Source organism: Stenotrophomonas sp. Marseille-Q5258, from assembly GCF_946900935.1.
In the GTDB taxonomy this organism is placed as follows: Bacteria; Pseudomonadota; Gammaproteobacteria; order Xanthomonadales; family Xanthomonadaceae; genus Stenotrophomonas; species Stenotrophomonas nematodicola.
In genome coordinates, this window is sequence record NZ_CAMPPN010000026.1 from 1 (window position 1) to 57,671 (window position 57,671).

Here is a 57,671-nt window from a genome sequence, read left to right on the forward strand (position 1 = left end):
CAGATGGCAGCGCAGATCCCGCAGGCTGGGGTCCTGGCCGCCACGACCGATGTGGAAGAACGCGTACGGCGAGCCCCAGGGTACGACGACCACGCCATCGGGACCGTTGTGACGGAAGAAATAGATCCTGCGGGTGACGCGGTTGAAGCGAACCGGGTAGTGGGTGTACTGGAAAACATCGCACCGCAAGTGAACTGTCCAGATGAGCGCCTGCGCACCGAACACAGCCAAAGCAACGATGCCCACGGGAATCGCCTCTTGCATCAATCCGCCAGACATCCCGTGGGCTTTGACCACAAGGGCGGATAGTCCAAAGATGTTTATGGACGAGACCACCATGGCGCACAAAGTCGCCGCCATTCCCTTGATTTTGAACGTCCTGTCGACAAACTCCATGAACGTTGAGTTGAATCGAACCAGGCCTAGGGAGTCATCTGGTGTGAGAGTGCCCGTCTCGATCTGAGGCAACTCGCACTGCAGCTCCTCCGGACTCAATGCACGGCGATACTTGAAAGCGGGATACCAGCCAGTCAACACGTCATGCCAGCCTAAGCCGATTCATCGACTCGATCTGAGCATCCAAGGATCCAAACACGCCTGATGCGTTCTTCCCGAAATGAATAGTCTTGTCCAACCAGCGTTCAACTTCATCCGGCTTTAGCCATGCGACAACGACTGTGACAACGGCAGCCAGTATCAGCAGGATGATGGCAAGTGGACCAGTGAACCCAATCCACATCAGATAAGCAGCGGCCCCCGTCATTACGCCCCCTAACATCATCCCTGTGCCGTAAAGGTTGCTGAGCCCGTAGTCTTTGTAGCCTTCATAAATGGTCAGCCCACCCAACACAACGCCCCCCACCCCACTCAACCAACGCCCACTCGCCTTCACCACTGCCGCCTTCGTGTCGGCCCTGAACATCCACCGGCCCATCGGCTCGGCCAGCTTCTGCGAGAACCACGGCAGCTTGGTGCCGACCTCGCCCATGACCATCGCTGCATCACCCAGCAGCGCCGCCACACCCGCGCTGAAGTTGGCCGCGAGCAGCCCGCGCGTGCCGGCCGAGGCGGTGGCCAACTGTTTGTGGAGCTGCCCCAGGCTGGCCGACGCCAGCACCAGGCCGGCCATGCCGTAACCGAGCGAGGTGCTGCCCAGGTTGGACAGGCTGGCGCGCATCGCGTCGTGCAGGTCCAGCACGGTCAGGGTGCGCATCAGCTCGGCCTGGCGCCCCGGGCCGGTGATGACGGCCTTGGCGTTGAGCGCCTTGAACAGCGTCAGCTGATCGGCGTCCACCAGCGCGACCATGCCAAACCGGAACCTGCCATCGCGGATATCGACGTCGGTGGTCTCAATCACTTCGGCCGCTGCCGCCGCGGCCTGCTGCGCACTGTTCAGACCGGCGCGCGCCGCCAGTTGCATCGCCAGCGCCTTGCGGGCCCGTTTGGGCGTGGTGTGCCCGACCAGATCGACCAGCTCGGTCCCGGGCGAAGCCGCCTGTGCCAGCGCCGTGAGCAGCCCCACCTGCCAGCGGGCGGGTAGCTTGCCGACATCATGGGCGATCATGCTGCCGATCTCGGTGCCGATGATGCGCGATATCGGGCCGGAGATCTGCTCCACCAGCCGGGCCATGCCTTGGAACATGCCGCCGAGCTTGGCGGCCGTTTCGGCGTCCAGCAGGCTCTTGAGGGCGTTGGACACTCCATTGGCGGCCACCAGCCAGTCGCGCGCGCCCGGTGCGGTGGAGGTACTGGCCAAGGTGTCCTTCCACACCGCGATCAAGGCGTCCTGATTCCACATCTGGGCGCGCAGCACGATCGCGTCGGGGTCGAGCGGATCGCCGTGGGTGAGGCAGTCCAGCACGTACCGGAAGACCTTGCCGCGCGCAGTCGCATCCCGCAGCAGCGTGGTCACCACTTCCTGGTAGAGGACGCCACTGGTGGTGTTGGCGCTGTCGAAATGGCCCGTCATATGGAGTCTGAAGGGCGTGGCCGACAGCCAGGCGATGTAGGCGTCATCGAGTGCCGCGATGTTCTGTTCGTAGAACCTCTGCTGCTCCAAGGCGTAGGTCTGCGTGAGCCACCGCGCGTGTCCGTCGTCGTCGCGAAGGTGCCTGCCGTACTTCTTCCACGATGCCTGGCCAAGCGCGACAACCTCCGCCTCGTCCTGGACCGCGAACACGTCGTCGGTCCAGGCAGGCAGGGGTCGGGCCAGCTGATCCGACGCGGTGCTGCCGCCCAGTACGGTTACCACGCCCCTGCCCAGCCGCGCGTTGCGACCGCGCCGGTGCGCTTCATCTTCGAGCGCGCCCTGGCGGATCGCCGCCTGCAGCGCGGAGATCGCGGCGGCCGACTGGCGCTTTTCCTGCCGCTCGGGCTCGTTCTCCCATTCCAGTATCCGGGCGATGGCGAGCTGATTGAGGTCGGCGATGATGCCGACCGGGTCGTCCAGCGCCACCAGCGCGGGGGCCACGGCCAGCGGATGCCCGGGGGTCACCTGGCGCGCCGCCAGACGAGCCTGCGCGCTCAGCAGATCGATCTGCGCGCGCCCGTAGTGAATGGGCTGGCACAGGCTGTGCTCAAATGCCTGGACGCCGGGCAGCACGGTGACGGTCGGCAGGTTGGTCAGGTCCGGCGTGTGCGGGACCGGCCGGTCGGCCACCGCGGCGTGGAACTCGGCCACCTGGTCCAGTGTCTGGTACAGGGCAGCCACGTGCGGCTGGGCCGCGGTCGACGCCGCCCACTGGCCGACATCGATACGTCGCATGGTGCGGGCCCGATAGGTCGCATCCCGGTGCCGCCGCCACACCCGTGGCGTCCACGGTGCGGTGCTGAACGCCAGCCACAGCGCAGCGCCGAAGGCGGCATCCGGGACAACGATGCACTTGGCGAACAACGTGCTGCCATGCCGCGAGCAGCGCGCCGGGGCGTCATCGCTCTGCGGCGGCGGGTGAGCGTCGCGGATGTCGAACGCGGACAGGTCACCGTGCTCGTTGACCTGCCACGCCAGCCATTCGTCGCGTGCTTCGTTGTAGGCATAGACGTAGCCGCTGCGCAGCAGACGCAGCGTGTAGTGCGCGTCACCGTCCGGCAACGCGATCTCCTGCACACCGGCCCCGAACGGCGCCACCAGGGCTGGTGCGGGCCGGCGGACCTCCTGATCGGCGCGTGCCACCGCGTAGCGCGCCAGCAGGATGGGAAAGCCGAAAGTGATGCAGTTCGGGCAGTAGGCGGGGTCGTTCACCGGGTCGGTCATGCGGCCGTCCCGACGGTGGCGCGACGTTCGTGCTGGCACGCCATGACATAGGACATGCCCCGCCCCCGGACGTGGGCCAGACGCCTGCTCACCTCCGGGCGCTGCTGGAAGCCGCTGCCGTGGCGCAGACGCTGGCAGGCATACCGCCGCAGGTCGGCCGGGTCGCCCAGGCCCGCCGCGCGCGCCTCCTGGATGCCATCCAGGAGCGCACGCAGCGCGCCCTCCCCCGCGCCTTCGCCAGCGTCGGCCAGATCACGCAGGCAGCGGTTGAGCACGCCCACCTCGGCCAGATCCTGCCACTGGCCCGGTTGCAGCAGCACGCGTGGCGTGGGCGGCACCGCCGGTCGCGCATGTGCGCGCCAGGTGACGCTCACCGGCTCGTGCCAGAGCCACGTTGCCACCGGCCCCATGACGCAGGCCATCTGTGCCGGCGTCAGCAACCAGCGCAGGTGGCGGAACACGCCGGGATCGTGCAGGCGCAGCCATCCCGGCCCGACGCCGGGTTGCACGAGCCGCATCACGCGCTGCAGGTGACTACGCACGGCGGGAGCGTCGTCGCAGGTCAGCAGCGCGCAGAACAGCGGGCGGCCGTACTCGCGCAGATGCGCGTCAGCCTGATCGAGCAGTTGCAGCCGACGGTCCCGCGCGAGCGCCTCCAGCGTGACCAGCAGCGGCGGATGGCGCACACGACCTGCCAGCCGTTCCGGCTGAAGTACGTGGGTGGGAAGGTCGGCGAACTCGGACGGTGCGACGTGGCGTGGATCGATCAGCGCGTGGGTCTGCGCGAGGAACACGCGGTGCCACAGCGCGATGGGAGCTGCGGCGGGAGAATCCAGGTCCATGAAAGAGCGATGTCGATGGCGTCCTCCAAGGCTAGGAACGGCACGTCCGGGAGAATAGAGCCAGAACCGACATCCGCTCGAGGACGTCACACTTCAATCATTGCGATATTGAGACAAGTGCGCGACTCAAATCGACGCCGCCTATTGCAAGCGTAACCGGACCACCGCTGTGGGCCGACCGGCACGTACAGAACATGATTGCGGGCGGTGCGATGGCGTTGCCGCCATCGCACCGCGCCCTTCACGGTCAGCCCGAAATCGCCAACCGCTCCTGGTGGTAGCGGCGCACGGCCGCAAACCAGAGCACAGCCGCCAGGCCAAATCCGGCCGCCAGGTACACGCCCCACATCTGCGCACTGATGCTTTCCTGGCGGATGATCTTGAGCAGCATCTGGTTCTGCGCCAGGAACGGCACGGCGAACTGCCACAGCTCGCTCTTCAGCGGGTACACCATCAACGCATAGCTGGGCAGCATCGGCAGCAGCATCAGCCAGGTCATGTGGCTCTGCGCTTCCTTCATGCTCTTGGCCGCTGCCGAGAGGAAGGTCAGCAGCGAGGTGCCGATGAACAGCATCGGCGTCATGATCAGCAGCATCTGCACCATCGGCAGAAAGCCCATGTTGAGCTGGCGCCCGGGCCCGGTGGTGGACAGTTGCGCGCTGAGCTTGAACGCGAGCAGCGTGAGCAGCAGCGAGGCCATGCCCACCGCGCAGGCGGCGGTGATCTTGCCGCTGACGATGGCGCTGCGCGATGCCGGCGTGGCCAGCAACGGCTCCAGCGACTGCCGCTCGCGCTCACCGGCGGTGGTGTCCATCACCAGGTAGGCACCGCCCAGGAATGACGTGATGATCAGCAGCAGCGGCAGCAGCACCGACAGCAGGAGACCACGCTTGGCTTCGGCTGTGGCCATGTCCTGGGTGGCGATGTCCAGCGGTCGTGCGACCTGGGCATCGATACCACGGGCAAGCAGACGCAACGCGCCCACCTGCTGGCTGTACCCGCCCAATGCGGCTTCCAGCCGCGAGCTGGGAATGTCGGCACTGCGACGCGTGCTGTCCTTGACGATCTCCACCAGCGCCGGGCGGCCTTCCTGCCAGTCCTTGGCGAATCCGGGCGAGATGCGCAGGGCGACGTCGATCTTCTGGTCGCGGATGGCGGTGGTGAGGTCGTCCGGTGCGGCCACCGTGTTGAGTCCCTGGGACGCCAGGAATCGCACCAGATTCGGGGCATGTTCGGCACCGATCGTGGCGATCTCCAGCGGTTTGTCGATCTGCGATTTGACCCGGCTTTCGGCCAGTTTGCCCATGCCCAGGAACAGCAGCGGGTACAGCAGCGGTCCCAGCAGCAGGGTCAGCGCAAGCGTGCGACGGTCGCGCGAGAGGTCGCGCAGTTCCTTGCGCATCACGATCCACAACGTAGCAAACGAACTCATGCGTGCAACCCCTCTTCCGAACCGATCGCCTTGACGAAGGCATCTTCCAGGTTGGTTTCCCCGGTCTGTGCGCGCAGCTCATCGGCGCTGCCGGCCGCCATGACCGTCCCCTTGGCGATGATCACAATGTGATCGCAGAGCGCGGCCACCTCCTGCATGATGTGGCTGGAGAAGATCACGCAGCGGCCCTCTTCGCGCAGGCCGCGCAGGAATCCGCGCAGTGCCCGGGTGGTCATCACATCCAGCCCGTTGGTGGGTTCGTCGAGGATGACGTTGCGGGGGTCGTGTACCAGCGCGCGTGCGATGGCGGTCTTGGTGCGCTGGCCCTGCGAGAAACCGTCGGTCTGACGGTCCAGGATGTCTTCCATGTCCAGCGCCTGCGACAGCACCCTGGTGCGGTCGCGGATCTGCGCGGCACTCATGCCGTGCAGCTGGCCGAAGTAGGCGATGTTCTCGCGGGCGGTCAGACGCTTGTAGACACCGCGCGCATCGGGCAGCACACCCAGCTGGCGGCGCACGGCCACCGGGTCCTTGGCCGCATCGATGCCATCGACCATCACCCGGCCCTGGTCCGGCGTCATCAGCGTGTACAGCATGCGCATGGTGGTGGTCTTGCCGGCGCCGTTGGGGCCGAGCAGGCCGGTAATGCGGCCATCCGCGGCGTGGAAACCGACGTTCTCGACGGCCTTGATCAGCCCGGTCTTGGTCTTGAAGGCTTTGTGCAGATTGTCGGCGACGATCATGGTTCCCATCCGTTGAACGAGGTGAAGGCCGGCACCGGGCTCAGGGTGTCCAGGCAGCTGGCGTCGAGTGCCTTGGCATCGGCGCTGTCCACGAACTGGCCGAGCAGGCGTGGCATGCAGCCGGCGTTGATGGTGCCGTGGCCCTGGCCCTTGGCGAGCAGGTGACGGCCGTTGGGCAGTTGCTTGAGCACCTGCTCGGCGTAGCGCGGCGGCGTGACCGGATCGAACTGGCCCGACAGCAGCAGCACCGGCAGCGACGAGGCGAACGGCGCTGTGAAGTCCTTCGGGCGGGTGCCCACGTTCCACACCGGGCAGGCCGCGAAGAACATCCGCGACACCTCCGGGCCCAGCAGGCGATCGGCAGCCGCCGGTTCCTGGTAGCGGTCGGCGTCTTCGGCACAGATCACCGACCACTGCATGCCGCGGTTCATCTGCACGCCGAGGCTGCGCCCGGCCAGCCGGCTGAGCGACATCAGCGGCGCGTAGCGGCCATGCCCCGCCTCGTCCAGCACCACCGGCAGCAGCGATGACAGCTCGGGCATGTACGAGAAGGCGAAAGCCAGGCCGGTGACGGTGTCGGCGGTCAGCACGTCGGTCTTGACCTCGGCAGTGCCCGGATCGCGGTACTCCACCTCGACCGGCGCCTTGGCGAGGGTGGTCATCACGTTGCGCAGCTGGGTCCGGGTATCCACCGGGAAACGCCTGGCGCAGGCAGCGTCCTTGCGGCACTGGGCCGACTGCAGCGCGATGGCATCTTCGAAGGTATTGGCGAAGTCCCCGCCGACCACCAGGTCGTTGGGCGCCACGCCGTCGATCACCACGGTGCGGGTGTGCTGCGGGTAGCGCGCGGCGTAATGCTGCGCGACGCGGGTGCCGTAGGAACCACCGACCAGGTTGACCTTGTCCACGCCCAGCGCGGCGCGCACGGCGTCGAGATCGCCGATGGCCTCAGTGGTGGTGTAGAAGCGCGTGTCGGCACGGTCCTTCAGTGATGCGGCACAGCGCTGCGCGTAGTCGGCGATCAGGGCCGGCGTGGGCGCTGCCGTTTCGTCCAGCGGCAGCTCCTTGCCGTCCGCGCCCAGGCACGTCAGCGGGTTGGACTTGCCCGTGCCGCGCTGGTCGATCAGGAAGATGTCACGCTGCTTGCGTACCTCGCGCAGGGCCTGGTTGATCGGTGCGGCCACTTCGGTGGCGGCCTGGCCGGGGCCACCGGCGAGGAAGAACACCGGATCGGTCTTGCCGGCGCCCTGGTTGGCCACTTCCAGCCAGGCGATGTGCACGCCGATCCTGCGGCCGTCCGGTGCCGCCGGATTCTCCGGCACCTGCAACGTCGCGCACTGGGCTTCGACATTGGCACTGGCCTGCGCGCTGGTCAGCGTGCAGGGCTTGAACGCCAGCGTGCCGTAAGTACGGCTGGCGCCGGTGCCGCCCGACGCGCTTTCCGGTGCGGGCGCATTGCAGCCGGCGCACAAGGCCACGGCCAGCGCCCCGGCCAGCCTCAACTGTTTCCTGGACATCTTCCTTGCTTCCCCTTGTTGAAAGTCATGCCACCACGACGAACCCGCGCGGCGGATGTGACCCAACTTACACGGACGCCGCGCCGGCGGCGACGGCCACAGGGCATGCCTCCCCGTCGGCCCGGGCGCCAACGGCCCGGTCGCGGCCCTCGGCCTTGGCCTGGTAGAGCGCGGCGTCGGCGGCAGCCAGCAGCCCGGCCAGATCGCCCTGGCCGGGGTCGGCCGCCACCCCGATGCTGGCGGTGACCGGCACTGCCGTGCTGCCCACCGAGGCGGGCGCCGCCTGCAGCCGGTCGCGCAGGCGATTGGCCCACGCCAGCGCCTGCTGGGGGGTGGCATCGGGCAGCAGCAGCACGAACTCCTCGCCGCCGTAACGTCCCAGCAGATGCGGTCGGTCTGCCACGGCGGTGGCCAGGACACCGGCGACGTTGCGCAGGACCCGGTCGCCGGCCAGATGGCCCCAGCGGTCATTGACCTGTTTGAAGTGGTCCACATCCAGCAGCAGCAACGCCAGCGGCCGCTGCTGCTGCCGGCATGCCGCCTGCAGCGCGCTGCCATCGGCCAGCACCGCGCTGCGGTTGAGCAGACCGGTCAGCCCGTCGGTGCGCGCCAGCCGGCGCAGATCGACCAGCATCCGCTCGACCAGCAGCAGGACCAGCGCGAAACAGCGGGCCAACTCCAGCATCACGCCCGCGATGTAGGTCAGGAACATCGGCGAGCCGGTGCGCAGGATGTCCTCGCCCGCGTCGGGCGCCACCGGCAGGAACAGCCGGACCAGATACACCGCTCCTTCGGTGGCGAACACGGCCGCAGCCAGGCGGCAACTGGTGCGCTGGGCGTCGGGCGCGCGGCGCAGCAGCAGCCAGGCCATCCAGCCGTTGAGGAGCACGGCGAACAGGCTGAACACGTCCAGCCGGATGGCCAGGCTGGGGAACGGGATGAGGAAAACGGCGATGCCGGCCATGAACAGGGCGGCCAGGGCCAGCGGCTGCCAGAGCGGCAACCGGTAGTCGAGATGGCGGGCCACGCCGCACAGCATCAGCACGCCGGAAGCGGCGATGGTCGCGTTGCCGAGCAGGATCGCCGGCACCTGTGGCAGTTGGGCGCGCAGCCCCAACAAGGTAACGCTCACGGCCAGCAGCCACAGGCTCAGCGTCCACAGACGCAGCACCGGCTGGCCGCGCAGCACCACCAGCATCAGCGAAAACCCGATCGCGATGCCCACGCACAGCAGGTACCCGATGATGGCGACGGTAGGGAAATCCAGGGACATGCAGCCTCGCGCGCCAGAGCGGCGCGCGCATCTTAGCGTGAACCCGCTCGGACCCGGTGTTACTTGCTGCTGACGTACTTCTCGCGGCGTACCTGCGGGGTCGGCAGGCCGGCTTCCTTCAATGCCTCGAAAGTGGCATCGACCATGTCCGGGTTGCCGCACAGGTAGGCGATGTCGGTGGCCGGGTTGGGCGCGAACTCGGCCAGGTGCTGCTGGACATAGCCGTGGCGGACGTCCGGGTGCGGATGCTCCGGCAGCTCGCGCGACAGGCACGGCACGTAGCGGAAGCCGGGGTGCGCGGCGGCAAACGCGTAGAAGTCGTCGCTGTAGAGCAGCTCGGTCGGGGTCCGCGCGCCCTGCAGCAGCACCACCTCCACGCCGCGCTCGCGCATGGCGGTGGCCAGCAGGGGCAGCATCGAGCGGTACGGGGTGACCCCGGTGCCGGTGGCGATCAGGAGGTAGCGGGCGTTGTGGTCACCCGGCATCAGGCAGAACCGCCCGAACGGACCGCTGGCGGTGACATGGCCGCCGATGTCCAGGCCCTCGAAGAGGGCCGTGGCGGCCCCGCCGGGGACGAAACTGACGGCGATGTCGACCGCATCGCCGGCGCCCAGGGCATGGTCGTGGATGGTCGCCAGCGAATAGCTGCGCTTGGTGGCGGTGCCATCGGCGTACTCGAAGTGGACCTGGATGAACTGGCCGGGCTGGAAATCCAGCGGCTGGCCGTCATCACGCAGGAACTGGTAGTGGCCGACGGTGGGCGCCAGCATCCGCCGGTCGACCAATTTGAGAGGAAATTGAACAGGCACGTGTTCGGGACAGTGTGTAGCCGGGGCAAGCCCTCGGGGCCTTCTATAATAGCCGCTCCCCGCCCCTATCCAGCGCCGCCCCTGGGCGCGAAGGCAAGAGCTTGGCTTCCCAGAACACTCCCGCGTCCCCGACCGCCCCCGCCCTGCGGGTGCGCGACCTCCGCAAAACGTACGACAACGGCACCCAGGCGCTGAAAGGCGTTTCGCTGGACGTCGCCCCGGGCGACTTCTTCGCGCTGCTGGGCCCCAACGGCGCCGGCAAATCGACCCTGATCGGCATCATCAGCTCGCTGGTGAACCTCAGCGAAGGCCAGGTCGAGGTGTTCGGCAGCGATCTGGTGCGCGCGCGCAGCGCCACCATGCGGCTGATCGGCCTGGTTCCCCAGGAGATCAACTTCAACCTGTTCGAGAAGCCCTTCGACATCCTGGTGAACTACGCCGGTTTCTACGGCGTGGCCCGTGCCGAGGCCGAGAAGATGGCCGAGGAAGAGCTCAAGCGCGCCCACCTGTGGGAGAAGGCGCAGGTAATGAGCCGTACGCTGTCCGGCGGCATGAAGCGCCGGCTGATGATCGCCCGCGCGATGATGACGCGCCCGCGCCTGCTGATCCTGGATGAGCCGACCGCCGGCGTGGACATCGAGATCCGCCGCGACATGTGGCGTGTGCTCAAGGAGATCAATGCCGCCGGCACCACCATCATCCTCACCACGCACTACCTGGAAGAAGCCGAGCACCTGTGCCGCAACCTGGCCATCATCAACCACGGCCGGATCGTCACCCAGGGCCCGATGCGCGAGCTGCTCGCCAAGCTGGACGTGGAGGGCTTCCTGTTCGATATCGACGGCACGCTGCCCGCGCAGCTTCCGGTGATCGAGGGCGCCACCCTGATCGCCACCGACGGCCACACGCTGGACGTGGACATGCCGCGCGCAATGGACCTGAACCGGGTGTTTGAAGCGTTGAACGCCGCCGGTATCCGGGTGCGCTCGATGCGGACCAAGAGCAACCGCCTGGAGGAGCTGTTCGTGCGCCTCACCGGCAACCAGGAGAACGCAGCATGAGCAGCACCCCCACGCCCGTCCTGACCGACGGCCAGCGCAACCGCATCGCGCTGATGACCATCGTGCGCCGCGAAGTGGCGCGCATCCTGCGCATCTGGGGCCAGACCCTGGTGCCGCCGGCGATCACCATGACCCTGTACTTCCTGATCTTCGGCGGCCTGATCGGCTCGCGCGTGGGCGAGATGGGCGGCTACAGCTACATGCAGTTCATCGTGCCGGGCCTGGTGATGATGAGCGTGATCCAGAACAGCTACGGCAACATCAGCTCGTCATTCTTCGGTGCCAAGTTCGGCCGCCACGTGGAAGAACTGCTGGTCAGCCCGATGCCGAACTGGGTGATCCTGTGGGGCTACGTGTCCGGTGCGGTCCTGCGCGGCCTGATGGTCGGCATCATCGTGCTGATCATCGCCATGTTCTTCACCCCGGTGCGCATCCCGCATCCGCTGGTGACGCTGACCACCGTGCTGCTGGGTGCGACGATCTTCTCGCTGGCCGGCTTCATCAATGCCGTGTACGCCAAGAAGTTCGACGACGTGGCGATCGTGCCGACCTTCATCCTGACCCCGCTGACCTACCTGGGCGGCGTGTTCTACTCGGTGAAGCTGCTGCCGACGTGGGCCGAGGCGGCCACCCATGCCAACCCGATCTTCTACATGGTCAACGCCTTCCGCTATGGCCTGCTGGGCACCAGCGACGTACCGCTGTGGGTGGCCTACGCGCTGATGATCGGCTTCGTGGTGGTCCTGACCGCCCTGGCGCTGTGGCTGCTGCGTCGTGGCGTCGGCATGCGCAGTTGAGTAGCGCCGGCCGCTGGCCGGCTCCCCAAAAGAACAAGGAACAGTGACGATGCGCATTCTGGTGTTGGGCGCCGGTGGTACCGGCGGTTACTTCGGGGGCCGGCTGGCCCAGGCCGGGGTGGACGTGACCTTTTTGGTGCGCCCGGCGCGCGCGGCGCAGTTGGACCGCGACGGCCTGGTGATCCGCAGCCCGCTCGGCGATGCGGCGTTCCCGGTGCGGCACGTCACTGCCGAGGCGCTGCCCGCGCTGGCTGCGGCGCAGCCGTTCGATCTGGTGCTGCTCAGCTGCAAGGCCTACGACCTGGACAGTTCGATCGAGGCGATTGCACCGGCGATGTCCTCGCGTACCACGGTGCTGCCGATCCTCAACGGACTGCGCCACTACGCCGCGCTGGATGCCCGCTTCGGGCGCGATGCGGTGCTGGGCGGACTGTGCTTCATCAGCGCGACCAAGGCCGCCGATGGGGCGGTCGTGCACCTGGCACCCCCGGCCAAGCTCACGTTCGGCGAGCGCGACGGCACCGGCAGCAGCGCGCGCGTGCTCGCCCTCGCGGCCGCCTGCGTGCAGGCCAACGTGGATCACGTGGCCAGTGATGCCATCGGTCAGGAGCAGTGGATCAAGTACACGTTCCTGACCACGTTGGCGGCGTCCACCTGCCTGATGCGCGCCGATGTCGGCACGATCGTGGCCACCGATGATGGCGCCGCGATCGTGCGCGGCATGTACGACGAGTGCCTGGCCGTGGCCGACGCGGCCGGAGAGCCGATCCCGGACAAGGCCCGCGACGCAGCGCTGGGGGCCATCACCCAGGCCGGGTCGACGCTGAAGGCCTCGATGCTGCGTGATCTGGAGGCCGGCCAGCAGGTGGAGGCCGGGCAGATCGTGGGCGACATGCTCGCCCGCGCGCGCGCCGCCGGGCAGTCGGCACCGCTGCTGGCGGTGGCGTACGCGCACCTGCAGGCCTACCAGCGCCTGCGCGACGCCTGAGCATGTACACCGCCGGGCCGGCGCGCGTGCTGGTGCTGGGCATGGGCTACAGCGGGCGGCACCTGGCCGCCCTGCTGCAGGCCAAGGGCATCGCCTGCAGCGGCACCGTGCGCGACCCCGGCACGGCCCCCGATGACGGGCTGACGCGGTATCGGCTGGCCGACGGTGTCCCGGTCGATGAGGCGCTGCACGCGGCAATCCGGCGCGCGGACGCGATCGTATGCAGTGTGCCGCCGGCGGATGCGGGCGACCCGGCGCTGCGCGTGCTCGCCGATGCACTGCACGACAGTCCCGCGCTGCGCTGGGTGGGCTACCTGTCCTCGACGGCGGTCTACGCCGACCGCGACGGGGACTGGGTTGACGAACACACCTGTGCCGATGCGGACAACGACACCGCCGTCCGGCGATTGCGCGCCGAGCAGCAGTGGCGCGCGTTCGCACAGGCACGCGGCATCACCTCGGCGGTGTTCCGCCTGCCCGCCCTGTACGGCCGTGGGCGCAACGCACTGGTGCAGCTGGCACAGGGCAAGGCGCGGCACGTGGTACGGCCCGGGCTGGTATTCAACCGGCTGCATGTGGAGGATCTGGCCGGTGCGGTGCTGGCGGCGATGCAGCGGCCGCATGGCCACGCGCTGTATCTGCCCGCCGACGATGCACCGGCCCCGCCGCAGGACGTGCTCGCGCATGCCGCGCTGCTGAGTGGCCTGGCGCTGCCCGCCGCGCAGGCCTGGGATGACCCGGCCATCCCCGCCTCGCTGCGACGCTTCTATGCCAGCAATAAACGCATCGACAGCCGCGGCACACGCGCGGCCCTTCAGTGGCGCCCCCGCTTCGCGACCTACCGCGAGGGTCTGGCCGACGCCTGGGCAAGCGGCGACGGCCACCGGTAGCTCACGGCCATTGCGCCTCAGGCCACGTCAGGCAACCGGAAGAACGCGCGCGTGGCCGCCGTCGCATGGGCGGCCGTGGTCTCTACCGCTTCGCCCCGATCACGCGCCAGCTCTTCGACAATGTGCGACAGGAACATCGGCTCGTTGCGACGGTCCTTGGGCATCGGCTTGAGCGAGCGCGGCAGCAGGTACGGCGCGTCGGTTTCGATCATCAGGCGGTTGGCCGGGATGTGCTTCACCAGCTCGCGCAGGTGGCCGCCACGACGTTCATCGCACAACCAGCCGGTGATGCCGATGTACCAGTCCTGGTCCAGGTAGTCGAACAGTTCCTGGCGCTCGCCGGTAAAGCAGTGCACCACCGCCGCGCCCAGTCGGCCGTCGAAGTTCTTCATCTGCGCCATGAAATCGATGTGCGCATCGCGCTGGTGCAGAAACAGCGGCTTGCGCGCCCCATCGGCAGCGACCACGTCGGCAGCCAACTGCAACTGGCGCTCGAAGGCACGGTGCTGGGCCGGGCGCGGGGCGAAGTCACGGAAGTAATCCAGGCCGCACTCGCCCACCGCCACCACCTCGGCATGCGCATGCAGCGCGCGCATCTCCGCATCGCATTCGTCGGTGTACTCCACCGCGTGGTGCGGGTGTACGCCCGCGGTGGCATACAGGACGCCGGGATGCTGGCGTGCCAGTTCCAGCGCCATCGGCGAGTGCTCGCGGCTGGCACCGGTGATCACCATCTGCACCACCCCGGCCTCGCGGGCGCGCGCCAGCACGGCGTCGCGGTCGCGGTCGAAGGAGTCGTGGGTGAGGTTGGCGCCGATATCGATCAGGTGCATGGGGCTGCTGCGGGACGGGAAACCCCGTCATTGTAGCGGCTTGCCCGGCGCGCTCACGTCTGCACCAGGTCGTGGCGCTCCCCGTGGGCGGGAAGGCTAGACGATAGGCACGGCAGGCACAGCAGCGCATGGCGGCACAGAGTGGCTCGGCGGTGCGCGCTCAGTCGGCCGGCGCGGGTGCCAGCAGAATCTCCGCCAATTCGCGCGACAGCCCCGCCAGCCGCACCTGGCCGCCATGCGGCTGCACCGTGATGAAGGGCGCGGCACCGCGAACGAAGCGGTCGTTGCCAGGCGTCGACGTCGGGCCAGCCGTACCCGGCAGCTGCAGATACCACACCTGCGCGCAGATGGCTTCCAGCACGGGCTCCGGTTCGGGATAGAGGCCACCGCGCCCGCTGACCTTCGCCGTGCGCAGCAGGGTCAGCAGATGGGCCAGAAGATCGCGGCGCCGCTCACCGGGCACGTCCAGGGCGTCGGCAAATGCCTCGGGCGCGGTGCTCATCGCCATCAGCGCGGCACTGGCGCGCGATGCCGGCACTACCGTGGCGTCCACGGACCGGCCCGCATCCACCTGCGCCTGCCAGAGGGCGTCACTGGCTGCGCTCAGGTAGGGCTGCATGTCCTGCGCGAAGCGCTGCTGCCAGACGTCGAACTGGCGCTGCGCGGCGGCCCGGTCCCATTCCGGCAGCGGACAGCGCGCGGGCCGGTCATGGCGCTCCCAGTGCGTTGGCAGGCCAAGCGAGGCGCAGGCCATGCACACCATCCCACCAGTTGCGTCCTGCACGAAACGCAGGTGGCGAGCGCTGTCGTTTCCGCAGCGGTCGGCGTCATCGAGCAGCAACTGGAATCCATCGGCCTGCCGGCACAAGGCCAGGAGATTCCTGCGGCGGTCCAGGGTGCTGCCTGTCAGCGCGTTGGTCATGATGTAGGCGACGTCGTCGCCCAGCTGCACGCTGGGATACACCGCCTCGCGCAGCGTGCCGTCGGCCACCGCGCGCCGGATCGCGGCGTCATCGCTCAACCCCGCCGGCAGATAGCGCGCCTGGATCTGGGCACGCACCAGCATGGCCCAGTGATTGCCATCATACGGCGCGTCCAGCGGAGCGCCGGCATCCACCGGTTCCGAGGCCATCGTCGTGAACGATGCGGCTGCACACCAGACCAGCACCCACAGCACGCGCGCAGCACCAGACATCCAGATCTACCGTGGTTCCAGGGCGGCACAGGGAACCACGCCGGCCGCGCGCTGGCAATGCGCAGCGTTGCGGACGCCGTATCCTACGCCGATGAGCACCCCGATTTTCCCGATTACCGCACTGCTGCCGCAGGTCCTGAACGAACTGGAGGCGCGCACGCGCCTGGTGCTGGAAGCGCCGCCCGGCGCGGGCAAGACCACCCAGGTGCCGCTGGCGCTGCTGGACGCGCCGTGGCTGCAGGGCCGGAAGATCATCATGCTCGAGCCGCGCCGGGTGGCCGCGCGCAGTGCCGCGCAGTTCATGGCGCGCCAGCGCGGCGAAGAGGTCGGTGGAACGGTGGGCTACCGCATCCGGTTCGAGAACAAGGTGTCCGCACGCACCCGGGTGGAGGTGGTCACCGAAGGCATCCTGACCCGCATGCTGCAGGACGATCCGATGCTGGAGGGGGTGGGCGCGGTGCTGTTCGACGAGTTTCATGAGCGCCACCTCGCCGCCGACCTCGGTCTGGCCCTGGCGCTGGATGTGCAGGCGCAGCTGCGTGAGGACCTGCGCATCGTCGTGATGTCGGCCACGCTGGATGGCGAGCGGCTGGCACAGTTCCTCGACGCGCCGCGCCTGAGCAGCGAGGGACGCAGCTACCCGGTGGCGATCAGCCATTTCCCCGCCCGCCGCGACGAGGCCCTGGAGGCGCAGGCCCGGCGCGCGGTGGAACAGGCGCTGGCCACCCACCCGGGCGACGTGCTGGTGTTCCTGCCCGGCCAACGCGAAATCGCACGCACCCAGGCCGCGCTCGAACAGGTGCTGCCCGCCGATATCCAGGTGCTGCCCCTGCACGGCGAGCTGCCGGTGGAACAGCAGAGCCGCGTGCTGCAGCCCGATCCGCACGGTCAACGCCGCGTGGTGCTGGCGACCAATGTGGCCGAATCGTCGGTGACCCTCCCCGGCGTGCGCGTGGTGATCGACGCCGGTCTGGCGCGCGAACCGCGCTACGACCCCAACAGCGGCTTCGCGCGGCTGGACGTGGTCAGCATCGCGCAGGCGTCGGCCGATCAGCGCGCCGGCCGCGCCGGACGTGTGGCGGAGGGGTGGGCCTGGCGGCTGTGGCCGCAGTCGCAGCGATTGGACGCGCAGCGGCGACCGGAGATCGCCCAGGTCGAGCTGGCTTCACTGGCGCTGGAGCTGGCGGCATGGGGCAGCGACGACCTTCGCTTCGTCGATACACCGCCGGTCGGCGCGCTGGCCGCCGCGCGCGAGCTGCTGCAGCGGCTGGGCGCGATCAGCGACAGCGGCGCACTCACCGCGCCCGGCCGGCGCATGCTGGCGCTGGGCACGCATCCGCGCCTGGCAGCCATGCTGTTGGCCGCTGGCAACGGCGAGGAGCAGGCACTGGCCTGCGACCTGGCCGCGCTGGTGGAAGCGCGCGACCCGCTGCGCCAGGGCGGCGATGCACTGGCCGCACGCTGGCGTGCGCTGGCTGCCTTCCGCCAGGGGCGCGCACCGCACGACGCCAACCGCGGCGCGCTGGCCGCCATCGACGCGGCCAGCAAGCAATGGCGGCGGCGGCTGCGCTGCGACACATCGCCCCCCACCTCGGTCGAGGCACACCGCCTCGGCGATCTGCTGGCGCATGCATTCCCCGACCGCATCGCGGCGCGTCACCCCACCGATCCGCTGCGCTACCTGCTCGCCAACGGCCGCAGTGCCCGCCTGTTCGATCCCAGCGACCTGCGCGGCGAACCGTGGCTGGTAGCGGTCGAACTGCGCTACGAAGCGCGCGACGCGCTGCTGCTGCGTGCTGCGCCGGTCGATGAGAACCGCCTGCGCCGGGACTTCCCCGAGCGGTTCAGGCAGGAAGACGTGGTGCGCTGGGACGCCGAGAAGCGGGCACTGGTGGCCCGCCGCGAAACCCGCTTCGACCGCATCGTGCTCGACAGCCGTTCAGCCGGCCGCGTGGATCCGGCGCTGGCCGCGCAGGCCCTGACCGAGGCGGTGGCCGAACTCGGCCTGGCGGCGTTGCCGTGGACCGACGGCCTGCGCCAGTGGCAGGCACGCGTGCTGGGCCTGCGCAGCTGGATGCCGGCGCTGGAGCTGCCCGACGTGTCCGACGCCGCCCTGATGGCTACGTTGCCGCGCTGGCTGACGCCCGCCTTCGCGGGCCGGACCCGGCTGGACGCGCTGGACGAAGCCGCCCTCGGCGAAGCCCTGAAGTCGGCACTGCCGTGGGCCCAGCGCCAGCTGGTTGATCGCCACGCGCCGGTGCGCATGTCCGTGCCATCGGGCATGGAGCGCGCGATCCACTACGCCGTCGACGCCGACGGCAGCACCCCACAGGCACCGGTGCTGGCGGTGAAACTGCAGGAGCTGTTCGGCCTGGCCGACACGCCGCGGATTGCCGACAACCGCGTCGCACTGACCCTGCACCTGCTGTCGCCCGGTGGCCGGCCGCTGCAGGTGACCCAGGACCTGCGCAACTTCTGGGCCACTACCTACGCAGAGGTGAAGAAGGAGATGAAAGGGCGCTACCCCAGGCATCCGTGGCCGGACGACCCGTGGACGGCCACCGCGACGCATCGGGCCAAACCGCGCGGCACGTGACGCCGGGCGTAACGCGCCGTGCGCATTCATGGCTGCCGGCTGACCGGCGCTCCGGGTGCGGCGACATCGCCGCACGCAAGCCGCTACAGTCGTGATCCGGTTGTGCGGAGCGGATAACACGCCCTACACGGCCCACGCGCGACACTGGACAGGAACCGAGGCAAAGGACCCCCCATGAGCAGATTGACCGTGATTACCGACCGCGCCCTCGAGCGCGCCCTGGACCTGGCAAGCAGTGCCGGCGACGGCCTCAAACATGCCGGTACCAACCTGCGCCACTTCGGTCCGCAGGCCACCGACTGGATCAAGACCGGCGCCGCACTGGGCGCGGTCAAGACCGGTAGCAGGGTGGCCGCGAAGGTGGTGCGCCGCAATCCGGCCGTGACCATCGCCGCCGCCGCCGTCGGTGTCGGCCTGCTGGGCTACGCGCTGTACCGCAAGCAGCAGAAGAAGAAGCTCGCCAACGGCGGCGTGGTCGACGGCCAGGCGCAGCGCATCAGCGCACGCAACCGCCGCAACGACACCGTGGTCGACGAGCACAGCGATATCGGCAGCGATGCCTGATCGCGCTGCGGCATCTGCGTGACATGGAAACCGCCGGCATTGCCGGCGGTTTTTTTCTGGATCCTCGCCCAGCGGATGTCAATCGATCCGCCGCCACTGCCCGGGTTGCAGGCCGTCCAGCGCGTGTGCGCCCATCGCCACCCGTACCAGCCGCAGCGTGGGCAGACCCACCGCAGCAGTCATCCGCCGCACCTGGCGGTTCCGCCCTTCGCGCAGGGTGATCGCCAGCCACGCATCGGGCACCGTTTTGCGGAACCGTACCGGCGGTGTGCGGGGCCACAGCGACGGCGGTGGTTCCAGGCGTTCCACGCCGGCCGGCAAGGTGGGCCCGTCGTTGAGCTGCACGCCCGCGCGCAGCGCCTGCAGCTGCGCATCGGTGGCGGTGCCTTCGACCTGCACCCAGTAGGTTTTGTCCGCCTTGTGGCGCGGATCGGTGAGGGCATGCGCCAGACCGCCATCGTCGGTGAGCAGCAGGAGGCCTTCGCTGTCGTAGTCCAGGCGACCGGCGGCATACACGTCCGGCGGCAGCCCGAATCCGGCCAGCGTCGCGCGCGGCGGCTGGCTGCGGTCGGTGAACTGGCACAGGACGTTGAACGGTTTGTTGAAGGCGATCAGCATGGCGGAGACGACAACGGGGGACGGAACATTGTCCCATCCCCCGGGGCCGTGCGACGCGCGGCCGGCCCGGCCCGTTACCTGGCGGGTTTGACGAAACGCAGGGTCATGCGGTCGCTCTCCCCGATGGCCTGATACTTCGCATCGTCGGCGGCCTCATGGTTGTTGGACGGGGGCAGCGTCCACACCCCGTTGGGATGGTCCTTGGTGTCGCGCGGGTTGGCATTGATCTCGCTGCTGCCGGCCAGCGTGAAGCCGGCGGCCTCGGCCATCGCGATCACCTGCTTCTGCCCGACGTAGCCGCTCTTGTCATCGGCCGGCACATCGGCCGTGGCGCGGTGTTCAACCACGCCCAGCACTCCACCGGGCTTGAGCACGCTGTAGAAGCCCTTGAACATGCCTTCGGCCTGGTTCGCACTGCGCCAGTTGTGCACATTGCGGAAGGTGAGCACCACATCGGCCGAATCGGGCGCGCCGAACTGCGGCGCGGTCGGATCGTAGGCCACCACGCGGGTCTTGCCGTACAGCGCGGCGTTGGCGGCAAACTTCTTTTCCAGGCCATCACGGCTGCGCTGCTGGTAATCGCGGCCGCGGCCTTCGGCGACCGCCATCGGATCGACCACCGCCGCCACGTAAGTGCCGTTGTCGCGCAGCAGCGGGGCCAGGATCTCCGAGTACCAGCCGCCCCCCGGGGTGATCTCGATGACGGTCTTGCCCGGTGCCACGCCGAAGAACGACAGCGTCTGCGCCGGATGGCGCCACGGATCGCGCTTGACGTTGGCCGGGTCGCGCCAGCTTCCCTGCACGGCGGTCTGCACGGCGGGGGTGATCGCGATCTGCGCATTGGGGCCGGCTGGCTTGGTTGCCAGCGCCGGTGCGGACAGCAGCAGCGCGGACAGGGTGAACAGGCAGGCAGTGGTCAGCGAACGGGTTTTCATCGGCGGTTTCCTGGCGGCGGGTTGCGGCGAGACTAGCAGCCACGGCGCCCCAGGTGTTCACAAAACGTTAGTGCGATGCAGCACGACGGAACACTGTTTTGTGCCTGCTGCCGCAACGCGGTCATCGGCATCGACTTATCCTGTCGCTCTGGCTTTCAGAAGGATGACATCGCCCATGACTGCACCGCGGGAACTCGGCCGCTCCGGCCTCTCCGTCCACCCCATCGCCTTCGGCGGCAACGTGTTCGGCTGGAGCGCCGACGAGAAGACCTCATTCGATCTGCTGGACGCTTTCGTCGATGCCGGCTTCAATCTGGTTGATACCGCCGACGCTTACTCGGCGTGGGTGCCGGGCAATGCCGGTGGCGAATCGGAATCCATCCTCGGCCGTTGGTTCAAGCGCAGCGGCAAACGCGATCAGGTGGTGCTGGCCACCAAGGTGGCCAAGTGGGCCGAGCGGCCGGGCCTGTCCGCGGACAACATCGCCGCGGCGGTGGAGGATTCGCTCCGTCGGCTGCAGACCGATGTGATCGATCTCTACCAGGCACACGAAGACGACCAATCCACGCCGCTGGAGACCACCCTGGCCGCGTTCGGCCGGCTGATCGACCAGGGCAAGGTGCGCGCCATCGGCGCCTCCAACTACAGCGCGTCGCGGCTGCGCGATGCGCTGGCCGTGTCGGCCGACTACGCGTTGCCGCGCTATGAAACGCTGCAGCCGGAGTACAACCTGTATGACCGGGGCGGCTATGAAGCCGAGCTGGAACCGCTGGTCCGCGAGCAGCAGATCGGCGTGATCAGCTATTACTCGCTGGCCAGTGGCTTTCTCAGCGGCAAGTACCGGCGTGCCGACGATGCGGCAAAGAGCAGCGCACGCGGCCGCAGCGTGGTCGACAGGTACCTCAATCCGCGTGGCCTGCGCATTCTCACCGCGCTGGACGACATCGCCGGCACGCACGGTGCCAGCCCATCGCAGGTGGCGCTTGCATGGCTGATCGCACGGCCGGGCATCACCGCGCCGATCGTCAGTGCCACCAGCGTCGAACAACTCAAGGACGTGCTGGCAGCCGCACAGGTGACGCTATCCGCGCAGGATATCGCGCAGCTCGACGCGGCCAGCGCCGAGGACTGAAGCGCGCCGTGGTGCCGTGACCAGACAGCCGCCGCGAGGCGGCTGTTTCTTTTTCCGACACGCGCCCGCAGTACCCGTGAATCTCCGGGTTAATAAAACAGGTTCAATAACCGCTTGCGCGCAGATTCAAACCCCGGTAATGTTCGCGCCCATCGCCGCAGCGTGCGGCATCCCATCCCTTCAACCGAGCCCGTCATGCACCGTTGTTTCCCCGCCATCGCCGACCGACTGCCAAGCGCGACCCACGCGCTGCGTCCGTGCGATGTCGCGGGCAAGGCACTGACGCTGGCCATCGACTGATCTTCCTGCACGGAGATCGGTCCCCGATCTCCGAGGCATGCCAACGCCCTCGGATGCTGCATCCGGGGGCGTTTTCGTTTGCGTTGGCATCGCTTCAACACAGGATCACCATGCCGTATTCCCCCATCGTCCACACCCGGGCAAGGACTGCCTGACCACACGGACGTGTTGCCGAGAGGCGCGAGAGCGCTGTGCCCTGGTGTGGGGCACGGGCGACGGGTGATTATGTGCATGACATATTGATATCGGCTTGTCCGATATTGATGCATCGGTTTGTTCGATTATCTCAACGGTGCAGGCTTTCGCCTGCCTGGTGCGCGCGACCGTGTCGTGGCGTATGCCGGGATGATCGACACCGGTGCGACATCGGCCTGCTGGTGCGGGCAGCGGCGAAGGCCGCGCAGGTCGGTTCGATTCCGGCATGTCATTGGATGGCTCATCGGTAGAGCCGCAGGTTCGCCCTGCGTGTTGCGGGTTCGAATCCCGCTCCAGACCCTTGCAATCGGGCGCAGGCCCACTCGGGATCCCCCGCCCTGTCAAGGCACCGCATTGCATCGCGTTGCCGCGGCCGGGCAACGCTTCCGCCGCCGGGCCAGCGCCCTGGACGCGCAACGACCCGACGCTCCGCCATGCCAACCGTGGTGGCGTGCGTCGCGGCACGACGCCGACAGCGCCCTGGCGCCGCGTCGCCGGCGTCGCGGGGCTCCCACCTTCTTCCGCCCCACGGGGCACCCCGCGCGTCGTGGCCGGTATCCGGGTGGCGGGCGGTCACCGCACCGGATGCCACCACCAGAGCCCACAGGAGAATGCCCATGTTCTGGACCAGGAAGGTCGTGATCGGCGAAAGCGAGCGCGGCCTGGTGTATCGCAACCGTCAGTTCGAGGCCGTGCTCGGCCCCGGTACCCACCGCTGGTTCGATCCGCGCGGCGAGCGTGAGGTCGTGCTGCACGACATCCGCACGCCGCGCTACGCCGGTACCGATGCCGACCTGCTGATGGCCCGTCACGACGCGGATCTGCAGCAGTCGTTCGTGCTGGCCGACGTCGGCCCGCGCGAAATCGGCCTGGTGTACGCCCAGGAGCGCCTGTGCGACGTGTTGCCGCCGGACGCACGCCAGCTTTACTGGCGTGGGCTGGTCCCGGTACGGGTGGAGACCGTGGCGCTGGAGACGGTACCGGTGGTGCCGGCGGACATCGTGCTGCGGCTGCGCCAGATCGGCCTGCTGTCGCGTTACACGGTGACTACCCATGTGCCGGAGCAGCACGCCGCGCTGGTGTTCATCGATGGCCAGCTGGCGCGTACGCTGGGCCCCGGCCCCGTGTCGTTCTGGAACCTGCAGAGCAGCGTGGTGGTGGATGTAGTGGATCTGCGCCTGCAGGCCGTCGAGGTGGGCGGCCAGGAGCTGCTGACGCGCGACAAGGTCTCGCTGCGCGTGAACCTGTCGGCCAGCACGCGTGTGGTCGACCCGGTGGCCGCACGGACCGGGGTAGCCAAGGTAGGCGAGCAGGTCTATCGCGAGCTGCAGTTCGCATTGCGCCAGGCTGTATCGGCGCGTTCGCTGGACGAGCTGCTGGCCGACAAGGCCGCACTGGACGCCGACATCCTGGTGCGCGTGCGTGCGCAGGTGGCGGGCCTGGGCACCGACGTGCTCGGCGTCGGCGTCAAGGACGTGATCCTGCCCGGCGACATGCGCGAGATCTTCAATGCCGTGGTGCAGGCCGAGAAGGAAGCGCAGGCCAATGTGGTACGCCGACGCGAGGAGGCCAACGCCACCCGTTCGCTGCTCAACACCGCCAGGCTGATCGAGGACAGCCCGGTACTGATGCGGCTCAAGGAGCTGGAGGCGCTGGAAAAGGTCACCGCCAAGATCGACAAGCTCACCGTGTTCGGCGGCCTGGATGGCGTGCTGAAGCAGCTGGTGACGATGAAGCCAAAGGAATGATCCATGAACATGCAACACACATTCGAGTATCTGCACGCCGAAGGCGGCACCACCCCGATCAAGGGCTGGGTACGCGGCGTACCGGTGGACGCATTGGCCCGCGAACAGCTGGCCAACATTGCCGCACTACAGTTCGTTGGCCCGTGGGTGGCGGTGATGCCCGACGTGCACGTGGGCAAGGGCGCCACGGTGGGGTCGGTGATCCCGACGCGCGGCGCGATCATCCCCGCTGCTGTCGGCGTGGACATCGGCTGCGGCATGGCGGCGGTGCGCACCACCCTGCGTGCCAAGGACCTGCCCGACAACCTGGCCCAGCTGCGCAGCAGCATCGAGCGCAGCGTGCCGGTCGGCAACGGCCGTGGCGGTGAACACCGCCGGTTGCCCGACAGTATCCGCACCCGGATCGAACGCTCCGGTCTGGTGACGCGGCTGGACGCGATCAAGCAGCGTCATCGGCGCATCCGCACCGACAAGCTGGAGAACCAGATCGGCACGCTGGGCGGCGGCAACCACTTCATCGAGATCTGCCTGGATGAAACCGGCGCGGTGTGGGTGATGCTGCATAGTGGCTCACGTGGCACCGGCAACCTGATCGGCACGTACTTCATCGAACAGGCGCGAGAGCAGCTGGCCCGGCGGGTGCTTGGCTTCCACCTGCCGGACCGGGACCTGGCGTTCTTCATGGAGGGCGAAGCGCTGTTCGACGACTACGTCGAGGCGGTATCGTGGGCGCAGGACTACGCCCGCGAGAACCGCGAGGCGATGATGGCGCGGGTGCTGGCCGAGATGCGCCACCGGTTGCCGACGTTCCAGCTGGAGACGTTGGCGGTGAACTGTCACCACAACTACGTGCAGCGCGAGACCCACGGCGGCGAACCCCTGCTGATCACCCGCAAGGGCGCAGTAAGTGCACGTGCAGGTGAGCTGGGAATCATTCCCGGCAGCATGGGCGACTGCAGCTACATCGTGCGCGGCAAGGGCAACGCGGAGAGCTTCCACAGCTGCAGCCACGGTGCCGGACGCGTACTGAGCCGGACGGCCGCGCGGCAGCAGATCACGTTGGCGCAGCACCGCGAGGCGACCGCGCATGTGGAATGCCGCAAGGACGCGGCGGTCATCGACGAATCGCCGGCCGCCTACAAGTCGATCGAGGCGGTGATGGCGGCGCAGCGCGACCTGGTGGAGGTGGTGCACACCCTGCGCCAGGTGGTGTGCATCAAGGGATGACCGCGCTGTCCTCGGCCACCAGTGCGTGATGAAGGCTGATACCCGCGCGCACCCCTTCGGCATTGGCCAGGGTGATGTTGCCGACCACGGTGGCATCACCCGCCGCGTACACGCCGGGCACCGTGGTCTGCTTCTGCGCATCCACCCGTACCAGCACGCCGACGGGGCTCTCATCCAGCGCGCAGCCGAGCTGCTCGACCAGCGGTGAGCCCATGTGCTGACGGGCGGTCACGAACAGCGCGCGCAGATCGATGCGGCGGCCGTCGGCGAGCACGGCTGCGCTGAGCTGCGGGGCCTCGCCGTCCAGCCCCACGACCTGCGTATGCTCGACAGTAACGCCACGTCGCTGCAACCGGGCCGCGTCGTCCTCGTCCAGCGTCATGCCGTGCGCGAACAAGGTCACCTGGCCCCACTCGGCGAGCAGCCCGGCCATCGTGCTGGACATCGGATGGCCGCCCAGCAGGCCGATCGCACCGCCGCCGATCTCGTAGCCGTGGCAGTACGGGCAATGCAGAACGCTGTGGCCCCAGCGCTCGGCCAGCCCGGGCAGTGCGGGCAGTTCGTCGCGGATACCGGTGGCCAGCAGCAGCTTGCGCGCAGCCCAGGTCTCGCCACCGGTGGTATGGACGGCGAAGCCATCGGCGGTGCGCGAGGCGCTGTCCACCGTGTCGCTGAGCCAGCGCACGGTCGGGTAGTCCAGCAGTTGCACCTTGGCCCGGCGCAGCAGCTCGCTGCCGGCGATGCCATCCAGGCCAAGCACACCGTGCGAGTGGGCGGCGAAGCGGTTGCGCGGCAGGCCGCCGTCGATCACCAGCACCTCGCGGCGGGCACGCGCGAGCATCAGCGCGGCGGACAGACCGGCAAAACTGCCACCGATGATCACGGCATCAAACGTCATGGGAACCTCCAGCAGCATGGTGGGCCAGGTGGCGGGCGAAGGCCGCGCCGAGGGTGTCCAGGGTGGTGGCGCGCAGGCGCGTTTCGAGCAGCGCCTGGGCTTGCCGGTAACTGTCGTCCAGCGCCGCGTTCACCACCTGCTGGACCGGGCAGCCGCGGCCGCCTTCACGCGCACCGGTGTGCAGCAGCGGGGGCGCGCCGACGGCGACATAGACGTCGTGCAGGGTGATGCTGGCCGGGTCGCGCGCCAGTTGGCTGCCGCCGCCGTGACCGCGCACGTTGCTGACCAGCCCCCCCTTCTGCAGCGCCGCCAGCAGACGCCGGATCACCACGGGGTGGGTCGGCAGGCAGGTGGCGAGTTGTTCGGAGGTACGTGGGCCGTCCTGACCGACCAGGTGGGCCATCACGTGCAGGGCGTCGGAGAACTGGTTGCTGGATTTCATGTAACTACGATAGTTACATATTTGCGGGCTGTCCAGTGGCGCTGTTCCATTCATCACTTCGACAGAGACGTCACAAAGAATTCACATCCTTGAATGGAACGGTAAGCGTGACGGACCTCCCACTTCAGAAGGTCCCGACACGCTCCGATACCGCATCGCCCTTCCCTACTTCCTGACGTCCATGTCCATGTTGTCCGCCGCACCCGCGCGTGCCCTGAGCCTGCAGTTCAAGTTGCTGGGCGCACTGTCGCTTGGCCTGTTCATCGTTGTGGTGTGCGCCCTGGCCGGACTCGGCTCGGCCTGGTTGAACCTGTCCACCGAGGTACCCGCCGAGGTCGCCCGCAATGCACGCGCCGACACGCTGCAACGCGAGTTCCGCCTGCAGGTGCAGGAATGGAAGAACGTGCTGATCCGCGGCAGCGACGCGGCCCTGCGCGAACGCCATCTGGCCGCCTTCGATGCCCAAGGCCGCAAGGCACAGGCCCTGGCGCAGGCGCTGGCCGGCGCCGACGATGCGGACACCGCACGCCTGGCCGGCACGTTCCTGGCCCAGCACACCGCCCTGCAGCAGGCCTACCACGGCGCTCTGGAGGCGTTTGCCGCCAGCGGCTACAGCCCGCTGGACGGCGATGCGCTGGTGCGCGGCAAGGACCGCGCGCCCGGGGCCACCCTGGATGCGCTGGGTGAGCGCACCGCCGTGGTGGCCGAGCGCGCGGTGCAGGCGCGCTCGGAACAGGCCCGGCGCACGCTCGTGGTATGCGCGGCGCTGACCGCGCTGGCGGCACTGGTGTTGATGGGGATACTGGCGATCTGGCTGCGTCGTGCGGTGATCGCACCGGTGCTGGCGGTGGAAGCGGCCGCGCGTGCGGTGGCACGTGGCGATCTGGAGCACACCGTGCAGGTCCGCAGCGGCGATGAGATCGGCCGTCTTGGCCAGGCCATGAGCGCGGTCACCCGCACCCTGAAAGACGTGCTGGCCGCCCAGGCCACGATGGCCGCGCGCCATGACGCCGGCCAGATCAGCTATCGCATGGACGATGCCGCCTTCCCCGGCGGCTATGGACAGATGGTGCGCGACGTCAACGCGCTGGTCGATGCGCATATCCGGGTCAAGCTGCGTGCGATCGAGATCATGGGGCGCTATGCCGTGGGCGACCTGGCGCTGGACATGGAACGGCTGCCCGGCGAAAAGGCGGTGATCACCCAGGCGCTGGACACGGCCAAGGCCAATCTCGGCGCGATCAACGCCGAGATCAAGCGCCTGGCCCGCGCGGCGGCGGCGGGCGACTTCAGCCAACGCGGTGATGAAGCGCGCTATGCGCACGATTTCCGCGAGATGGTGGCCGGCCTCAACCAGCTGATGCAGACCACCGAACAGGATCTGGGCCAGGTGTCGGCGGTGCTGCAGGCGATCGCGCGCGGCGATCTTGGCGCCCGCATGCAGGGCGACTTCCACGGGGTGTTCGCACGCATGCGCGACGACGTGGCGCGCACCAGTGGCCAGCTCACCGGCATCGTCGGCGACATCAAGCAGGCCGCACAGGCGATCCAGACCGCAGCCAGTGAGATCGCCGCCGGCAACAGCGATCTGTCGCAGCGCACCGAACAGCAGGCCGCGAACCTGGAGGAAACCGCCGCGTCGATGGAAGAGCTGACCTCGACCGTGCGCCAGAACGCCGAGCACGCCCGCCAGGCCAACCAGCTCGCCATCGGTGCACACGCAGTGGCCACGCAGGGCGGTGAGGTGGTCGGGCAGGTGGTACTCACGATGGGGGCCATCGAAGCCTCGTCGCGCCGCATCGCCGACATCATCAGCGTCATTGACGGGATCGCCTTCCAGACCAACATCCTGGCGCTCAATGCCGCCGTCGAAGCCGCGCGCGCCGGCGACCAGGGCCGCGGCTTTGCGGTGGTGGCCAGCGAAGTGCGCACGCTGGCGCAGCGGTCGGCCGCCGCCGCCAAGGAGATCAAGGGTCTGATCGATGCCTCCGTCGGGGACGTGGCGACCGGAGCCGCCCTGGTGCGCCAGGCGGGCCAGACCATGCAGGAGATCGTGGGCGGCGTGCAGCGGGTGACCGACATCATGGCCGAGATTTCCGCGGCCTCGCAGGAGCAGTCGGCCGGCATCGAGCAGGTCAACCAGACCGTGGTGCACATGGACGAAGCGACGCAGCAGAACGCAGCCCTGGTGGAGGAAGCGTCGGCGGCCGCGCGCAGCATGGAGGAGCAGGCAATCGTGCTGAACGCGGCGGTGGACGTGTTCGTGCTGGACACCCGACGGGCGGCCGGCCCGGGCGTGCCGCGGGCGGCGTAACGGGTGGCGCGTGCCGGCCCGCGGCCGGCACTACACGTAGGGGGGGCCGACCATCGCGGCGGCGAGGTGGTCGAGGAAGGAACTGATCCGCGCCGACACGGCGGTGTTGCGGTAGTACACCGCGTGGATGGGCTGGCGCACCTCCACCGTGAGCGTGGGCAGCACCTGCACCAGCGTCCCGTCCGCACGGTCGCGATGGGTCATGAAGTCGGACAGGCAGACGATGCCCACGCCTTCCAGCGCCAGCCGGCGCAGGGTTTCGCCACTGGATACCGCCACTGCCGGCCTTACATGCAGCAGCGCGTCGGTATCGCCCGGCAACGGCCAATGGTTGAGCGAATCCGGTTCGTTGAAACCCAGCAGCGTGTGCGCCTGCAGGTCGGCCACGCGGGCCGGTGTGCCGTGCTGCTGCAGGTACGCCGGGCTGGCCAGCACCCGCAACCGGCTGTGCGCCAGCGGACGCGCATGCAGCGTGGAATCGGCCAGCGGTCCGATCCGGAGGGCGACATCGGTGCGGCGTTCCAGCAGGTCGATGTAGCGTTCGCTGCTGTTGAGTTCCAGTGCCACCTCCGGGTAGCGCGCGCGATAGCTGGCAACCAGCGGGGCGATCACGTGCAGCACGAAGGGCATCGCCGCATCCACCCGCAACCGCCCGGCCGGCCGCTCGCGGCGCGCGGCGATCTGCTCTTCGGCCGCCTCCACCGAGGCGACGATGGCGCGGGCCTGGGCCAGGAACGCCTCGCCTTCCTCGGTGAGCTGCAGGCGGCGGGTGGTCCGGGTCAGCAGGGTGGTACCGAGCTTCTCTTCCAACCGTCCCAGCGCGCGGCTGACCCCGGAGGGCGTCTGCGCCAGCTGTTCGGCCGCGGCGGTGATCGAACCGCTGTCGATCACCGCGATGAAGGCCTGCATTTCGTCGAGGGTGGTTTTCATCGGACGGGCACTCAACGGACGAGGCCCATTATTGACCATGAGGCAATAGTCATTGGCGTGAAGACCGCTTTTTCGGCACGAGTGCGGCGCGCAGACTGCGCAGCCTCTCTTCCCACCGGTAATCGACCATGTCCCGTGGCATCCCCCTCGCCCTGCTGGCGCTTACGCTTGGCGCGTATGCCATCGGCACCACCGAATTCGTCATCGTCGGGCTGATCCCGACCATCGCCGCCGACCTCGGCGTCTCCCTGCCCTCGGCCGGCCTGCTGGTCTCCCTGTACGCCCTGGGCGTGGCGATTGGCGCCCCGGTGCTGACCGCACTCGCCGGCCGGGTGCCGCGCAAAACCCTGCTGGTGGCGCTGATGGTGCTGTTCACCCTGGGCAATGTGATCGCCTGGATGGCGCCCGGCTATGGGTCGCTGATCGTGGCGCGCGTGCTCACCGGCCTGGCCCACGGCGTGTTCTTCTCGATCGGCTCGATCATCGCCACGTCGGTGGTGCCCAAGGAAAAGGCCGCCAGTGCGATCGCGATCATGTTCACCGGCCTCACCGTCGCCCTGGTCACCGGCGTGCCGCTGGGCACCTTCATCGGCCAGCATCTGGGTTGGCGCGCCACCTTCCTGGCCGTGGCGGCGCTGGGCGTGATCGCCCTGATCGGCAGCCTGCTGTTCGTGCCGCGCAACCTGCAGCGCAGCGCACCGGCCACGTTCGGCCAGCAGCTGTCGGTGCTGGCCCAGCCGCGCCTGCTGCTGGTGTATGCGATCACCGCGCTGGGCTACGGCGGCACCTTCCTGTCGTTCACGTACCTGGCCTCGATCCTGCAGGACGTCACCGGCTTCTCGGCCAATGCGGTCAGCGGCGTGCTGCTGGTGTACGGCGTGTCGGTGGCGATCGGCAACCTGTGGGGCGGCCGCCTGGCCGACCGCCGCGGGCCGATTCCGGCGCTGAAGCTGATCTTCGCTCTGCTGGCCGCCGTTCTGTTCATGCTGACCTTCACTGCCTACAACACCTGGCTGGTGCTGCTGACCGTGCTGGCGCTGGGTGCGGTGGCTTTCGGCAACGTGCCGGGGCTGCAGGTGTACGTGGTCAAGCAGGCGCAGCGCTTCGCCCCCCAGGCGGCTGACGTCGCCTCGGGCCTGAACATCGCCGCCTTCAACGTCGGTATCGCGCTCGGTGCCTCGCTGGGCGGCCTGGTGGTCGATCACATCGGCCTCATGCACACCCCGTGGCTGGGTGCGCTGGTGGTGATGGGTGCCTTCGGGCTGACCGCGCTGAGCGGCCGGCTGGACCGCCGCGACGGTGTCGCCGACCGTGCCGACGGCATCGCCGTCACCGCACATTGATCGCTCGCGCAGCGGACCTGCCGTCTGCTGCGCATCATTCAACGGTGCACGGCGTAGCCTGCATCGCATCCGCACGAAGGAGTTTCCATGAGCATTCCCGCATTCGGCCTCGGCACGTTCCGCCTGAAGGGCCAGACCGTCATCGACTCGGTCCGCAACGCGCTCGACGTGGGCTACCGCGCCATCGATACCGCGCAGATCTACGACAACGAAGCCGAGGTGGGCCAGGCCATCGCCGACGCCGGCCTGGCCCGCGACGAGCTGTTCCTCACCACCAAGATCTGGATCGCCAACGTCGCCCACGACACCTTGCTGGAAAGCCTGCGCGAAAGCCTGCGCAAGCTGCGCACCGACCACGTCGAGCTGACGCTGATCCATTGGCCCTCGCCCAAGGACGCCGTGCCGATGGCCGAGTACCTGGGCGCGCTGGCCGAGGCGAAGGCGCTGGGCCTGACCCGGCAGATCGGCATCTCCAACTTCACCATCGCGCAGACCCGCCAGGCGATCGGGATTCTCGGTGCCGACGCCATCGCCACCAACCAGATCGAAGTGCATCCCTACCTGCAGAACCGCGCGTTGATCGCGTTCCTGAAGGATCAGGGGATCCATGTCACCGCCTACATGAGCCTGGCCTACGGCGAGGTGCTGAAGGACCCGGTGATCCAGGCCATCGCCGACCGCCACCAGGCCACCCCGGCCCAGGTCGCGCTGGCCTGGGCACTGCAGCAGGGCTACGCGGTGATCCCCTCCTCCACCAGGCGCGAGAACCTGGCCAGCAACCTGCTGGCGGCGGACCTGCACCTGGGCGAGGCGGACATGGCGCAGATCGCGACGCTGGACCGTGGCCAGCGCCTGGCCAACCCCGACGGGATCGCGCCGGACTGGGATTGACCGGCAGCGCCTAGCGGAGCAACCAGCCGCGCAGCGCGTCGCTCACCTCATCCGGCTGCTCCATTGGCGCCAGGTGCCCGCAGGCGGGTACCACCACCAGGGTGGAGCCTGGCACCAGGGCGTGCATCTCCTCACTGATGGCCAGCGGCGTGATGCGGTCGTTGGCACCGCACACGATCAGCAGCGGATCGCGGTAGCGGGCCAGCACGTCGTGACCATCGACGCGATCCAGCGCGCTTTGACGCAGGAACACCGCCGCCCCCAGCCGGGCGGTCATGTCGCGCACGCGCTGCACCAGCACATAGTCGTCCAGCCGCGAGGCATCGATGTAGCTGCGCATCAGTGTGTCGCCGAAGCCGTGGAAAGTGCGGGGCAGGCGCACGCTGGCGCGCTGCGACCGGCGCTGGGCAGCGCGTTCCGGCGAATCGGCATGGATCGAGGTATCGATCAACGCCAGCCGCAGCACACGCTCCGGCGCAGTCCGCAGGATCTGCTGGGCCACGAAGCCGCCCAGCGAGAACCCGGCCAGGGCGAAGCGGTCCGGCGCCTGCGCCAGGACGTCGTCCACGACCGCCTGCATCGTCTCGCCGCGGGTCTGGTCGCCCACCGTGCAGTCGGCGATGTCGGACAGCGCGGCGATCTGCCCGCGCCAGAGTTCAGCGTCGTTGAGCAGGCCTGGGAGCAGCAGCAGGGGGATGCGGTCCGTCATCTGGACATTGTCGCTGCTGCCTGTTGGCAGACCAAGGGTGGCGTGGCAGCGAGCCAGCACTTCACCGGCCATTTTTCTTACAGCCGATGGAGGTGTCTCCCTACATCATTATCAGAGATCCCCGACGTCCGGCGCACCGCGCGCTATTGCGAACATGGCCCCCAACATCGCGTGGGCAGCAGGGGTGCCTGCTCATCGCGCCGGATCGCCGCCACAGGGGACCTGCATGAACCGTCTCACTTTCACGCTCGCCAGCGGGCTGCTCGGTATTGGGCTGTGTACCGCAAGCCACGCCCAGAACTATCTGGAAGAAGTGTCCGACTACGCGCAGAAGGTGCAGGCACGACGCACCGCCGCGCTGGACGCCAGTGAGGCGTTTGGTGAGCAGATCTCCTACCTGGATGGCGGAACGCGGTTCTCGGCCACCGATATCTCCATTCCCGGCAACAACGCCTTGAAGGTGGAGCTCACCCGCAGCCGGCAGATCGATGAGCGCTACTTCATTTCCGGCTCGCGCCTGTTCGATTTCGGGTCGCTCTACGACTGGCAGCTGGAGGCCCCGTTACTGGAGGGCACCTTCACCAGTCACGGCTGGACGATGGCCGCCGAGGGCAACCCCTCGCGCAATGCCCGGTGCAGCCTGCAACAGGCACCCTACAGCGCCATTCTGGGTGACTTCTACATCGAGAAGATGTGGTCGGGCTACAACCTGCATCTGCCCGGACAACCCGCACGGCTGATGCTGAAGGCGGCCGCAGCCATTCCGATGCCGGCAGATGGTCAGACCTATCCGTGGGCCGCCGATGGGGACATCCGCATCCGCTGCCTGCCCCAGCTCAAGAATGGTGCGCCCGGTGAAGGGTTCCTTGCCGTCATGCCGGATGGAACGCGTTACTACTTCGACACGATGATCACCCGGCAGATGCCGAATTTCCGCCTGCGCACATATCACACCGTCCCCCAGTACAAGGTGTACCTAGCCGCATCGCGTGTCGAGGACCAGCAGGGCAACTGGGTCACGTACACCTACGTCAACGACAACCTTGCCTCCATACAGTCCAACGACGGCCGCAGGATCGACCTGGCCTACCAGAATGGACGCATGGTCAGCGCCACGACCGCAGGGCGCACGTGGCAGTACCAGTATCGCGAACCGACCAGCACGACCGATGGCGGCCTGGCGGCGGTGATCCTTCCCGATGCCACCCGTTGGAGCTACGACTGGGTGGGCAGCGTTCGACCGGCCTGGATGGCACCGCCACAGGAGGGAACCACGCCCTGCGATACCATCATCGGCGAGGTTACCGGGCCCTACGCCTACACCGTCACGCATCCCGGCGGCGCCCGCGCCACGTTCTCGTTCGCATACAAAACCATCTTCCGCTCCACGCTGGATGCCTGCTACTCGCCGGTGCAGCCCAACTACTACTCCGTCTGGTCGCTGACCGATCGAGTGGTCACCGGCGCCGGGCTCGGTGAAATGCGCACACAGCTGTCGATCACCGGCGGATACCCCTCCACACCGCTCCGCTGGTCGACGGTGACCCACCCCGATGGCTCGACCACCCGCTACGGGTTCGGCCACACGTTCCTCGTCGATGAAGGCAAGATCATTGAACGCCAGACCGCCGGGAGCGATGGCGTTGTACTGGAAAGCACCAGCTCGCGGTATCTGAGCTCGCCGCCGGCCGGAGCGCACTACCCGGCGCGTGTTGGAAACAGCCTGCATTTCATGCAGTACGCAGACGGTCTGGTCCAGCCGCTTGCCGAGCGCCTCACTGTGCGGGAGAGCACGCAGTACCGGCGCGCCAGCGACGGGTGGGACGCGTTTGCGAGGCCGACGCTGACCACCCAAAGCGGCCCCTCGGGCGTGATGCGCGAGCGACGGCAATACCTGGACAACCCGGCCCGTTGGATCCTCGGTGCGGTGGCATCGACACACAACGAGGATTCCGGGCAGGTCGTGTCTGCGGCGACGTATGACGATCTGCTGCGTCCGCTGGAGAAGTTCAGCTTTGGACTGCTGCAGGTGAGCTTCACCTACAACGGCGATGGCACGGTGGCAACCGCCACCGATCCCACCGGCCGCATGACCCGGCTTCAGCAGTGGAAGCGTGGCATTCCGCAGCACGTGATCAACCCCGACGGGACCACACGCGGCGCCACCGTCGACGACAACGGCTGGGTGGGCGCCGCGCGGGACGAGAACAATCTCCAGACCAGCTACGCCTACGACTCGATGGGCAGGCTCTCCATGATCACCCTCCCGGCCGATGCCGGCACGGCCTGGAATGCCACCTCCATGACCTTCTCGCGCCTGCCAACAGCCGAGCTGGGCATACCGGCCGGCCATTGGAAGGAAACCGAAGCGACAGGCAACCGGCGCAAGGTGACCTACTACGACGCGTTGCTGAGGCCGGTCCTGGAAGAGGAATACGACGCTGCAGACAGGGCGGGAACCCTGTCCCAGACCCTACGGCGGTACGACCATGCCAATCGGCTGATCTACGAATCGTATCCCGGTCGCTATCGCTGAGGTATGGAGACCCCAATGCGCGCACATGCCCTCCTCCGTTTCCTCCTGCTGCTGACGGCACTCACCGCCTCCAACGCCGCCGCGCAGGCAACCATCAACCTGACCGGGCCGGCCACGACGACGTACGTTGCGCCTGCAAACTTCGATCTCCAGGTGAGCTATTCGGTGTCCTCCGGGCCCAAGGCGGAGTTCATCGAGAACACCGTGATCACCCAGAACGGGGTGACCATCAGTGTCATCCCGCAGGGGACCATCCCTGTACGTGGGCTTCCGCCCGGTCGCTATGAGTACATGTACCGCGCGATCGCCACCCGGATTCTGCCCGATGGCGACATGACCCACCGTCCGATGTCCAGCGGCCCCGTCGTCATCACAGTCAACAATCCACCGGAGCCGATCGATGCCGCCGCGCCGGGCACGATTTCTTCGGTCGGACCTCCGGTAACCGGGCGGCCCATGACAATGTCCATCCAGATGATCAACACCGGCGAAACAACCTGGCGCGCCGGAAGCTACTTCCTCGATTTCGTGAACGGAGGTGACAGCTACGTCTGGGACTTCACCCCGCAGGGCATTTCCCACGACGTGGCCCCCGGCCAGTCGTATACCTTCCAGTTCAACATCACCGCAAAGATTTTCAATACGCACGGATTCAACTACTACTTCCAGTTCCAGATGCGCCGGAACACGGTCGCCTTCGGCCTGCCAACGCAGGTGTTCTCCGTATACATCATCAATCCGATCAACGCCTCACAGTTTGATTCGCAGGAGGTACCCACAACGATGGAGGTGGGCAAGTCCTATCCCGTCACCATCCGGATGCGGAACACCGGCGACTATGTGTGGAGCGCCAGCCAGGCGTATTCGCTCGGCGCGCAGAACCCGCATGACAACACCCTGTGGGGTACCCACCGGATACAGACGGCAGACGTGCCCTTGGGCGCGATCGGAGAGTTCAAGGCGACCGTGGTCGCACCGGCGCAGCCGGGCGTCTACAACTTCCAGTGGCGCATGGTGCGCGATGGCGTGGAATGGTTCGGCGTGCTCACGCCAAACGTCGCCATCACGGTGAGCGAACCGCCCCCGCCTCCGCCTCCGCCGCTGCGGGGAACCACCTACACCTACGATGCGCTGGGCAGGTTGACCGGTACCTCTGCGGACAGTGAACAGGGCCCGCTGGTCACCGCCCAGATCTATCTGGCGGGAAACCGGGTCCAGCGTTCCGATGCACGCAACAACGTGACAACGACGACCTACCAGGCCTATTCGGATCCGGCGACAGATCGGGAAACGCTGATCGAAGAGCCCGAGTCCCGCATTACCCGGATTGATCGCACCCCCTACGGCGTCATTACCCGCATCGCGCGGGATTCAGGAAACGGCGCTCCGCTTCAGCGCCATTACGTGTACGACGCCCACTATCGCCTCTGCAAAAGCATTGAACCCGAGACCGGGGCGACCGCTGTCGGCCTGGATGCAGCCGGGCGCATCCTGTGGACCGCCAGCGGGCTGGCGCTTCCTTCAGCAAGCAGCTGTGATCAACAGGCTGCCGCAGGCTCCCCGCGCGCGATCACCCGCTCTTATGATGCGAACGGTCGGCTGTCGGCGATCGTGTCGCCGGATGGACTGGGCAACCAGAACATCGCGTACACCCCTGACGGGCTGATCAACACTATTTCCTCCAGCAACGGCGGGGGTATCTCGGCGGTATCGACCTTTACCTACAACAGCCGCCGGTCGCTGGCATCGGAGACGTCGAGCATCAGCAACGAGTCGGATTGGACCATGTCGTATACCTACGATGCCAATGGCTCCCTGGCCGGTTATACCCTTCCGTCCGGTCTCCACATCGACCACCATCCCGATGCGCTCGGCAGGTCGCGGGCCATTACCGACAGCGCCGGACGGACACTTGTCTCGGGGGTCAAGCGTGGTGCGACCGGAACCGTCGCAGAGTTCATCTACGGAAACGGCATTCGCCATCAGCGAACCTTGAATGAGCGATTGTTGCCCAGCCAGGTGAGCGACGCCGGCGTCATGCGGCTCGCCTATGCGTACGACAAGGGCGGCAATGTCAGCTCCATGATGGATCTGGACGGACAGAGCGGCCTCAATCGCCAGATGAGCTATGACGGTGTGGATCGGATACTGAACGTCGTGTCGCCTGAGGCCGGGGTCAACCAGTCATTCTCCTACGATGACTTCGACAACCTCACGCGCCTGACGACCGCAGGAGCCACGCCGTTCAACTACTACTACGATGCCTCGAATCGTCTGACCAACATCCGGACCGACGAGGGCGCGACCATCATTGGCCTTGCGTACGATGCGCAGGGCAACATGATCAACAAGAACGGGCGGACCTTCACGTTCGATGCGAACAACCGGCTCATCGCGTCGGCCGGTTCGACCACCTATGCCTACGACGCCGCGGGCAGGCGAGTCCAGCGCCGGGCAGCGGATGGCCAGGACACGAACCGGTACTTCTATACCCGTTCCGGAAAGCTTGCCGTCCAGTTCGAGTCGAAGGCGCTTCGCCACACCTCGCATGTCTACCTGGATGGCATTGCGGTTGCCGCGATCGAGACCGCCCAGGACGGCACTGCCTCGATCAAATACGTCCACAACGACATCCTCGGAAGTCCCATTGCCTACAGCTCTGCCCAGGGAACCGTGCTCCAGCGTCTCCAGTACACCACCTTCGGCATGTCGACCGGGGTAAGCGATGGCAAGCCCGGCTTCACCGGTCATGTGGAGGACGCCGATTCAGGCACGGTGTACATGCAACAGCGCTATTACGATCCACAGATCGCACTGTTCCTGTCGCCGGACCCCGTGCCGACCTTCATGAACCCGGTCGCCATGCTCAACAGGTACCGCTACGCCGACAGCAACCCCTACCGCTACCATGATCCGGATGGGCGCTGCACCGGGTCTCACCTGGCCAACAAGGATGGGACCTGCATGAGCACCGGCGAGTTCACCACGATGGCCACCACAGTGAATGGCGGCGGCAACGCGGCGCGGGGCGCAACGCAGACCGGCGGCAGGGCGCGGGTCGGGTGGCCGGTGGGACGCAATGACCCGGAATGGACGCGGGATCCGAAGCTGCGGGAAGAGACCGAGCGCGCCTGGGAGGATTCCAGGCCGAATGCGCCCGAAGTGCGCTCGGGAAGGCCGGGCTCCACCAAACGCGAGAACGGCGGCTGGGTGGTCCTGACCATTGGCGAGCGTCAGCCCTGGCTCTATCGACTGCCTGCCGGCAGCCGTGACAGGATGAGTCAGGAATCCACGATCAAGCCGGACCCGTTCCTCTGCGGCTGTACGGTGCTTGGCTTCTTCCACACGCATCCCAATACGCGCGCGGAGGGGTATGATCCGTTCGGCAACCCGGGCGACGCCACGTTCATGCAGCAGATGGGCGTACCGGGTCTGATCCGAAGCCACGAGGGCTATGAATTCATACCTGTTCGGAGGGGCGAGTGATGTCCAGAGTACCGACGTTCGCGCTGTGCCTTTGTCTTGCTGTCATATCCCCTGCGTGCAACGCCTCGGACAAGGATGCGCTGCAGACACTGCCTGATATGGTGAAGGCCAATGTGCTGGAGGCACAGAAATACCCGGAGTGCGTACGCGTCGTGAACGCGTACGTCCGGCGTACGCGGTCGTGGACACCGGCGGATTATCTGGTGTCCGTCTCACCGCCGTTGGCCGGTGGCCGCGGCTTTGCCGTCCTGCATCAGGACGATCTTGCAGATCCACTGGGCAGGAATGAACGCAAGTCGTTCAGTGTGGAGCTGGACACCACGTGCAGCAAGGTGATCGAGGAGTTCCAGTTCCAGTAGAGGCGGCCGTTTCAACGCTGCCGGGCGGTGCTCACACCGGTACCTGGGGTACCTGTACATCCTGCACCGGCAGCGTCACCACCATCACCGTCGAGTCGTCCGGGTCCAGCCGGGTCTTGAAGCCCAGGCTCTGGCACATCGCCAACATGGTGCTGTTCTCGCGCAGCACCTGGCCTTCGACGACGTTCAGGCCCAGCCACTGGGCGTACTCGATCATGATCGTCATCAGCCGCCAGCCGATGCCGTGGCCCTTGAGATCGGAACGGATCAGGATGCCGTACTCGCCGCGGTCGTAATCGGCATCGGCGTGCAGGCGCACTGCGCCGAGCATATCGCCGCTGCGCGGGTCGATGGCGACCAGGGCAATCGAGCGCGCGTAGTCGAGCTGGGTCAGGCGCGCGATGAACTCATGGCTGAAGTGCTTGACCGACTGGAAGAAGCGCAGGCGCAGGTCGTCGTCGGTGACGCGGGCGAAGAACGCGCGGAACAGCGCGTCGTCTTCGGGACGCACCGGACGCACGAACGCGGGTGCCCCATCGGACAGGGTGATCGTGCGTTCCCACTCCTTGGGATACGGGAACACGGCAAAGCGCGGGTGGCCGCGGCCCTTGTGCAGTTTGCGCGAGGGGGCAATCGCCACGCGTGCGTCCAGCGCGATCACGCCATCGCGGTCGGCAAGCAGCGGATTGATGTCCAGCGTGCGGATCTCGGGGATGTCGGCGGCCAGCTGCGCCAGCTTGACCAGCACCAGTGCCACGGCGCGTTCATCGGCGGCGGGTACGTCGCGGTACGCCTTGAGGATGCGCGACACCCGGGTGCGGCCGATCAGTTCGTGCGACAGGCGCAGATCCAGCGGCGGCAGCGCCAGCGCCTTGTCGTCGATCACCTCGACGGCGGTACCGCCACGGCCGAACACCACCACCGGACCGAAGGTGGGGTCGTCGGCGATGCCGGCGATCAGCTCGCGCGCCTTCGGGCGCACGATGGTGGGCTGTACCAACACGCCGTCGATGCGCGCCTCGGGGCGCAGGCGATGGGCGCGCTCCAGGATCGAGGTGGCGGCAGCATGCACCGACTGCAGGGTGCCCAGGTTCAGGCGCACGCCGTCCACATCGGATTTGTGCGGGATGTCGGCCGAGAACACCTTCACGGCCACGGTGGCGCCCTGCTCCAGCAGCGGTTGGGCCAGGTCCATCGCCTCGTGCGCGTCGCGCGCCTGCATCACCGGTGCGGAGGGGATGCCGTAGGCGGTGAGCAGCTGGTGGGTGGCGATCGGATCGAGCCACTGCTGCCCGGCGGCGAGCGCGGTGTCGACCAGCGCCCGCGCCGCCGCCGTGTCCACCACGAAATCCTCGGGCAGGCTGGGCGGGGTTTCCATCAGCGCGGCCTGCGCGTCGCGGTAGCGCACCAGGTGCTGGAAGCCTCGCACGGCGTCTGCTTCGGTGGGATAGGTGGGCACCCGCGCGGCATTGAGCGTGGCGGTCGCACGGTCGTCGTTGCCCAGCCAGACCGCGAACACGGGCTTGTCGCGGTGGTGGCGGGGGCGCAGCCCCAGGGTACGGGTGAGCGCCTGCGCGGCATCGGCCGAGGAGGTGAAGGCGGTGGGCACGTTGACCACCAGCAGCGCGTCGTTGCCGGTGTCGGACATCAGCGCCTCGATGGCGGCCGCGTAACGCTCGCCATCGGCGTCGACCACGATGTCCACCGGATTGCCGCGCGACCAGCCTTCGGGCAGCACGGCATCGAGCTGGGCGACGGTGGCCGGGGACAGCTCGGCCAGGCTGCCGCGCAGCGCCAGCAACTGGTCCACCGCCAGCCGCCCTACCCCGCCGCCGTTGCTGAGGATGGCCAGCCGACGGCCGGGGAAGGTGCCGAGCCGGCCGAGGGTTTCGGCGGCGGTGAACAGTTCGTCCAACGCGCTCACCCGAAGCAGGCCGGCGCGACTGAAAGCGGCCCCGTACACGGCATCGGTGCTGGCCAGTGCCTGCACATGGGTGTCGGCATCGGGGTCGATGCGGATGTGGCGGCCGGACTTCACCACCACCACCGGTTTGGCACGCGCGGCCGCGCGCGCGGCCGACATGAACTTGCGGGCGTCGCGGATGTGTTCGACGTAGAGCAGGATGGCGCGGGTGCGGTAGTCGGTGGCGAAGTAATCAAGCAGATCGCCGAAGTCGACATCCAGGGTATCGCCGAGCGAGACCACGGCCGAGAAACCGACCGAGCGTGCCACGCCCCACTCCACCAATGCCGCGGCGATGGCACTGGACTCGGAGATCAGCGCCAGATCGCCGGCCTGCGGAAAGTGGGCGGCGATGCTGGCATTGAGGCGCGCATGCGGCGCGATCACGCCCAGGCAGTGCGGCCCGAGGATACGCAGGCCCTTGGCGCGCGCAGCCGCTTCGACCTGCGCGGCGAGCGAGCCGGGGCCCTGGCCGAGGTTGGCGGTAAGAATGATGGCGGCGGCCACGCCGCGTGCGGCGGCCGTGGCCACCACCTGCGGCACGATGCTGGCCGGCGCGGTGATGACGACCAGTTCCGGTACCCAGTCGAGGTCCTTGAGCCGCTTGACGGTGCGGATGCCGTCGATCTCGCCGTAGCGCGGATTGATCCAGGCGACCTTGCCGGGAAACCCGGTGGCGCGCAGGTTGCGCATGACGGCACGGCCGGCGGACCGCTCGCGCGGGCTGCCGCCGATCACGGCGACCGACTGCGGGCGGAACACGGATTGCAGGTGGTAGGTGCTCATGGGGTCGAACTGTCACCGGGACACGTGGCTACACGGTACACGCGTGCCGGCGATGTGGGGATGATCTGGCGCAATGACAGGCGCCGGGCGCGGCCCGGCGCCTGCCTGTCGCTGCGGTTACAGCAGCGTTCCGCTCAGGATCATCGCGGCGATGCTGAAATAGATCACCAGGCCGGTCACATCGACCAGCGTGGCCACAAATGGCGCCGATGCGCTGGCCGGGTCGAAACCGAGCCGCTTGAGGATGAAGGGCAGCATCGAGCCGGACAGCGAGCCGAAGGTGACGATGCCGACCAGCGCCGCACCGATGGTCAGCGCCAGTAGCGCCCAGTGCTCGCCGTAGTCGTGCAGGCCCAGCAGCTGCCAGCTCACAATGCGGATGATGGCCAGCACGCCAAGGATGGCCCCCAGGGTGACACCCGTGGGGATCTCGCGCAGCGCAACCCGCCACCAGTCGCGCAGGCGCAGTTCGCGCAGGGCCAAGCTGCGGATCAGCAGCGAGGTGGCCTGCGAGCCGGAGTTGCCGCCGGAGCTCATGATCAGTGGAATGAACAGGGTCAGCACCACGGCGCGGGCCAGCTCGTCTTCGTAGTGCTGCATCGCGCTGGCGGTGAGCATTTCGCCGAGGAACAGCACGCTGAGCCAGCCGGCACGCTTGCGCAGCATTTCGAAGAAGCCGATCTGCATGTACGGCTTTTCCAGCGCTTCCATGCCGCCGAACTTGTGCGCGTCTTCGGTGGACTCCTCGATCAGCGCGTCCAGAATGTCATCCACGGTGACGATGCCCAGCACGTGGCGCTGCGCATCCACCACGGGGATGGCGAGCAGGTCGTGACGGCGGATCAGCTGTGCCACTTCCTCCTGGTCGAGCATGGCGTCCACGCTCACTGGGGGATTGACCTGCGCCACGTCGAGAATGGGTTCATCGGGGAGGCCGGTGATCAGCCGGCGCATGGTCACCACCTGCACCAGGACGCGGGTCTGCGGGTCCAGCACGTAGATGGCGTAGACGGTCTCGCGGGTGCGCTCGACTTGGCGGATGTGCTGCAGGGTGCGGCCCACGGTCCAGTCCGAGGGCACGCTGACGAACTCGGTGGTCATCAATGCGCCGGCGGTGTGCGCGGGGTAGCTCAGCAGCTGCTGGATCGACTGGCGCGCCTCCGGTGCCAGCAGCGGGATCAGCCGGGCGCGGTCATCGGCGTCCAGCTCATGGACGATGTCAGTCGCGCGGTCGTCGGCCATCAGCCCGAGCAGCGCGGCGGCACGGGCCACCGGCATCGCGGCGACCAGATCGCCGCCGCGGTTGAGCTCGGGCTGTTCAAGCATCTTCACCGCACGCGGCAACGGCAACGCCGCCAGCGTGTCGGCGGCGCGCGACAGCTCCAGAGTGTTGAGGAATTCCACCGCATCGGCGGTGTTGAAGGCATCGAGGGGCGCGCTCAGGGAGGCGGCATCAGCCACCGGGCGCAGCAGGTCTTTCTGGTTCATCGTATTCGCCTGTCGGGGTCGCATTGCGCAACGCCAACGCTGGCGAACCGACCCGTGTCAGGCGGTAGCCATCGCTGGCGTCGAGCAAGGTCGACTTCTACTGTCGCTGGACATGGGTTGGGGACTCCGGATGGGTGTACTGCCGACGGCGCGGACGCGCCAGCAGCGGCGGGCAGTCTGGACCTCCCCGGCGGCGAGGTCAACCCGGCGCCGGCGGGCCGTTGCGGCGGGATTGTCGTTGCCGTCGCGCGCGCGTCGCATAATGGCCGCACGGCCGGCGGCCGCGGGGCTCGATCCACCGGGGCCTCGATCCACCGGGGCAAGTTCCCCTGAACCACGCGGGTCATCAATGTCATGAGCAGGTCCTCCCATGCATAGCGGCGCGCTCGAGCTGGCCCTGGTCCTGCTGCTGGCTGCGGTGATTGCCGTGCCGGTGTTCAAAAAGCTGGGGCTGGGTGCCGTGCTCGGCTACCTCGCCGCCGGTGTCGTGCTCGGCCCGGACGGGCTGGGCTTCGTGCAGGACGCCGACCGCATCCTGGGCGCGGCCGAGATCGGCGTGGTGATGCTGCTGTTCGTGATCGGCCTGGAGCTCTCCCCGGCGCGGCTGAAGGTGATGCGGCGCTCGGTGTTCGGGGCCGGTGCCCTGCAGGTTGCGCTGAGCGCGCTGGTGCTCGGCGGCCTGCTGCTGCTCGACCACTTCCACTGGAAGAGCGCGTTGATCGTGGGGATTGCGCTGGCGCTGTCGTCCACCGCGGTGGGCCTGCAGCTGCTGTCCGAGCACAAAGCGATCAACAGCGACTACGGCCGCCTGGGCTTTGCGATCCTGCTGTTCCAGGACCTCATCGCCATTCCGCTGCTGGCCGCCATTCCGCTGCTCGGCGGCGCGCGCAACGACACCCTGCAGTGGAACGACGTGGCCGTGGCGCTCGGTGCGCTGGCGGTGGTGATCCTGTGCGGGCGTCCGGTGCTGCGCCGGCTGTTCAACATCATCGCGCGCACGCGCAGCCCGGAAGTGTTCACCGCGATGGCGCTGCTGGTCGTGCTGGGCACGGCGTGGTTCATGCAGGAAGCCGGGCTGAGCCCCAGCCTGGGTGCCTTCCTGGCCGGCGTGCTGCTGTCCGACTCGGAGTTCCGGCACGAACTGGAATCGCAGATCGAACCGTTCAAGGGACTGCTGCTGGGCCTGTTCTTCATCGCCGTGGGCATGGGTATCGACCTGGACCGCATCGTCGCCGAACCGGCGATGATCGCTGCCGGCGTGGCCATCCTGCTGGTGGTGAAGTTCGGCCTGCTGCTCATCATCGGCAAGCTTGCCAAGCTGCGTACGCGGCACGCGGTACTGCTGGGCAGTGTGCTGTGGCTGGGCGGCGAGTTCGCCTTCGTGGTGTTCAACGAAGCGCAGCGCGCGCACCTGCTGGGCAGCGCCAACCATGATCGGCTGGTCGCGATCGTGGGCCTGTCGATGGCAATCACGCCGCTGCTGATGATCGTCCTGCTGCGCCTGCTCGGGCGCGACGATGCCCCCAAGGCGAGCGCGCGTCCGGCCGATACTGTGGATACCGAAGGCAGCCAGCCGCAGGTGATGATCGCCGGCATGGGCCGCTTCGGCCAGGTGGTGGCGCGCCTGCTGACCGCGCAGAAGATCCCGTTCGTGGCACTGGAATCCAACCCCGACACGGTCTCGGACCTGCGCCGGTTCGGCAACAAGCTCTACTACGGCGATCCGACCCGGCCGGAGATGCTGCGCGCGGCCGGCGGCGAGTTCATCCGCGTCTACGTGGTGACCCTGGACGATCCGGACGCGAACATGCGCGCCACGCGCCTGATCCGGCGCATGTATCCCAATGCCGTGGTGCTGGTGCGCGCACGCAACCGCCAGCATGCGTGGCGGTTGATGGACATGTCCGCCGAACCGTTCCGCGAGGTGTTCGGCACCAGCCTGGAGCTGAGCGAGCGCATGCTGATTGCACTGGGCATTCCGGCCGATACCGCGCGCAGCCACGTGCAGCGGTTCCGCGAGCACGACGAGAAACTGCTGCGCGACCAGTACCTGGTCTACGACGACGAAGCGGCGGTCATCCAGACCTCGCGCGATGCGCGCGCGGACCTGATGCACCTGTTCGAAGCGGATGCCGGACGCGACCGCACGCCCGACAACGACCGACGCGGGTAAACGCCCGCGTCGGGGTCAGCCGTTGTCGCGCAGGAAGCGGGCCATCGACGACACGCCCGGCACCAGCGGTTCGAACTCGCCGGCCACATCGATGAAGCCACGCATCACCGCGATTTCGCGCGGGCTGCGGTTGAGCGCGTCGCGCACGTCCGGATCGGCACCTGCACGCAGCAACCGCTGCACGAGCAATGGCAGGCCATGCAGCGCGGCCAGGTGCAGCGGGCCAAATCCACGCGGATCGCGCACGTCCAGCGAGACGTCCTCATCGAGCAGGCGCTCGACGGCAGCCAGTACCACCTGCTCGTCGCAGGCGGTACCCGGTTCGGCGCGGGCGCCGAGCAGCAGCAGCAGCGGCGTCACCGAGCCGGCCGCGGCCTGGTCCGGTTCGGCACCGGCCAGCAGCAGCGTATCCAGCAGCGCAAGCAGGCGCGAACGGTCGCGCGCACTGAAGCCGTACAGGGCCGCGCAATGCAGCGGCCCGAGTTGCTGGGCATCACCGGCATGCACGTTGGCACCGGCCGTGAGCAGCCGCGCAACGATATCCGGCAGGCCCAGCGCCGAGGCCAGCATCAGCACGGTCACTCCGCCCGGCAGGCGGTATTCCAGTTCGGCCCCGGCATCGAGCAGCGCCGAGACGATTTCGATCTGACGCATGCTGACCGCCGCCGACAACGGCGTCGCACCGCTCGCGGCTGCGTGCTGCGGATTGGCGCCACGGGCCAGCAGCAGGTCGACCACCGCCAGGTGGCCACCGCCGGACGCGCGCAGCAGCGCGGTGCAGCCCTGCGCGTCAACCGCGTCCACGGCGAAGCCCAGGTCGATCAGGCGGCGAACGGCATCGGCATCGCCGGCCATCGCCGCTGCGGGCAGATCACCATCGCGCAGCGCGCGGCGCGGCAGCGGCCACACGCGCCAGTCCAGCCAGTCGGCCAGATCGCGGCGACCGATGGACAAGGCCACACCGAGCGGCGTCTGGCCGTCGGCGGCCCGCGCTTCCGGCGAGGCGCCCTGCTGCACCAGCAGCTTGATCGACCCTTCGCGGGCCAGCGCGGTCGCCAGGTGCAGGGCGGTCATGCCGTGGCTGTCACGGGCTTCGCGGTCCACGCCCAGTGCCAGCAGCGCCTGCTGCAGCCGCAACCAGCCCAGCCGCACCGCGAGCGACAGCGGCGGATCACCGGCCGGTGACGCGGCGAAGGGATCGGCACCGCGTTCCAGCAGTTCCAGCGCGAGCTGCTCCAGCCCGCGCGACGCATGGTCATGCTGTGCGCAGGCGCTGAGCAGGCGCGCCAGGCCGCCACGACCGGCCGGCGACAGGCCGTGACGCAGCAGCACCTGCAACGCCGGCACGGCATCGATGCCGCGTGCGAGCAGCGCGAACATGGGGGTGTCGCCGCAGGCGTCGAGCACCTCCGGGGCGGCGCCGTGCTGGAGCAGCCAATCCACGGCATGCGGGTCCAGTGCCAGCTCGCCATCGTGCAGCAGGGCGCCCAGTTCGTCGGCACCGCACAGGCGCGCCAGCGCCGGCATGCCCTCGACGTTGCCGAAACCGAGCGCTTCGCGCAGCAGATCCAGCGGGGGGCGGTCCGGCAGTGCGTTCGCGGTGGGATCGGCATCGCCGCCGCTGGTCAGGCCATCGCTGACCGCAGCCGGGAGGGGATAGGACGGATCCAGCAACGACACGATCGCCCAGCGGCCGGCACCCGCAGCGATGTCGACCGCGCGCCGGCCCTGCGGATCGGCCGCGTCGGCCGGAATGCCGAGGTCCAGCAGGCGGCGGACCAGCAGCGGCGACACGGTGTCGGCCATGCAGGCCAGCAGCACCGCATTGCGGCCTTCGCCGTCCACGGCGTTGAGGTCGGGATGGTGCGGCAGCAGGTGTTCGACCACGGCGGCACGGCCGCCACGGGCGGCCTCCAGCCACGGCGTCCGCGCAAGGGCGTCGCGCGCTTCCAGGTTCGCGCCGGCGGCGAGCAGCACATCGATGATGTCCACGTGGCCGGCCAGTGCCGCTTCGTGCAGCGCGCTGCGCCGCTGGCGGTCACGCGCGTCGGCCCGGGCCTTGTGCTTGAGCAGCAGCTGCACACCGGCCGGATCGTCTTCCTCGGTGCCGGCTGCCGCCAGCAGAACGGGGGTGCCGTCGGCCGGTTCGGTCTTGGCACCACGCTCCAGCAGGAAGCGCGCCAGCCGCCAGTTGCCGACTTGGCAGGCCACCGCGAGCGGGGACCAGCCATCCAGATTGAGCGCATCCACCTCGGCGGCCGCGTCGCGCAGCAGCGCGGCCACGCCCGGATCGGAACTGCGTGCAGCGTGGTGAAGGGGGGTATTGCCGTCGCTGTCGGCCGCGCGCGAATCGGCGCCGTTGGCCAGCAGGGTCATCACAGCTTCCGGCCGCCCGTGCCAGCTGTCGCGGGTGGCGGCCAGCAGCGGCGTCATGCCGCGCGGCGAGGCGTTGATGTCCACGCCGCGGGCGATCAGTTCGCGCAGCAGGCGCAGGTCGGGCAGCACCGCCGCCAGCACGGCCAGGCTGCGCTGGTCGCGCCATTGCGGATCGGGCAGGCCGTGGGGGTCCGCGCCGGCCTGCAGCAGTTGCAGGGCGCGATCCACCCGACCGCTGCGCGCGGCCTCATACAGTGCCGGCAGGCGTTCATGTTGTCCGAGCGGTTCCAGCGGACGTGGCGGCTGCGCGCTGTCGGCCAGCAGGTCGGCATCGGTGCGGGCATCCGGCGAGCGCGATACCGCGTCGGACAGGGCGTCGGCGGGCTGCACGGTCTGCAGCAGGAGATGGGCCAGCGGCGACAGCAGCAGCGTGGCCACGGCCAGCGGCCAGCGCAGGCCGTCAGGCACCAGGCCCGGCCAGGCGGGCAGGACGACCAGGGCGCACACCGCCACGACCACAGCCGCCACGCCCAAGCCGCGCCATGCCGTGAGGTCGCGGTTGGCCAAAGTCTGCCAGTGGCGCGCCAGGCTGCCATCGCAGCGTTCGATATCGTTCCACACCGGCCAGGTGCGCCAGACACCGAGCAGGGCGGCACTGACCGCTACGCTCAGCCCCAGCACCGCGCCGAGGCTGCCGCTGTCATGCAGTGCGGCGAGCGGCCAGGCGACCAGCGCGGCGAGCAGCAGCGGACCCGGCAGCCACAGGGCGAGGAGCGCGGGAAGATCGCGGCGCACCAGTATCGGCAGTGCAGGCACGGCGCGCGTGCGGCGCCACCAGGACACGCCGAGGGCGAACGCCGGCTGTGCCAGGGCGGCCGCCAGCGCGCCAGGCACGCCCCCAAGCACCGCCGCCAGCGCCAGCAGGCCGCCGACGGCGATCGCGATGGCAGCGGCGCGGGAGGGCCGAAGGTCAGTCATCGCGGGTCATCGCGGCGCGGTACCCGCACCGGCGCGACCGGCGGGGGCGGCATCTGCAGATGGAAGCCGCGCTCGGCCAGATTCGCGCGCACCTGCGCGGCGTCGGCCAGGGCAAGACGACGGTCGGGAGTAAGGGCAACTTCCAGGACGAACGCGAACGGCGCCAGCGTGGCCTTCAGTGCGTCAGGAACGGCGCTGAAGTCATCGCGGACGGCGAGGTAGACGTAGGTGTCCTGCTTGCGTTGGCTTTTATATACGTAGGCTTGCATGCCCGCGGGGCTTTGCCCTGGGAGTGAGTGGGATGATTGTGGATGAAACCGCGCAAGGGCGAAAGCTGCGGCGATGCGCCGACGGCGGTTTTCCGGCGCGCGGCAGATTCAGGTTCATCAATGTCGCGGACCCGTTCAGTTCCGGATCGCACCCCGTACCATGCCTGGGCCGGGCGGCGGTGCCGTGAAAGGAGCGCACGCTATCATGCCCGTCTTGGCACTGGCAGCTTTGACACTCTGGAATGAGCAGCGCTCTCGACAACGCATCCCCGCCGGCGCACGCGCTCATTCCGCCCGGCCCCGCGCTGTTCGATGCACGCTATGCGCCGGCTGCCGCCCGCGACGATGCTCTGTCCGATCCGCACACCCTGGTCGTGTTCGGCTTCGGTACCTCGCCGATGCCGGCGGACGCCCCCCGCTGGCTGCAGGTACCGCTGGCCGCGCATGGCCCTGCCCGCATCGAGATCTGGCGCAGCGCCGACCCGGTCCAGTACGGCTGCGCCGGGACGATACGCTGGTCGCGCAACGGGACGGTGCAGTTTGGCGTGCTGGAGATCGACGAAGTGGACGGCGATATCGCTGCTGCTGCCGAGCAGGCCTACGCGCGGATGAGCGGCTTTCTGGCGCAGGGGGAGTACCCGCACCTGCTGCGCACGTGGAACTACCTCGACGCCGTAACGGAAGGCGACGGCGATCAGGAGCGCTACCGCCGCTTCTGCGTGGGCCGCGTTCGGGGTCTGCAGACGCTGGACGAAGCCGCTCTGCCCGCCGCCACCTGCATCGGCCGCGTCGACGGCGTGCGCCGGCTGCAGGTGTACTGGCTGTCCGCCCGCGAACCCGGTGTGCCGCTCGAGAATCCCCGCCAGGTCAGTGCGTTCCGCTACCCGCGCCAGTACGGGCCACAGGCGCCGAGCTTCGCGCGGGCCCTGCTGCCGCCGCTGGCGACCGGCCTGCCGCTGCTGCAATCCGGCACGGCGGCGATCATCGGGCATGCCTCGCAGCACACCGGCGCGCTGGCGGAACAGCTGGCTGAGACGCTGACCAACCTGCAAAGCCTGGTGGATGCCGCACGTGGCCAGCGGCCGGCATTGTCGCCGACGCTGGGCAGCGCCTCGCTGCTGAAGGTCTACGTGCGCAATGCCGGCGACCTGGACGCGGTGGCTGCGCAACTGGCCGCCCTGCCGGCAGCGCCTGCGTTCGTGGTGCTCCACGCCGAGGTGTGCCGGGCCGAACTGCTGGTCGAGATCGAAGGCCTGCACCGGTAGCGCCACGCGCGCGGCGCGGCCACCCGGTCAGTGATAGCCAGCGTCTGCGGTCACCTTGCCGCGGAACACCCGGTACGACCACGCGGTGTAGCCCAAGATCACCGGCAGCAGCACCACCAGCCCGACCAGACTGAAGCCCAGCGAGGACGCCGGCGCGGCCGCCTGCCACAAGGTCATGCTAGGCGGCAGCAGGTACGGCCACATGCCCAGCACCAGTCCGATGAAGCCCAGCACGAACAGCCCCAGCGTCAGCAGGAACGGCGGCAGGTCGCGGCGCGGGTGCATCGCGCTGCGCCACAGCGCCACCGCCACGGCCAGCGTGAGCAGCGGCACGGGCGACAGCCACCAGAAGTTGCTATCGCTGAACCAGCGCGCCATCAGTCGCGAATCCAGGAACGGCAGCCACGCACTGACCAGCCCCATGAACACGATCACCGCCACGACCAGCGGCCGGGTCAGCGTGCGCGCGAAGGCCTGCTCGCGGCCCTCGGTCTTGAGGATCAGCCAGGTGCTGCCCAGCAGCGCGTACCCGAACACCACGGCCGCCCCGGTCAGCATCGAGAACGGGCTGAACCAGCCGAACGCGCCGCCGACATAGCGCCCGTCCACCACCTGCAGGCCCTGCACCAGGGCGCCAAGGATCACCCCTTGGGCGAAGGCCGCCAACAACGAGCCCAGCCCGAAGGCCACGCTCCACAGGCGGCGCGAGCGATGCGCCTTGAACCGGAACTCGAACGCCACCCCGCGGAACACCAGCGCCACCACCAGCAGCAGCACCGGCAGGTACAGTGCCGACAGCATCGCCGCGTAGGCCTTGGGGAAGGCGGCCATCAGCCCCGCCCCACCCAGCACCAGCCAGGTCTCGTTGCCGTCCCAGATCGGTGCGGCAGTATTCATCATCACATCGAGCTGTTCCTCGTCCTCGGCCATCGGCGCCAGGATGCCGATGCCCAACACAAAGCCGTCCAGCACCACGTACATCAGCACGCCAAAGCCAATCACCGCGAACCACGCGACCGGCAGCCACGTTGTCATCTCCATGTCAGCGCTCCTCCAGCGGTTCGTCGGCGGCCGACAGCGGCCGTGCCGGGGTATGGCTGCCGGCGTCCAGCGCAGGTGCCGGATCATGCGGCTTGGGCCCGGTGCGGATGATCTTGACCAGATACCAGATGCCCCAGCCGAACACGAAGGCGTAGCCCACCACATAAACCCCCAACGACAGCGCCGTCATCCACAGGCTCTGCGGCCCGACCGCGTCGGCGGTACGCAGCACGCCATACACCACCCAGGGTTGGCGGCCCATCTCGGTCACAAACCATCCCGAGAGCAGCGCGATGAAGCCGCTCGGCAGCATCCAGTTCCAGCCACGGATCAACCAGCGCGACTGCAGCAACCGCCCTCGCCACCACTGGAACGCCGACACCCAGGCCAGCACCAGCATCAACGTGCCCAGCCCGACCATGATCCGGAACGCGAAGAACACCGGCACCACCGGCGGACGCTCGCTGGCCGGCACCGAGGTGAGCGGGTCAAAGGTGCCGTCCATCGAGTGGGTGAGAATCAGGCTGCCCAGGCGCGGAATGGCGATCTCGTAATCGTTGCGCTCCGCCTTTTCATTGGGCAGGGCGAACACCACCAGCGGCACGCCCTTGCCCTCGCCTTCGGCGTGCCAGTGCGCTTCCATCGCCGCGATCTTCATCGGCTGGTGCTTGAGCGTATTCAGGCCATGCATGTCGCCAACGAATATCTGCACCGGCACGGTCAGCGCGGCAAACGCCACCGCTGCCAGCAGCATGGTGCGGCCGGCCTCCACGTGGGTGCCCTTGCGCAAATACCACGCCCCCACCCCGCCAATCACGAAGCAGGTGGTGATGAACGACCCCAGCGCCATGTGTGCCAGGCGGTACGGGAAGGAGGGGTTGAACACCACCTGCCACCAGTCCTGCGGGTGCACGATCCCGTCGATCAGCGCATACCCGGCCGGCGTCTGCAGCCAGCTGTTGGACGACAGGATCCAGAACGTGGAGAACAGCGTGCCCAGCGCCACCATGCAGGTTGAGAAAAAGTGCAGGCGCGGCGACACCCGGCCCCAGCCGAACATCATCACGCCCAGGAAGCTGGCTTCCAGGAAGAAGGCGGTGAGCACCTCATAGGTAAGCAGCGGGCCGATCACGCTGCCGGCCACCTCGCTCAGCCGCGGCCAGTTCGTGCCGAACTGGAAGGCCATCACGATGCCGCTGACCACGCCCATGCCGAAGGACACGGCGAAGATCTTCTGCCAGAAAAAGTACAGCTCGCGCCACACCGGGTTGCGGGTGCGCAGCCAACGCCATTCCACGAACGCCAGCCAACTGGCCGTACCGATGGTGAAGGCCGGGAACAGCACATGGAAACTGATGACGAACCCGAACTGGATCCGCGACAACAACAACGCGTCCACCTGACGCCTCCGCCTGCACTCTGGAATCCGCACCATTCTGGGCCGGTATTCGTTAAAGGCACATGCGACCCGGTGACGCGCTGCTTCACTTTGTCGCAGGTGGAGGCGGGTTCAGGATGGGTGACCCGTTCAGGGTGAGGGGTCGGCAAGCTTGATGACCGATGCCCGTAGCTTCCTGGCAATCTCCGGTCCGTAGTCTTCGGCCACCGTAAGGGCTGGGACCGGCGCTCCGGGCAGGCCCGCGCGGCGAATGATGCGCGGCCACCAGGTGGGCCAGCACAGCAGCAGCGAGATCCAATGGCAGAGGCTGTGCAGCAGCAGCAGCGGGGACAGGAGCAAGGCCAAGGTCAGCACAAGGCCCTTGTCGCCGTTACGCCAAGAGGGGAGCAGGAAGCTCAAGGTGGAGCGCACGGAATCCCAGGGCCAAGGGAACGTGGCACGCAGGCGTTTGGGTCGAGGCACGGCGTCGGGGCCTTCCTCCATGTAGCGACGGATGTATTCACCGAGCGCCTCGGCGCTGCCTTGATCGTCAAGCAGGCCACCGAGCATGCAGATCTCGTCGAACCCGGCGCCGGTGCGATCCCCTGACCACCCCATGATCAGCGTTCCATCGCCGGTGCGGGAGCCTGGATCGCCGCCCGTCATCTCCATGATGGCGTCATCCCATGGGAGAGTGACCGTTCCACCCGCGCAGGCAGGTCTGTTGATGTGTACCTGACGCGTGACGCGGTTGAAGCGAACGATGATCCGTCGCTGTACAAACAGCTCCAATCGCACCCAGCGCCAGCAGAACCTGAAGAAGACGCCGTTCGCCACCGCCCACATCAGAATGAATATGGGTATTCCAACGTAGTGATCCGAAGGAAGCGGCCTTCCAAAGTACCCAATCCCAGAGATCATCTGCTGAACTCCCGGGACGATTACTCCAACTAGAAATTGACCTTGAAGGACGAACATGATGCCGATAAAGACAAAGGTGACGATGCCTCTCTTGTCTTCCTGCCATGCACCCTGAATGTCAATGAAGCGTCTATTCACAGTGAATACTGCGAACTCGTCGCCCGGCTCTCTTTGAATTCGTTGCCCGACGCCTGCACCGCTGCTGAGGGACACAGTCGGCCGCGCGGCCATTTGGCCCTCTTCCTTCGCATCCAACTTTGCCAACCAGAAAATCATTTCCATGAGATACATCTTCGTCAGCTCCCTCCTTTCGCTATTCGCACGAGAGCTACAAGGTCGTCCGCTCGATCTTGGTAACCCTTTGAAGACTTGTCTAGCCTGAAAATGCTTTTTTCGCTCCATTTTTCAAACTCATCCGGACTCATCACGATGATTAGTACGCTGGCGGCTGCAGCGGCCCAGCTCAGCCGAGCTCCCCATGCACGAAGCATCAGCATGACCATTTCCTTGGCGATTAGCGTGGCAGCAAGGCGACTGGAGATATCGAACAAGGTGCGGAAGAACTTGGTTCTCGACCTTTCTAGCAATGCGCGGAGGAAGGGTGCGGATCCAGCAAAGCTAATCGTTGCCCCTACTACTGCTGCCGTCCCAGATATGACTCCTCTTGCGCCATATGCAATTGCGAGGTGAACGCGAGCAGACTTCGCGCTCTGCACAACTGCAGCTCCATCCAGCACTGCCCCAACCACGCCAGCAGTCGCAACCAAGAACCCCCCATAAAGTCCCAGCCGGCCACCCCACACTTCGCTGTACGCAGCGACTTGGGATGCCGGTTTGAAGTTGCCTTTGATCCAAGTGAATCCTTCTTCCAGGATCACCAACACGCCTCCACTCAGGGTCAATCCCGAGGCGATGAGCTCTGCGCCCTGGCGTGCGGTAGGGACGTCGCCGAGCAGGTTGCGCCCTTTGATCATGAGATTGAGAGACTCGAAGAGCGTGGCGAGCATCAGCGCCCGCCCTTGATACACGCCACCCTCACGCCCCTTGGCCATCTCACGCTCAAGGCCTTCTCGGACGTAGCGGCTGAACTGCCCCCGCCAGTAGGACGTGGTGACGGAGTCCACCGAGCGGGCGTGGAACTCCGCAACCGGGTAGTTCCGGGCGTAGTCTCCCATCCGCAGTTGCAGGGCCCGGATCATGAGATTCATCTGGACCTTGTCCGCTGCTGCAGGCAGTGATGTCTTGTAGAGCACGCGTCCCCATTGGGCGTACCAGCTCATCACCGTGCCGAGCAGGCTGCGCTTGAACCACGCGACCTGTCCGGCGTTCTCACAGGCACGCAGGGCAGCGTTCGCCTTGTCGAACATGTCCAGCACCCGGATGACCGCCTCATTCCCCGTCGCCGCGATGCCCCATACGTCCGTCGCCGACGCATCGGTCTGCGCGGCGTCCAGCGCACCGACCAGCTCTTGGGCCAAGGGCAGGTGGTTCAGGGCGTAGACCCGCCACGCCAGGTTCCCTTCTTCGATTCCCTGGGTTGCAGAGTTGACCACTACGATCTCCAGTGACACTGCTCGGGGATGATCAGTACCTGAAATAGCTGTCGCCAAGCGCAGGAGGGTCACCAGGCTTTCTTAGCTTCTTGACGTCTGCCCTGAGATTGACCCATTTGACATCGCTCCAGCCAATCGCCGTGAACACGGCCTCGGCCATCCTTGTGTAGGGCGTGAAGCGCCGTCCCAGACTGTAGCCAATCCCAAGGCATATTCCGATACTCGGGAGCGATATCAGCAACAACATAGGAAGTTCATTTAAGACGTTCTCGCCCGTCGATGCGAGTCCGATGCAAACAAGTGCCAGCGTGAGGACGATCCCCGGGATGCCGATGGCTAGCGAGTACCGCAACACTCTCCACCAATGCGCGTGGCTTCCTGCGCTCACGTGTGGGTAGAGGGCTATTATTCGCTCCGCCTCGTTCATTACCGCAAGTGCGACGAAGCCCCCGCCGGGAACACGATTGCCAATGGCTGTGAGCTGATCACCCTCCTTGAATGGCCATCTCCATAGCAACCCTTCAACCGGCTGACCTGAAAGCTCGAAACTCACCTTGGCCACCGGCTCTTCCATCTCTTCCATTGAGGACGCCGCCATGTGGGCAGCCGCGCCGCTCAATCCCATGGCGGCGGCAATGACGCCCGTAGCGGCCATGCCTTCGCGGTCACCTGTGCGGCCGAGCGTGTTTACAAGTACGCCCTCAACCGTCGCATTGCTGGCCTTTCCATGGATAACTTCCAATGAACCCAGATTTGTCTTATGCATCAGATACACAATCGGCTGCCGAGGATGGCTTGACCAGCTTCATTACCGACGCCCGCAACTTCTGCGCAATCTCCGGTCCGTAGTCTTCGGCCACGGTGAGTGCAGGGAGTGGCGCCCCGGGCAGGCCGGCGCGGCGGATGATGCGTGGCCACCGGGTGGGCCAGCACAACAGCAATGAAATCCAGTGGCAGAGGCTGTGCAGCAGCAGCAGAGGAGACAGAAGCAGCGCGAAGGTCAGCACGAGACCCTTGTCGCCGGTACGCCAGGACGGGAGCAGGAAGCTCAAGGTGGAACGCACAGAATCCCAAGGCCAGGGAAACGTTGCACGCAAGCGTTTGGGCTGCGGCACGGCATCGGGGCCTTCTTCCATGTAGCGGCGGATGTATTCACCGAGGGCTTCGGCGCTGCCTTTATCCTGAAGGAGGCCGCCGAGCATGCACACCTCATCGAACCCGGCACCGGTGCGATCGCCTTGCCATCCCATGACCAGCGTTCCATCTCCTGTACGAGAGCCTGGATCGCCGCCTGTCATCTCCATGACCGTAGCATCCCACGGGAGAGTGATAATCCCACCTGCGTAGGATGGCCTATTGATGTGCACTTGCCGGGTGACACGGTTGAAGCGAGCGATGATGCGCTGTTGCGTGAAAACTTCAAGTCTGATCCAACGGAGACAATACTTGAATAGAGCAAAATTCGCGCCCGCCCACATTAAGACATGCAACAGGATTGCCACATGGTCGTGCCATGCAATCCGTTCTCCAGTCTCGTCAACGCCCAACACCATGACTTCCATGCCAGGCTTGACCACTTCGAAAAGGAGCTGCGCCTGTAGAACGTACATGACCCCTAGAAAAAGACAGGTAACTACCCCCCTTCTATCTTCCTGCCAAGCGCCCTGCACATCCATGAGCCGATCAGATACTGAGAATATCGCGTACTCGTCAGCTGGTTCACGTTGAATTCTGCTCTCCACACCAATGCACGCCTGCTGGATGGGAGAGCTATCGAGTTCTTCCGTAGCCCGAGGGGCGCTTGTTTTTGCTTTCCAGAACAGCATCTCCAACAGATACATATGACTCAGTCACCTCGATTCAGAAGTTGCACGATTGCGACCAGCTCTTCTTCCCGATCTCGGTACCCCTTTGATGAAGCGTCCTTCCGAAAGATGCTTTTCTCACACCATTGTTCAAACTCATCCGGACTCAGGAGAGTGATCATGACCGTGGCAGCTACACCAGCCCAACCTAACCGAGCACCCCAAACTCGGAGCATCACCATTAGATCTTTGTTTGCCAACAGAGATGCCGCCAATCCACCCGTGCCCCTGATCAGTCCTCGAATGAAGTTGCTGCCTGTTCGCTTGTAGAGGGTGCGTATGAATGGAGCTGAGCCAGCGAAACTGATGGTTGCGCCAATCCCTACAACTGCCCCTGCAACGAAGGCTCTGGCTCCGTACGCAGTGGCCAGCCACCGCCTTCTGCGTCGAGAGCTCTCAGCCATCGCGCTCACGTCCAGCACTGCGCTGATCACACCGGCGATACCAACCAGAAAACCCCCATAAAGGCCCAACCGCCCGCCCCATACCCCGCTATACGAAGCGACTTGGGATCCCGCCTTGAAGTTCCCTTTGATCCAGGTAGACCCTTCTTCAAGGATTGCCAGCACGCCCCCACTCAGGGTCAATCCAGAGGCGATGAGCTCCGCGCCCTGGCGTGCTGTTGGGGCGTCGCCGAGCAGGTTGCGCCCTTTGATCATGAGATTGAGAGACTCGAAGAGCGTGGCGAGCATCAGCGCCCGTCCTTGATACACGCCACCTTCGCGCCCCTTGGCCATCTCACGATCAAGGCCCACACGG

44 protein-coding genes and 1 tRNA gene (1 of these 45 running past the window's edge) are annotated in these 57,671 nt (G+C 67.4%); 18 read left to right on the forward strand and 27 right to left on the reverse strand.

Going from position 1 to position 57,671, the window contains the following annotated elements:
- The 8 genes from OC534_RS16095 to OC534_RS16130 form a co-directional block, all read right to left on the reverse strand.
- A partial coding sequence (locus OC534_RS16095) for a DUF6708 domain-containing protein (RefSeq protein WP_316044092.1) occupies window positions 1-537 on the reverse strand: 537 nt, incomplete at its 3' end.
- A 1-nt stretch (window position 538) separates the two neighbouring features.
- Entirely contained in the window at window positions 539-3,253 is a 2,715-nt protein-coding gene (locus OC534_RS16100; protein ID WP_262072166.1) for a T6SS effector BTH_I2691 family protein, read from the reverse strand.
- Complete coding sequence (locus tag OC534_RS16105) at window positions 3,250-4,095, reverse strand: DUF4123 domain-containing protein (protein WP_166473568.1); 846 nt, start codon at window positions 4,093-4,095, stop codon at window positions 3,250-3,252. Before OC534_RS16105 ends, OC534_RS16100 begins: the two co-directional genes overlap by 4 nt.
- A 247-nt stretch (window positions 4,096-4,342) precedes the next feature.
- Window positions 4,343-5,527, reverse strand: a complete 1,185-nt coding sequence (locus OC534_RS16110; RefSeq protein ID WP_017357116.1) for an ABC transporter permease — start codon at window positions 5,525-5,527, stop codon at window positions 4,343-4,345.
- Window positions 5,524-6,270 carry an ATP-binding cassette domain-containing protein gene (locus OC534_RS16115; protein WP_136006043.1) on the reverse strand — a complete coding sequence of 249 codons (747 nt, stop codon included), beginning with the start codon at window positions 6,268-6,270 and terminating at the stop codon, window positions 5,524-5,526. The genes OC534_RS16110 and OC534_RS16115 overlap by 4 nt, the downstream gene beginning before the upstream one ends.
- Window positions 6,267-7,787, reverse strand: a complete 1,521-nt coding sequence (locus OC534_RS16120; RefSeq protein WP_136006044.1) for an alpha/beta hydrolase — start codon at window positions 7,785-7,787, stop codon at window positions 6,267-6,269. Before OC534_RS16120 ends, OC534_RS16115 begins: the two co-directional genes overlap by 4 nt.
- A 67-nt stretch (window positions 7,788-7,854) precedes the next feature.
- Window positions 7,855-9,060: a GGDEF domain-containing protein gene (locus OC534_RS16125; RefSeq protein ID WP_136006046.1), complete on the reverse strand. Its 1,206-nt coding sequence runs from the start codon at window positions 9,058-9,060 to the stop codon at window positions 7,855-7,857.
- Window positions 9,061-9,119: 59 nt separating this feature from the next.
- Window positions 9,120-9,869, reverse strand: a complete 750-nt coding sequence (locus tag OC534_RS16130; protein WP_017355684.1) for a ferredoxin--NADP reductase — start codon at window positions 9,867-9,869, stop codon at window positions 9,120-9,122.
- A gap of 101 nt (window positions 9,870-9,970) precedes the next feature.
- Between OC534_RS16130 and OC534_RS16135 the strand changes: the two genes are divergently transcribed.
- Genes OC534_RS16135 through OC534_RS16150 form a run of 4 tightly spaced genes read left to right on the forward strand, consistent with a single transcriptional unit; the run spans window position 9,971 to window position 13,605 of the window.
- The gene (locus tag OC534_RS16135; RefSeq protein ID WP_017355683.1) at window positions 9,971-10,930 is read left to right on the forward strand and encodes an ABC transporter ATP-binding protein; all 960 of its coding nucleotides are present in this window, start codon (window positions 9,971-9,973) and stop codon (window positions 10,928-10,930) included.
- Window positions 10,927-11,727, forward strand: coding sequence for an ABC transporter permease (locus OC534_RS16140; RefSeq protein WP_017355682.1), 801 nt, complete (start codon window positions 10,927-10,929; stop codon window positions 11,725-11,727). The genes OC534_RS16135 and OC534_RS16140 overlap by 4 nt, the downstream gene beginning before the upstream one ends.
- Window positions 11,728-11,770: 43 nt before the next feature.
- Window positions 11,771-12,715, forward strand: a complete 945-nt coding sequence (gene panE / locus OC534_RS16145; protein ID WP_262072167.1) for a 2-dehydropantoate 2-reductase — start codon at window positions 11,771-11,773, stop codon at window positions 12,713-12,715.
- A gap of 2 nt (window positions 12,716-12,717) precedes the next feature.
- The gene (locus OC534_RS16150; RefSeq protein ID WP_262072168.1) at window positions 12,718-13,605 is read left to right on the forward strand and encodes an NAD-dependent epimerase/dehydratase family protein; all 888 of its coding nucleotides are present in this window, start codon (window positions 12,718-12,720) and stop codon (window positions 13,603-13,605) included.
- 17 nt (window positions 13,606-13,622) lie between these two features.
- On the opposite strand, the gene OC534_RS16155 is transcribed toward OC534_RS16150, so the two are convergent.
- Both OC534_RS16155 and OC534_RS16160 read right to left on the reverse strand, forming a co-directional pair.
- Window positions 13,623-14,438 carry a TatD family hydrolase gene (locus OC534_RS16155; protein ID WP_262072169.1) on the reverse strand — a complete coding sequence of 272 codons (816 nt, stop codon included), beginning with the start codon at window positions 14,436-14,438 and terminating at the stop codon, window positions 13,623-13,625.
- Between the two features lie 160 nt (window positions 14,439-14,598).
- Entirely contained in the window at window positions 14,599-15,633 is a 1,035-nt protein-coding gene (locus tag OC534_RS16160; RefSeq protein ID WP_262072170.1) for a hypothetical protein, read from the reverse strand.
- Window positions 15,634-15,724: 91 nt separating this feature from the next.
- Here OC534_RS16160 and hrpB point away from each other — a divergent pair, with 91 nt between their 5' ends.
- A complete protein-coding gene (gene hrpB, locus OC534_RS16165) occupies window positions 15,725-18,229 on the forward strand; it encodes an ATP-dependent helicase HrpB (RefSeq protein WP_262072171.1) in 2,505 nt (834 codons plus the stop codon).
- A gap of 174 nt (window positions 18,230-18,403) precedes the next feature.
- Window positions 18,404-18,793 carry a hypothetical protein gene (locus OC534_RS16170; RefSeq protein ID WP_017354753.1) on the forward strand — a complete coding sequence of 130 codons (390 nt, stop codon included), beginning with the start codon at window positions 18,404-18,406 and terminating at the stop codon, window positions 18,791-18,793.
- A gap of 78 nt (window positions 18,794-18,871) precedes the next feature.
- On the opposite strand, the gene OC534_RS16175 is transcribed toward OC534_RS16170, so the two are convergent.
- A complete protein-coding gene (locus OC534_RS16175; protein WP_153165098.1) occupies window positions 18,872-19,411 on the reverse strand; it encodes a pseudouridine synthase in 540 nt (179 codons plus the stop codon).
- A 74-nt stretch (window positions 19,412-19,485) separates the two neighbouring features.
- Window positions 19,486-20,346 (reverse strand): class I SAM-dependent methyltransferase, encoded by an 861-nt coding sequence (locus OC534_RS16180; RefSeq protein WP_017354755.1) that lies wholly within the window; start codon window positions 20,344-20,346, stop codon window positions 19,486-19,488.
- A gap of 175 nt (window positions 20,347-20,521) precedes the next feature.
- On the opposite strand from OC534_RS16180, the gene OC534_RS16185 reads away from it, so the two are divergent.
- The 4 genes from OC534_RS16185 (at window position 20,522) to OC534_RS16200 (ending at window position 24,948) form a co-directional block, all read left to right on the forward strand.
- Window positions 20,522-21,478 (forward strand): aldo/keto reductase, encoded by a 957-nt coding sequence (locus tag OC534_RS16185; RefSeq protein WP_017354756.1) that lies wholly within the window; start codon window positions 20,522-20,524, stop codon window positions 21,476-21,478.
- 723 nt (window positions 21,479-22,201) lie between these two features.
- Window positions 22,202-22,273 (forward strand) — tRNA-Arg (locus OC534_RS16190).
- Between the two features lie 317 nt (window positions 22,274-22,590).
- Window positions 22,591-23,721, forward strand: a complete 1,131-nt coding sequence (locus OC534_RS16195) for a slipin family protein (RefSeq protein ID WP_262072172.1) — start codon at window positions 22,591-22,593, stop codon at window positions 23,719-23,721.
- Window positions 23,722-23,724: 3 nt separating this feature from the next.
- Window positions 23,725-24,948, forward strand: coding sequence for an RtcB family protein (locus OC534_RS16200; protein ID WP_262072173.1), 1,224 nt, complete (start codon window positions 23,725-23,727; stop codon window positions 24,946-24,948).
- Here the strand turns inward: OC534_RS16200 and OC534_RS16205 are convergent.
- Together OC534_RS16205 and OC534_RS16210 are read right to left on the reverse strand one after the other, a co-directional pair.
- Entirely contained in the window at window positions 24,938-25,846 is a 909-nt protein-coding gene (locus OC534_RS16205; RefSeq protein WP_017354760.1) for an NAD(P)/FAD-dependent oxidoreductase, read from the reverse strand. The genes OC534_RS16200 and OC534_RS16205 overlap by 11 nt on opposite strands.
- Complete coding sequence (locus OC534_RS16210) at window positions 25,836-26,288, reverse strand: Rrf2 family transcriptional regulator (protein WP_017354761.1); 453 nt, start codon at window positions 26,286-26,288, stop codon at window positions 25,836-25,838. The genes OC534_RS16205 and OC534_RS16210 overlap by 11 nt, the downstream gene beginning before the upstream one ends.
- A gap of 181 nt (window positions 26,289-26,469) precedes the next feature.
- Here OC534_RS16210 and OC534_RS16215 point away from each other — a divergent pair, with 181 nt between their 5' ends.
- Window positions 26,470-28,602 carry a methyl-accepting chemotaxis protein gene (locus tag OC534_RS16215; protein WP_208020014.1) on the forward strand — a complete coding sequence of 711 codons (2,133 nt, stop codon included), beginning with the start codon at window positions 26,470-26,472 and terminating at the stop codon, window positions 28,600-28,602.
- Between the two features lie 30 nt (window positions 28,603-28,632).
- Here OC534_RS16215 and OC534_RS16220 read toward each other — a convergent pair whose 3' ends face one another.
- Window positions 28,633-29,532 (reverse strand): LysR substrate-binding domain-containing protein, encoded by a 900-nt coding sequence (locus tag OC534_RS16220; protein ID WP_017354763.1) that lies wholly within the window; start codon window positions 29,530-29,532, stop codon window positions 28,633-28,635.
- Window positions 29,533-29,660: 128 nt separating this feature from the next.
- Here OC534_RS16220 and OC534_RS16225 point away from each other — a divergent pair, with 128 nt between their 5' ends.
- Together OC534_RS16225 and dkgB are read left to right on the forward strand one after the other, a co-directional pair.
- Window positions 29,661-30,875 carry an MFS transporter gene (locus OC534_RS16225; RefSeq protein WP_166473572.1) on the forward strand — a complete coding sequence of 405 codons (1,215 nt, stop codon included), beginning with the start codon at window positions 29,661-29,663 and terminating at the stop codon, window positions 30,873-30,875.
- Between the two features lie 87 nt (window positions 30,876-30,962).
- On the forward strand, window positions 30,963-31,766 hold the full coding sequence (gene dkgB / locus OC534_RS16230; protein ID WP_136006068.1) for a 2,5-didehydrogluconate reductase DkgB: 804 nt from the start codon (window positions 30,963-30,965) through the stop codon (window positions 31,764-31,766).
- A gap of 10 nt (window positions 31,767-31,776) precedes the next feature.
- Here the strand turns inward: dkgB and OC534_RS16235 are convergent, their stop codons facing one another.
- Window positions 31,777-32,475, reverse strand: a complete 699-nt coding sequence (locus OC534_RS16235) for an alpha/beta hydrolase (RefSeq protein ID WP_262072174.1) — start codon at window positions 32,473-32,475, stop codon at window positions 31,777-31,779.
- Window positions 32,476-32,701: 226 nt separating this feature from the next.
- Here OC534_RS16235 and OC534_RS16240 point away from each other — a divergent pair, with 226 nt between their 5' ends.
- From OC534_RS16240 to OC534_RS16250, 3 genes are read left to right on the forward strand one after another with little or no spacing between them, the layout of a single operon-like run.
- Window positions 32,702-35,011 carry a hypothetical protein gene (locus OC534_RS16240; RefSeq protein WP_262072176.1) on the forward strand — a complete coding sequence of 770 codons (2,310 nt, stop codon included), beginning with the start codon at window positions 32,702-32,704 and terminating at the stop codon, window positions 35,009-35,011.
- 15 nt (window positions 35,012-35,026) lie between these two features.
- Window positions 35,027-38,497, forward strand: coding sequence for an RHS repeat-associated core domain-containing protein (locus OC534_RS16245; RefSeq protein WP_262072177.1), 3,471 nt, complete (start codon window positions 35,027-35,029; stop codon window positions 38,495-38,497).
- Window positions 38,497-38,856, forward strand: a complete 360-nt coding sequence (locus tag OC534_RS16250) for a hypothetical protein (protein WP_136006075.1) — start codon at window positions 38,497-38,499, stop codon at window positions 38,854-38,856. Before OC534_RS16245 ends, OC534_RS16250 begins: the two co-directional genes overlap by 1 nt.
- 31 nt (window positions 38,857-38,887) lie before the next feature.
- Here the strand turns inward: OC534_RS16250 and OC534_RS16255 are convergent, their stop codons facing one another.
- Together OC534_RS16255 and mgtE are read right to left on the reverse strand one after the other, a co-directional pair.
- On the reverse strand, window positions 38,888-41,605 hold the full coding sequence (locus tag OC534_RS16255; RefSeq protein ID WP_153165105.1) for a bifunctional acetate--CoA ligase family protein/GNAT family N-acetyltransferase: 2,718 nt from the start codon (window positions 41,603-41,605) through the stop codon (window positions 38,888-38,890).
- A 117-nt stretch (window positions 41,606-41,722) separates the two neighbouring features.
- Complete coding sequence (gene mgtE, locus OC534_RS16260; RefSeq protein ID WP_017354769.1) at window positions 41,723-43,093, reverse strand: magnesium transporter; 1,371 nt, start codon at window positions 43,091-43,093, stop codon at window positions 41,723-41,725.
- Between the two features lie 370 nt (window positions 43,094-43,463).
- Here mgtE and OC534_RS16265 point away from each other — a divergent pair, with 370 nt between their 5' ends.
- Window positions 43,464-45,266 carry a monovalent cation:proton antiporter-2 (CPA2) family protein gene (locus OC534_RS16265; protein ID WP_262072179.1) on the forward strand — a complete coding sequence of 601 codons (1,803 nt, stop codon included), beginning with the start codon at window positions 43,464-43,466 and terminating at the stop codon, window positions 45,264-45,266.
- A 15-nt stretch (window positions 45,267-45,281) separates the two neighbouring features.
- Here the strand turns inward: OC534_RS16265 and OC534_RS16270 are convergent, their stop codons facing one another.
- Window positions 45,282-48,620, reverse strand: coding sequence for an ankyrin repeat domain-containing protein (locus OC534_RS16270; protein WP_136006083.1), 3,339 nt, complete (start codon window positions 48,618-48,620; stop codon window positions 45,282-45,284).
- Window positions 48,617-48,889, reverse strand: coding sequence for a YcgL domain-containing protein (locus OC534_RS16275; protein WP_136006085.1), 273 nt, complete (start codon window positions 48,887-48,889; stop codon window positions 48,617-48,619). The genes OC534_RS16270 and OC534_RS16275 overlap by 4 nt, the downstream gene beginning before the upstream one ends.
- Window positions 48,890-49,131: 242 nt before the next feature.
- Between OC534_RS16275 and OC534_RS16280 the strand changes: the two genes are divergently transcribed.
- Window positions 49,132-50,154 (forward strand): pteridine-dependent deoxygenase, encoded by a 1,023-nt coding sequence (locus OC534_RS16280; protein WP_262072180.1) that lies wholly within the window; start codon window positions 49,132-49,134, stop codon window positions 50,152-50,154.
- A 27-nt stretch (window positions 50,155-50,181) separates the two neighbouring features.
- On the opposite strand, the gene cydB is transcribed toward OC534_RS16280, so the two are convergent.
- The 7 genes from cydB to OC534_RS16315 all read right to left on the reverse strand — a co-directional run.
- The gene (gene cydB, locus OC534_RS16285) at window positions 50,182-51,195 is read right to left on the reverse strand and encodes a cytochrome d ubiquinol oxidase subunit II (RefSeq protein WP_262072181.1); all 1,014 of its coding nucleotides are present in this window, start codon (window positions 51,193-51,195) and stop codon (window positions 50,182-50,184) included.
- Between the two features lies 1 nt (window position 51,196).
- Window positions 51,197-52,594: a cytochrome ubiquinol oxidase subunit I gene (locus OC534_RS16290; protein WP_153165107.1), complete on the reverse strand. Its 1,398-nt coding sequence runs from the start codon at window positions 52,592-52,594 to the stop codon at window positions 51,197-51,199.
- 129 nt (window positions 52,595-52,723) lie between these two features.
- Complete coding sequence (locus OC534_RS16295) at window positions 52,724-53,776, reverse strand: hypothetical protein (protein ID WP_262072182.1); 1,053 nt, start codon at window positions 53,774-53,776, stop codon at window positions 52,724-52,726.
- A 14-nt stretch (window positions 53,777-53,790) separates the two neighbouring features.
- A complete protein-coding gene (locus OC534_RS16300) occupies window positions 53,791-55,119 on the reverse strand; it encodes a hypothetical protein (protein ID WP_262072183.1) in 1,329 nt (442 codons plus the stop codon).
- Window positions 55,079-55,813 carry a putative type VI secretion system effector gene (locus OC534_RS16305; RefSeq protein WP_262072184.1) on the reverse strand — a complete coding sequence of 245 codons (735 nt, stop codon included), beginning with the start codon at window positions 55,811-55,813 and terminating at the stop codon, window positions 55,079-55,081. The genes OC534_RS16300 and OC534_RS16305 overlap by 41 nt, the downstream gene beginning before the upstream one ends.
- Entirely contained in the window at window positions 55,806-56,888 is a 1,083-nt protein-coding gene (locus OC534_RS16310) for a hypothetical protein (RefSeq protein WP_262072185.1), read from the reverse strand. The genes OC534_RS16305 and OC534_RS16310 overlap by 8 nt, the downstream gene beginning before the upstream one ends.
- A gap of 5 nt (window positions 56,889-56,893) precedes the next feature.
- A protein-coding gene (locus OC534_RS16315) for a hypothetical protein (protein ID WP_262072186.1) crosses the window boundary here: on the reverse strand, window positions 56,894-57,671 show its 3' portion. 551 nt of this gene lie beyond the right edge of the window; only the last 778 of its 1,329 coding nucleotides appear in the window; the start codon falls outside the window, past its right edge; the stop codon is at window positions 56,894-56,896.

Excerpts from the sequence above, each read along its gene's own strand:
- OC534_RS16100 (WP_262072166.1), bottom strand. The coding sequence starts at position 3,253 with ATGACCGACCCGGTGAACGACCCCGCCTACTGCCCGAACTGCATCACT.
- OC534_RS16105 (WP_166473568.1), bottom strand. The coding sequence starts at position 4,095 with ATGGACCTGGATTCTCCCGCCGCAGCTCCCATCGCGCTGTGGCACCGC.
- OC534_RS16110 (WP_017357116.1), bottom strand. The coding sequence starts at position 5,527 with ATGAGTTCGTTTGCTACGTTGTGGATCGTGATGCGCAAGGAACTGCGC.
- OC534_RS16115 (WP_136006043.1), bottom strand. The coding sequence starts at position 6,270 with ATGATCGTCGCCGACAATCTGCACAAAGCCTTCAAGACCAAGACCGGG.
- OC534_RS16120 (WP_136006044.1), bottom strand. The coding sequence starts at position 7,787 with ATGTCCAGGAAACAGTTGAGGCTGGCCGGGGCGCTGGCCGTGGCCTTG.
- OC534_RS16125 (WP_136006046.1), bottom strand. The coding sequence starts at position 9,060 with ATGTCCCTGGATTTCCCTACCGTCGCCATCATCGGGTACCTGCTGTGC.
- OC534_RS16140 (WP_017355682.1), top strand. The coding sequence starts at position 10,927 with ATGAGCAGCACCCCCACGCCCGTCCTGACCGACGGCCAGCGCAACCGC.
- OC534_RS16150 (WP_262072168.1), top strand. The coding sequence starts at position 12,718 with ATGTACACCGCCGGGCCGGCGCGCGTGCTGGTGCTGGGCATGGGCTAC.
- OC534_RS16155 (WP_262072169.1), bottom strand. The coding sequence starts at position 14,438 with ATGCACCTGATCGATATCGGCGCCAACCTCACCCACGACTCCTTCGAC.
- OC534_RS16160 (WP_262072170.1), bottom strand. The coding sequence starts at position 15,633 with ATGTCTGGTGCTGCGCGCGTGCTGTGGGTGCTGGTCTGGTGTGCAGCC.
- hrpB (WP_262072171.1), top strand. The coding sequence starts at position 15,725 with ATGAGCACCCCGATTTTCCCGATTACCGCACTGCTGCCGCAGGTCCTG.
- OC534_RS16170 (WP_017354753.1), top strand. The coding sequence starts at position 18,404 with ATGAGCAGATTGACCGTGATTACCGACCGCGCCCTCGAGCGCGCCCTG.
- OC534_RS16175 (WP_153165098.1), bottom strand. The coding sequence starts at position 19,411 with ATGCTGATCGCCTTCAACAAACCGTTCAACGTCCTGTGCCAGTTCACC.
- OC534_RS16180 (WP_017354755.1), bottom strand. The coding sequence starts at position 20,346 with ATGAAAACCCGTTCGCTGACCACTGCCTGCCTGTTCACCCTGTCCGCG.
- OC534_RS16185 (WP_017354756.1), top strand. The coding sequence starts at position 20,522 with ATGACTGCACCGCGGGAACTCGGCCGCTCCGGCCTCTCCGTCCACCCC.
- OC534_RS16195 (WP_262072172.1), top strand. The coding sequence starts at position 22,591 with ATGTTCTGGACCAGGAAGGTCGTGATCGGCGAAAGCGAGCGCGGCCTG.
- OC534_RS16200 (WP_262072173.1), top strand. The coding sequence starts at position 23,725 with ATGAACATGCAACACACATTCGAGTATCTGCACGCCGAAGGCGGCACC.
- OC534_RS16205 (WP_017354760.1), bottom strand. The coding sequence starts at position 25,846 with ATGACGTTTGATGCCGTGATCATCGGTGGCAGTTTTGCCGGTCTGTCC.
- OC534_RS16210 (WP_017354761.1), bottom strand. The coding sequence starts at position 26,288 with ATGAAATCCAGCAACCAGTTCTCCGACGCCCTGCACGTGATGGCCCAC.
- OC534_RS16215 (WP_208020014.1), top strand. The coding sequence starts at position 26,470 with ATGTCCATGTTGTCCGCCGCACCCGCGCGTGCCCTGAGCCTGCAGTTC.
- OC534_RS16220 (WP_017354763.1), bottom strand. The coding sequence starts at position 29,532 with ATGAAAACCACCCTCGACGAAATGCAGGCCTTCATCGCGGTGATCGAC.
- OC534_RS16225 (WP_166473572.1), top strand. The coding sequence starts at position 29,661 with ATGTCCCGTGGCATCCCCCTCGCCCTGCTGGCGCTTACGCTTGGCGCG.
- dkgB (WP_136006068.1), top strand. The coding sequence starts at position 30,963 with ATGAGCATTCCCGCATTCGGCCTCGGCACGTTCCGCCTGAAGGGCCAG.
- OC534_RS16235 (WP_262072174.1), bottom strand. The coding sequence starts at position 32,475 with ATGACGGACCGCATCCCCCTGCTGCTGCTCCCAGGCCTGCTCAACGAC.
- OC534_RS16240 (WP_262072176.1), top strand. The coding sequence starts at position 32,702 with ATGAACCGTCTCACTTTCACGCTCGCCAGCGGGCTGCTCGGTATTGGG.
- OC534_RS16245 (WP_262072177.1), top strand. The coding sequence starts at position 35,027 with ATGCGCGCACATGCCCTCCTCCGTTTCCTCCTGCTGCTGACGGCACTC.
- OC534_RS16250 (WP_136006075.1), top strand. The coding sequence starts at position 38,497 with ATGTCCAGAGTACCGACGTTCGCGCTGTGCCTTTGTCTTGCTGTCATA.
- OC534_RS16255 (WP_153165105.1), bottom strand. The coding sequence starts at position 41,605 with ATGAGCACCTACCACCTGCAATCCGTGTTCCGCCCGCAGTCGGTCGCC.
- mgtE (WP_017354769.1), bottom strand. The coding sequence starts at position 43,093 with ATGAACCAGAAAGACCTGCTGCGCCCGGTGGCTGATGCCGCCTCCCTG.
- OC534_RS16265 (WP_262072179.1), top strand. The coding sequence starts at position 43,464 with ATGCATAGCGGCGCGCTCGAGCTGGCCCTGGTCCTGCTGCTGGCTGCG.
- OC534_RS16270 (WP_136006083.1), bottom strand. The coding sequence starts at position 48,620 with ATGACTGACCTTCGGCCCTCCCGCGCCGCTGCCATCGCGATCGCCGTC.
- OC534_RS16275 (WP_136006085.1), bottom strand. The coding sequence starts at position 48,889 with ATGCAAGCCTACGTATATAAAAGCCAACGCAAGCAGGACACCTACGTC.
- OC534_RS16280 (WP_262072180.1), top strand. The coding sequence starts at position 49,132 with ATGAGCAGCGCTCTCGACAACGCATCCCCGCCGGCGCACGCGCTCATT.
- cydB (WP_262072181.1), bottom strand. The coding sequence starts at position 51,195 with ATGGAGATGACAACGTGGCTGCCGGTCGCGTGGTTCGCGGTGATTGGC.
- OC534_RS16295 (WP_262072182.1), bottom strand. The coding sequence starts at position 53,776 with ATGGAAATGATTTTCTGGTTGGCAAAGTTGGATGCGAAGGAAGAGGGC.
- OC534_RS16305 (WP_262072184.1), bottom strand. The coding sequence starts at position 55,813 with ATGCATAAGACAAATCTGGGTTCATTGGAAGTTATCCATGGAAAGGCC.
- OC534_RS16310 (WP_262072185.1), bottom strand. The coding sequence starts at position 56,888 with ATGTATCTGTTGGAGATGCTGTTCTGGAAAGCAAAAACAAGCGCCCCT.